49 protein-coding genes and 1 tRNA gene (1 of these 50 running past the window's edge) are annotated in these 57,671 nt (G+C 43.6%); 20 read left to right on the forward strand and 30 right to left on the reverse strand.

Features of this window, described 5'->3' with window-relative positions; genetic code table 11:
• The 10 genes from nagA to GKS34_RS14540 form a co-directional block, all read right to left on the reverse strand.
• The coding region (nagA, locus tag GKS34_RS14495; RefSeq protein WP_163385637.1) for an N-acetylglucosamine-6-phosphate deacetylase at positions 1-1,180 on the reverse strand (1,180 nt) is incomplete at its 3' end.
• A gap of 21 nt (positions 1,181-1,201) precedes the next feature.
• The gene (locus GKS34_RS14500; RefSeq protein WP_163385639.1) at positions 1,202-2,623 is read right to left on the reverse strand and encodes a sodium:solute symporter family protein; all 1,422 of its coding nucleotides are present in this window, start codon (positions 2,621-2,623) and stop codon (positions 1,202-1,204) included.
• Positions 2,620-2,847: a hypothetical protein gene (locus GKS34_RS14505; protein WP_162340417.1), complete on the reverse strand. Its 228-nt coding sequence runs from the start codon at positions 2,845-2,847 to the stop codon at positions 2,620-2,622. Before GKS34_RS14505 ends, GKS34_RS14500 begins: the two co-directional genes overlap by 4 nt.
• 115 nt (positions 2,848-2,962) lie before the next feature.
• Positions 2,963-3,733, reverse strand: a complete 771-nt coding sequence (locus tag GKS34_RS14510) for a 3-ketoacyl-ACP reductase (RefSeq protein ID WP_163385640.1) — start codon at positions 3,731-3,733, stop codon at positions 2,963-2,965.
• A 12-nt stretch (positions 3,734-3,745) separates the two neighbouring features.
• Positions 3,746-4,888: a Gfo/Idh/MocA family protein gene (locus GKS34_RS14515; protein ID WP_163385642.1), complete on the reverse strand. Its 1,143-nt coding sequence runs from the start codon at positions 4,886-4,888 to the stop codon at positions 3,746-3,748.
• A 16-nt stretch (positions 4,889-4,904) separates the two neighbouring features.
• Positions 4,905-5,735 (reverse strand): sugar phosphate isomerase/epimerase family protein, encoded by an 831-nt coding sequence (locus tag GKS34_RS14520; protein ID WP_163385644.1) that lies wholly within the window; start codon positions 5,733-5,735, stop codon positions 4,905-4,907.
• Positions 5,732-7,114, reverse strand: coding sequence for a glycoside hydrolase family 88 protein (locus GKS34_RS14525; protein ID WP_163385646.1), 1,383 nt, complete (start codon positions 7,112-7,114; stop codon positions 5,732-5,734). The genes GKS34_RS14520 and GKS34_RS14525 overlap by 4 nt, the downstream gene beginning before the upstream one ends.
• A 150-nt stretch (positions 7,115-7,264) precedes the next feature.
• Positions 7,265-8,134, reverse strand: a complete 870-nt coding sequence (locus tag GKS34_RS14530; RefSeq protein WP_240459309.1) for a helix-turn-helix domain-containing protein — start codon at positions 8,132-8,134, stop codon at positions 7,265-7,267.
• 564 nt (positions 8,135-8,698) lie between these two features.
• Positions 8,699-10,078, reverse strand: coding sequence for a TIGR00341 family protein (locus GKS34_RS14535; protein ID WP_163385649.1), 1,380 nt, complete (start codon positions 10,076-10,078; stop codon positions 8,699-8,701).
• A gap of 202 nt (positions 10,079-10,280) precedes the next feature.
• A complete protein-coding gene (locus GKS34_RS14540) occupies positions 10,281-11,177 on the reverse strand; it encodes a DUF3078 domain-containing protein (RefSeq protein WP_163385651.1) in 897 nt (298 codons plus the stop codon).
• 103 nt (positions 11,178-11,280) lie between these two features.
• Between GKS34_RS14540 and GKS34_RS14545 the strand changes: the two genes are divergently transcribed.
• The 3 genes from GKS34_RS14545 to GKS34_RS14555 all read left to right on the forward strand — a co-directional run bounded on the left by GKS34_RS14545 (position 11,281) and on the right by GKS34_RS14555 (position 12,892).
• A complete protein-coding gene (locus GKS34_RS14545) occupies positions 11,281-11,556 on the forward strand; it encodes a DUF202 domain-containing protein (protein WP_163385653.1) in 276 nt (91 codons plus the stop codon).
• Between the two features lie 81 nt (positions 11,557-11,637).
• Positions 11,638-11,847 carry a hypothetical protein gene (locus GKS34_RS14550; RefSeq protein ID WP_163385655.1) on the forward strand — a complete coding sequence of 70 codons (210 nt, stop codon included), beginning with the start codon at positions 11,638-11,640 and terminating at the stop codon, positions 11,845-11,847.
• Between the two features lie 142 nt (positions 11,848-11,989).
• On the forward strand, positions 11,990-12,892 hold the full coding sequence (locus tag GKS34_RS14555) for a Ppx/GppA phosphatase family protein (protein WP_163385657.1): 903 nt from the start codon (positions 11,990-11,992) through the stop codon (positions 12,890-12,892).
• Between the two features lie 10 nt (positions 12,893-12,902).
• Here the strand turns inward: GKS34_RS14555 and ppk1 are convergent, their stop codons facing one another.
• On the reverse strand, positions 12,903-15,029 hold the full coding sequence (gene ppk1, locus GKS34_RS14560) for a polyphosphate kinase 1 (protein WP_163385659.1): 2,127 nt from the start codon (positions 15,027-15,029) through the stop codon (positions 12,903-12,905).
• Positions 15,030-15,142: 113 nt separating this feature from the next.
• Entirely contained in the window at positions 15,143-17,101 is a 1,959-nt protein-coding gene (gyrB, locus tag GKS34_RS14565) for a DNA topoisomerase (ATP-hydrolyzing) subunit B (protein WP_163385661.1), read from the reverse strand.
• A 373-nt stretch (positions 17,102-17,474) separates the two neighbouring features.
• Here gyrB and GKS34_RS14570 point away from each other — a divergent pair, with 373 nt between their 5' ends.
• The 3 genes from GKS34_RS14570 to GKS34_RS14580 all read left to right on the forward strand — a co-directional run bounded on the left by GKS34_RS14570 (position 17,475) and on the right by GKS34_RS14580 (position 20,335).
• Positions 17,475-18,227 carry a bacteriorhodopsin gene (locus GKS34_RS14570; RefSeq protein ID WP_163385663.1) on the forward strand — a complete coding sequence of 251 codons (753 nt, stop codon included), beginning with the start codon at positions 17,475-17,477 and terminating at the stop codon, positions 18,225-18,227.
• A gap of 82 nt (positions 18,228-18,309) precedes the next feature.
• Positions 18,310-19,476: a lycopene cyclase family protein gene (locus GKS34_RS14575; RefSeq protein ID WP_163385665.1), complete on the forward strand. Its 1,167-nt coding sequence runs from the start codon at positions 18,310-18,312 to the stop codon at positions 19,474-19,476.
• On the forward strand, positions 19,463-20,335 hold the full coding sequence (locus tag GKS34_RS14580; protein ID WP_163385667.1) for a Brp/Blh family beta-carotene 15,15'-dioxygenase: 873 nt from the start codon (positions 19,463-19,465) through the stop codon (positions 20,333-20,335). Before GKS34_RS14575 ends, GKS34_RS14580 begins: the two co-directional genes overlap by 14 nt.
• Here GKS34_RS14580 and GKS34_RS14585 read toward each other — a convergent pair.
• From GKS34_RS14585 to GKS34_RS14600, 4 genes are all read right to left on the reverse strand, one after another.
• Positions 20,332-20,706 (reverse strand): CoA-binding protein, encoded by a 375-nt coding sequence (locus tag GKS34_RS14585; protein ID WP_163385669.1) that lies wholly within the window; start codon positions 20,704-20,706, stop codon positions 20,332-20,334. The two genes, GKS34_RS14580 and GKS34_RS14585, sit on opposite strands and share 4 nt — an antisense overlap.
• A 21-nt stretch (positions 20,707-20,727) precedes the next feature.
• Positions 20,728-22,314 (reverse strand): NAD(P)/FAD-dependent oxidoreductase, encoded by a 1,587-nt coding sequence (locus tag GKS34_RS14590; protein ID WP_163385671.1) that lies wholly within the window; start codon positions 22,312-22,314, stop codon positions 20,728-20,730.
• Positions 22,315-22,317: 3 nt separating this feature from the next.
• Positions 22,318-23,289 (reverse strand): tryptophan 2,3-dioxygenase family protein, encoded by a 972-nt coding sequence (locus GKS34_RS14595; RefSeq protein ID WP_163385672.1) that lies wholly within the window; start codon positions 23,287-23,289, stop codon positions 22,318-22,320.
• Between the two features lie 183 nt (positions 23,290-23,472).
• Positions 23,473-24,570, reverse strand: a complete 1,098-nt coding sequence (locus GKS34_RS14600; protein ID WP_163385674.1) for a DUF1573 domain-containing protein — start codon at positions 24,568-24,570, stop codon at positions 23,473-23,475.
• Positions 24,571-24,640: 70 nt separating this feature from the next.
• Between GKS34_RS14600 and trpS the strand changes: the two genes are divergently transcribed.
• On the forward strand, positions 24,641-25,615 hold the full coding sequence (gene trpS / locus GKS34_RS14605) for a tryptophan--tRNA ligase (RefSeq protein ID WP_163385676.1): 975 nt from the start codon (positions 24,641-24,643) through the stop codon (positions 25,613-25,615).
• A 51-nt stretch (positions 25,616-25,666) separates the two neighbouring features.
• Here the strand turns inward: trpS and GKS34_RS14610 are convergent, their stop codons facing one another.
• Together GKS34_RS14610 and GKS34_RS14615 are read right to left on the reverse strand one after the other, a co-directional pair.
• Positions 25,667-27,133 carry a glycoside hydrolase family 99-like domain-containing protein gene (locus tag GKS34_RS14610; protein WP_240459310.1) on the reverse strand — a complete coding sequence of 489 codons (1,467 nt, stop codon included), beginning with the start codon at positions 27,131-27,133 and terminating at the stop codon, positions 25,667-25,669.
• Positions 27,134-27,294: 161 nt separating this feature from the next.
• Entirely contained in the window at positions 27,295-27,717 is a 423-nt protein-coding gene (locus GKS34_RS14615; RefSeq protein WP_163385681.1) for a hypothetical protein, read from the reverse strand.
• A 201-nt stretch (positions 27,718-27,918) separates the two neighbouring features.
• On the opposite strand from GKS34_RS14615, the gene GKS34_RS14620 reads away from it, so the two are divergent.
• Positions 27,919-29,646: a phospho-sugar mutase gene (locus tag GKS34_RS14620; protein WP_163385683.1), complete on the forward strand. Its 1,728-nt coding sequence runs from the start codon at positions 27,919-27,921 to the stop codon at positions 29,644-29,646.
• A gap of 58 nt (positions 29,647-29,704) precedes the next feature.
• Here GKS34_RS14620 and GKS34_RS14625 read toward each other — a convergent pair whose 3' ends face one another.
• From GKS34_RS14625 to GKS34_RS14635, 4 genes are all read right to left on the reverse strand, one after another.
• The gene (locus GKS34_RS14625) at positions 29,705-30,544 is read right to left on the reverse strand and encodes a universal stress protein (protein WP_163385684.1); all 840 of its coding nucleotides are present in this window, start codon (positions 30,542-30,544) and stop codon (positions 29,705-29,707) included.
• A 148-nt stretch (positions 30,545-30,692) separates the two neighbouring features.
• Entirely contained in the window at positions 30,693-30,869 is a 177-nt protein-coding gene (locus GKS34_RS23290; RefSeq protein ID WP_205602082.1) for a hypothetical protein, read from the reverse strand.
• 2 nt (positions 30,870-30,871) lie between these two features.
• A complete protein-coding gene (locus tag GKS34_RS14630; RefSeq protein ID WP_163385686.1) occupies positions 30,872-31,255 on the reverse strand; it encodes a DUF2141 domain-containing protein in 384 nt (127 codons plus the stop codon).
• Between the two features lie 29 nt (positions 31,256-31,284).
• On the reverse strand, positions 31,285-32,358 hold the full coding sequence (locus tag GKS34_RS14635) for an AMP-binding protein (protein WP_163385688.1): 1,074 nt from the start codon (positions 32,356-32,358) through the stop codon (positions 31,285-31,287).
• Between the two features lie 106 nt (positions 32,359-32,464).
• On the opposite strand from GKS34_RS14635, the gene GKS34_RS14640 reads away from it, so the two are divergent.
• The 5 genes from GKS34_RS14640 to GKS34_RS14660 all read left to right on the forward strand — a co-directional run bounded on the left by GKS34_RS14640 (position 32,465) and on the right by GKS34_RS14660 (position 38,588).
• On the forward strand, positions 32,465-33,310 hold the full coding sequence (locus GKS34_RS14640) for a 1,4-dihydroxy-2-naphthoyl-CoA synthase (protein WP_262888582.1): 846 nt from the start codon (positions 32,465-32,467) through the stop codon (positions 33,308-33,310).
• A gap of 156 nt (positions 33,311-33,466) precedes the next feature.
• Entirely contained in the window at positions 33,467-34,729 is a 1,263-nt protein-coding gene (locus tag GKS34_RS14645) for an NAD(P)/FAD-dependent oxidoreductase (protein WP_163385692.1), read from the forward strand.
• A gap of 123 nt (positions 34,730-34,852) precedes the next feature.
• Positions 34,853-36,430 carry a phosphoenolpyruvate carboxykinase (ATP) gene (gene pckA / locus GKS34_RS14650; RefSeq protein WP_163385694.1) on the forward strand — a complete coding sequence of 526 codons (1,578 nt, stop codon included), beginning with the start codon at positions 34,853-34,855 and terminating at the stop codon, positions 36,428-36,430.
• 140 nt (positions 36,431-36,570) lie between these two features.
• Positions 36,571-37,758, forward strand: coding sequence for a patatin-like phospholipase family protein (locus GKS34_RS14655; protein WP_163385696.1), 1,188 nt, complete (start codon positions 36,571-36,573; stop codon positions 37,756-37,758).
• On the forward strand, positions 37,755-38,588 hold the full coding sequence (locus GKS34_RS14660) for an alpha/beta hydrolase (protein ID WP_163385698.1): 834 nt from the start codon (positions 37,755-37,757) through the stop codon (positions 38,586-38,588). The genes GKS34_RS14655 and GKS34_RS14660 overlap by 4 nt, the downstream gene beginning before the upstream one ends.
• Before the next feature lie 288 nt (positions 38,589-38,876).
• On the opposite strand, the gene GKS34_RS14665 is transcribed toward GKS34_RS14660, so the two are convergent.
• The 3 genes from GKS34_RS14665 to GKS34_RS14675 all read right to left on the reverse strand — a co-directional run bounded on the left by GKS34_RS14665 (position 38,877) and on the right by GKS34_RS14675 (position 41,036).
• The gene (locus GKS34_RS14665) at positions 38,877-39,239 is read right to left on the reverse strand and encodes a RagB/SusD family nutrient uptake outer membrane protein (protein ID WP_240459311.1); all 363 of its coding nucleotides are present in this window, start codon (positions 39,237-39,239) and stop codon (positions 38,877-38,879) included.
• 36 nt (positions 39,240-39,275) lie between these two features.
• Positions 39,276-39,710: a carboxypeptidase-like regulatory domain-containing protein gene (locus GKS34_RS14670; protein ID WP_163385700.1), complete on the reverse strand. Its 435-nt coding sequence runs from the start codon at positions 39,708-39,710 to the stop codon at positions 39,276-39,278.
• 600 nt (positions 39,711-40,310) lie between these two features.
• Positions 40,311-41,036 (reverse strand): VIT1/CCC1 transporter family protein, encoded by a 726-nt coding sequence (locus tag GKS34_RS14675; RefSeq protein WP_205602083.1) that lies wholly within the window; start codon positions 41,034-41,036, stop codon positions 40,311-40,313.
• 506 nt (positions 41,037-41,542) lie between these two features.
• On the opposite strand from GKS34_RS14675, the gene GKS34_RS14680 reads away from it, so the two are divergent.
• Together GKS34_RS14680 and GKS34_RS14685 are read left to right on the forward strand one after the other, a co-directional pair.
• Positions 41,543-41,616 (forward strand) — tRNA-Asp (locus GKS34_RS14680).
• 643 nt (positions 41,617-42,259) lie between these two features.
• Positions 42,260-43,837, forward strand: coding sequence for a purple acid phosphatase family protein (locus GKS34_RS14685; RefSeq protein WP_163385702.1), 1,578 nt, complete (start codon positions 42,260-42,262; stop codon positions 43,835-43,837).
• A 7-nt stretch (positions 43,838-43,844) separates the two neighbouring features.
• Here GKS34_RS14685 and GKS34_RS14690 read toward each other — a convergent pair whose 3' ends face one another.
• Genes GKS34_RS14690 through GKS34_RS14700 form a run of 3 tightly spaced genes read right to left on the reverse strand, consistent with a single transcriptional unit; the run spans position 43,845 to position 49,015 of the window.
• Positions 43,845-45,983, reverse strand: coding sequence for an outer membrane protein assembly factor BamB family protein (locus GKS34_RS14690; protein ID WP_163385704.1), 2,139 nt, complete (start codon positions 45,981-45,983; stop codon positions 43,845-43,847).
• 12 nt (positions 45,984-45,995) lie between these two features.
• Positions 45,996-47,504, reverse strand: a complete 1,509-nt coding sequence (locus GKS34_RS14695; protein ID WP_163385706.1) for an arylsulfatase — start codon at positions 47,502-47,504, stop codon at positions 45,996-45,998.
• 14 nt (positions 47,505-47,518) lie between these two features.
• Positions 47,519-49,015 (reverse strand): sulfatase, encoded by a 1,497-nt coding sequence (locus tag GKS34_RS14700; RefSeq protein ID WP_163385708.1) that lies wholly within the window; start codon positions 49,013-49,015, stop codon positions 47,519-47,521.
• Positions 49,016-49,286: 271 nt separating this feature from the next.
• Between GKS34_RS14700 and GKS34_RS14705 the strand changes: the two genes are divergently transcribed.
• Complete coding sequence (locus tag GKS34_RS14705; protein WP_163385710.1) at positions 49,287-52,142, forward strand: ATP-binding protein; 2,856 nt, start codon at positions 49,287-49,289, stop codon at positions 52,140-52,142.
• A 289-nt stretch (positions 52,143-52,431) separates the two neighbouring features.
• Positions 52,432-52,965, forward strand: a complete 534-nt coding sequence (locus GKS34_RS14710; protein ID WP_163385712.1) for a VOC family protein — start codon at positions 52,432-52,434, stop codon at positions 52,963-52,965.
• Positions 52,966-53,303: 338 nt separating this feature from the next.
• On the opposite strand, the gene GKS34_RS14715 is transcribed toward GKS34_RS14710, so the two are convergent.
• Together GKS34_RS14715 and GKS34_RS14720 are read right to left on the reverse strand one after the other, a co-directional pair.
• Complete coding sequence (locus GKS34_RS14715; protein WP_163385714.1) at positions 53,304-54,182, reverse strand: SDR family oxidoreductase; 879 nt, start codon at positions 54,180-54,182, stop codon at positions 53,304-53,306.
• A gap of 70 nt (positions 54,183-54,252) precedes the next feature.
• Positions 54,253-55,623, reverse strand: coding sequence for an FAD-binding oxidoreductase (locus tag GKS34_RS14720; RefSeq protein WP_163385716.1), 1,371 nt, complete (start codon positions 55,621-55,623; stop codon positions 54,253-54,255).
• 310 nt (positions 55,624-55,933) lie between these two features.
• Between GKS34_RS14720 and GKS34_RS14725 the strand changes: the two genes are divergently transcribed.
• The 3 genes from GKS34_RS14725 to GKS34_RS14735 all read left to right on the forward strand — a co-directional run.
• Entirely contained in the window at positions 55,934-56,098 is a 165-nt protein-coding gene (locus GKS34_RS14725) for a hypothetical protein (protein ID WP_163385718.1), read from the forward strand.
• 35 nt (positions 56,099-56,133) lie between these two features.
• Positions 56,134-56,664: a BBE domain-containing protein gene (locus GKS34_RS14730; RefSeq protein WP_163385720.1), complete on the forward strand. Its 531-nt coding sequence runs from the start codon at positions 56,134-56,136 to the stop codon at positions 56,662-56,664.
• A 482-nt stretch (positions 56,665-57,146) separates the two neighbouring features.
• Positions 57,147-57,671 carry the beginning of an FdhF/YdeP family oxidoreductase gene (locus tag GKS34_RS14735; RefSeq protein WP_163385722.1) on the forward strand. 1,749 nt of this gene lie beyond the right edge of the window, so the window shows 525 of its 2,274 coding nt (coding positions 1-525); the start codon lies at positions 57,147-57,149; its stop codon lies off the right edge, out of view.

A 57,671-nucleotide genomic window follows, 5' to 3' on the forward strand; every position in this document is an offset into this window, starting at 1 on the left:
GGTGGATTATTTTTCCCTCCACCATGGTCATACTTATCGTAATATTGGAATCAAACAAAAGTAAATCGGCGTCCATTCCTTCCTGAATGGCGCCTTTTTTATTGTCAATTCCCATAATGCGCGCAGGCGTTTGACTTATCATTTTTACAGCTTCCAACAACGATACGTCTGCTTTTTGAAGCATGGTTCGGACCAATCGGTCCGCCGTAGCTACACTTCCGGCAAAGGAACTTCGATCTGGTAATTTGGCCACATCATCTTCTATAATCACCTTCAATCCGCCTTCTTTGTGCCCCAGCATGCTCTCTCCTTCCGGCATACCTGCACCCCGCATGGCATCAGTAATCAAAGCAATCTTTTCAGGACCCTTTACTTTATAAATAAGTTTTAATAAAGGAGCAGGAAGGTGGATTCCGTCTGCGATAATTTCTACGTCCAACGCATCCAGAAGCAGGCTGCTTTCAATCACCCCCGCGTACCGAAAGGCATTTCTTCGGGTAACTCCAGACATACCGGAATACAAATGCGTTGAAAGGGTGTATCCTGCTTCGATGGCAGCAAGAACTTCCTCGTAAACGGCATCTGTATGTGCCATGGCTGCCAAAACACCTTTTTCACGTAACCTTCTTCCGAATTCCAGCGCTCCCTTTCTTTCCGGAGCCGCACTCCATCGGGCAATGAGGTGGGAATGCGCCAAAATCTCTTCGTACTCTGCCGGATCGGGATCCCGAATGTATCGCGGATCCTGGGCACCGCGTTGGTTCATCGCAAAGTAGGGACCTTCCAGGTGCATGCCTAAAAACACAGCCCCCCGATCATTTGCCTGCTTTGCCTTCTCATAGATCTTAAGCAATTCCAATAACTGCTCCCGGGTGCTGGTTAGCGAAGTCGGTACCATCGCTGTGGTCCCGTGCCGGGCATGCATGCGGGCTATTTCTAAAAAACCTTCCAGGTCTCCGTCCATAAAATCATGCCCTCCTCCACCATGCACGTGCAAGTCGATGAAACCCGGCGAAACATACCTCCCCCGGGCATCGATCGTATCAACTTCAGGTAGCGATCTGTTGTCACCAAAAATACCCTCAATGCACCCGTCTTTTATCAGGACGGATGCATTGTAGCGTATTTCAAATGGAGTAATTACATTACCATTGATTATCTGTAGGAATCCGGTTTCCATCAGGTTTGTTTCAATATCAATTTATTGGTCTTTCTTCGGAGAAATCAACTGCAATTTTTTACCGGTAAGATGACTGATGACGGCCACCAAACCAAGGATAATGAACAGTAACAAATCCAGTCTTAACCCAAAATACATGTCGGGGATAAAACCAGCCAGCGAACTTAGGAAAACAAGTAATCCGGCCAGAGACAGATAGATAATTGCCGGGGAAACTTTTCGATCACTGAGGATACCCAGAATAATCATGGGGCCCATAATTCCGGTACCTGCAAAACTTACCCTGGCCAGTAACACCAACTGGTCAAAGACGATAATGGAAAAAAAGAAAGCGATGATGGAAAAAACAAAAATGCCAATCTTTGTATTCCGCATAATGCTATTTTCACTGCCACGCAACAAGCCCCTAAGTTCCGAGCCCAATGCAAATATTTGGGCATTGGTAGTGGACAATCCTGCCGCAATCAAACCTATGATCGCTAGGGCCGCAACAGCATCCGGTTGATCATAGAGAAAGGCATTCGCAAAGAATTCGTCCCTTCCATACTCAGAATACAAATCAGCCCCATACATCCCTATGAAAATGGTAGGCAAAATAACCAGGATGGCAAAAGCACCCAGGGAAACCGCCATAAGCTGCATGGTCTTCATGCTTTTCATAACCACAATCCGGGTAGTAAACTGAGGCTGGGTAACGGGAATCATCAAAATAGCTATCAGGGAAGCAATCAAAAATTGAGGAGTCAAAAGCCCTTGCGGTCCGGGAGTGGATAACAAGTCTTCTCGTACGGTGCCAATTTTATCGAACATAGGACCGATTCCGCCAAAATGATTAAGACAAGACCAGCCGATAATCCAGATGACGACCAATAAGAGCAGTCCCTGAATGGCGTCACTGAAAATGATTGCCTTCAACCCTCCAATTTCACTGTATATCAACATAATCAATACGATGCCTGCTGACCAACCCCAGGCCGGAAAGGACCCGGGAAAAGCCGCATCCATAAAAATGGCAATGCCTTGGATCTGAATTCCTACGTAAGGAATAAGAAATAGAAACGCACTGAGAAAAAAAACATATCCAGCAAGCTTGTTTTCGTAGCACCTGCTGATTAGCCCGGAAACACCTCTGAACTCCATGCCTTTGACCTTGTTCCGTATATGAAAGCCGAACCACAGGAGCAAAAACACCATGGCTCCATCGGATACGGCTAGAAATATCCAAGCCCCTACGCCATTAATCCGGAAAAAATCCGGCATACCTAAAAAAGTAAAGGTACTGAAAAGCGCCGCCGCAAAGGTCAGCACACCAAGTGTCAGTCCAATATTGGATCCCGCCATCATAAACTCTTCGGAGGACCTGTTTTTCTTATAGGATTTTAAAGAAGCGAAAACCAAAAGGCCTGCATATATGAGGCCAAATACCCATACCCAGAATATCATACGTCTTCCTCCTCATTTTGCATACCTGGATGTACCCGCGTTCCGATGTAGGTGAGGACAACCAAAAGTACCGTGATAATAAAACTGGTCCATAAACTGTAGGGTACACCTGCTAATTCCGGCGTAGCAATTCCCTGCGGTATGACCAAAGGGGTAAAGGTTAGGATGCAAAGGAAAATCGCGGCGATACAACATATTTTCCAATAGAGTCTCTTTTTTTCCATTTGAATTGGGTTTAGGTCATTTAATTGACAATATACAATTGTTGACCGAAATTGAACAAAAATTTATTAAAACAGGCAACTGGCAGAAATAAAGTTCGTACCAATTACCCTCTTTTTATAATCTGGGGATGGTCAATCCACCGTCAACCATAATCACCTGGCCTGTTGAATAAGGAAAATCACCTTTGGCCAGCGCAGCTACAGCCAGACCAACATCCTCTGGTAGGCCCCACCTGGCCTGCACACAAAGCCCTTCGCCAAGAAGTTTGTCATATTTTTCTTGAACACCGGAGGTCATATCGGTTGCTATGATTCCCGGTCGGACTTCAAATACCGGAATATTGAATTCTCCAAGCCTCACGGCAAAGAGCTGGGTAGCCATACTCATACCGGCCTTAGCTACACAATATTCTCCCCGATTAACAGAGGCCACCGTGGCAGAAATAGAAGAAACATTAATGATAGCGCCTTTGAAGTCGGGCTTCTCCTTTTTCTGAGAAATCATCCGGTTAGCAGCTAACTGCGAAAGAAAATAGGCTGAATGCAAATTCGTTTTCAAGACATAGTCAAAACTTTCTTCGGAAGCCTCTAGAATGTCTTTTCTCTCTTTAGGGGCCACACCGGCATTATTTACCAAGACATGCAGACGGCCATAATGACTATCAATGGCATCGATAATCCCCTGCCTGTCTGCAGCACTTCCTACATCTCCTCTGCAATACAGTACTTCTGCCCCCAACGCCCTTAACTCATCCAGGCTGTCTGCAGTATCTTCTTCCTTTCGCATGCCGTTAATAGCCAGATCAAATCCTTCTTTTGCAAGACACCTGGCAATCCCCAGACCGATACCTCTTGAACCACCGGTAATCAGTGCTACATTTTTCATAGTCATCAAATCTTAAAGTTCAGGAATGTCGACCCAGGCTCTTTTCGCCCAACTTTCAAGGCCTTTCTCTGCCAACTGCACGCCCCTTGCACCTGCTTTCATATCCCAGGGAAAGGGTTCATCGGCAACAACGTGTTTTAAAAACAACTCCCATTGCACTTTGAAAGCATTGTCCATGGGTTCCTGTTCTGGAACTTTAGACCATCCTTCATAAAAGTCAATTGGCTGAACGATATCCGGGTTCCATACGGGCTTGGGGGTGTTGCCATAATGTTGAATGTAGCATTCCCTAAGCCCGGCTACTGCCGATCCCTTGGTGCCATCCACCTGAACCGTCAACAAATCATCTCTCCTGACACGTACCGTCCAGGAGGAGTTGAAATGGGCGATGATATCTCCTTCCAATTCAAAGGTGGCGTATGCGGCATCATCTGCGGTACATGTATAGGGTTTTCCCTGTTCGTCTACCCGTTCCTTGATATGCGTAGCTCCGGTACAAGATACGGCTTTTACCTTTCCAAATATATTGTCTAACACATAACGCCAGTGGCAAAGCATGTCTACGATGATGCCTCCATCGTCTTCTTTCCGGTAGTTCCAAGACGGTCTCTGCGCGGGTACCGTGTGTCCTTCAAAGACCCAGTATCCAAACTCCCCTCTTACAGAAAGGATCTCACCAAAAAAATCATTTTCAATCAGACGCTTTAATTTCCTAAGACCGGGCAACCATAGTTTATCCTGGACGACTCCATTTTTTACTCCGGCTTTATTACAAATATCATAAAGCTCCAGCGCAGTGGCGGTATCCACTGCTACCGGTTTTTCGCAGTAGACGTGTTTTCCGGCCTTCACGGCTTGTTTGACTGCATCGGCTCTGCGGCCGGTAGTCTGAGCATCAAAATAAATACTGTACTGCGAATCCTGCATGACCGCATCCAAATCGGTAGTATATTTTTCCACACCGGACTTTTTGCTGAGGGCCTGCAACTTGGCCTCATTTCTCCCCACCAAAACCGGGTCGGGCATGATGGTATCCCCATTTGCAAGTTTTACGCCACCTTGCTTGATAATTTCAACGATGCTTCGCATCAAATGCTGGTTGGTGCCCATCCTGCCGGTGACACCATTCATGATAATTCCTACTTTATGTTCCATATGTAATCCTATTTTACTAGCAATGATAATAACTTTTTACAATTTCGCTTAAAAACTCCTTTTGGTCTCGGGCCCAGTGACGGTCCGAAAAGATTTCCACTTCATTAAATCCGGAAAAACCTGCCTCTTCAGCCCATCCACGAATCGTAGGGATATCGATACAGCCCTCTCCCATCAATCCACGATCATTGAGAAAGTCTACCGTCGGACTCATCCAGTCACAAATATGAAAAGCAAAAAGGTTTCCGTGGCTGCCGCAGCGAAAAAGCTCCTCTTTGAGGTCCGGATCCCACCATAAATGGTACACGTCCGCTGCCACACCTACATGGTCAGAACCAATCGCCTCCGCCATTTCATTGGCCTGACGCAAGGTATTGACCGCCGAACGGGTGTCTGCATACATCGGATGCAAGGGTTCAATGGCCAGTTTGACTCCATTTTGCATGGCATGTGGCAATACTTTTTCAATTCCCTCCCGGATCTGCTTTCTGGAAATTTCCAAAGATTGTCCCGGATCTGCTCCACAAACCAAAACGATCATGGGGGCGCCCAGCGCTGCCGCTTCATCGATTGCTTTGAGATTATCCTGGATGGCCATATCGCGGTCCTTTTCTGAAACTGAAGGAAAGAACCCTCCTCTCACCAGAGAAACAATCTCCAACCCATGACTTCGGAGCCGATCGCCGGCAGCCGCTATATCCCGGCCACCTAAATATTGTCTCCATACAGAAATCCCTTTGACTCCGGCCATTTCATAATTCTCCGCCGCTTCTTCCAGACTCCAGTGTTTGGTAGTGATGGTATGAACGCAAAGCTTGCTTAGATCTTTGATGGGTTTTATACTCATGATAGACAGTTAAAGAACGTGTAATAAGGGTCCTTATCAATGATCCGCTGGACATACAAGGCTAGTTCCCGTGCGTGATAATCACCCCACATACTGGACTCGTTGCAGGCAATTTTCTGTCCTTTGGGCACATTGTCCCAACCATTGGGCTGATGATAAATGGAATGCAACAAAATACCCTGATGATTTTTGTCCGTACTTAAGTAAGGCTCTTCCAGCAAGGTGCGGAGGACGGTGAGCCCTGCCTGCCAGTATTTTTTAGCTTTTTCCGTTTGTCCTTTTCGCTGCAAGTAATGACCCAATCGCAGCAATCCCTGGGCGCCTATAGCTGCCGCAGTACTATCTACAGGCTCATAAGCATTGTAGGGATCGGCCGGATTTGAAAGGTAGTCACCCAATTTATGCAGGTTTGGAGCACCTGTATCCCAATACGGAACGCCGTCTATTGGCGTATGGTCAATATAGAAATCACAACTGGCTGTGGCAGCCTTTAGTAAAAATGCCTCAATTTCAACTGGTGAGCCATATGCCTTCAAAGAATCATCGGATAAGTTGTCAATATATTCCAACTCCTCGGCAAAGCCACACATAGCCCAGGCCAATCCCCTGGTCCAGGTAGAAAACCCAGTATATCCCTGCTGGGCATTGGGACAGCGGTAATTACCATCTCGCGTATTGAAGACACTTTCATGAGCTGTACGTCCCCATACATCGTACCTGTCCCTGCCTTCTCCGTAATACACTGAATAATCGGCCGTGGCTTTGGCATGTTGAAGGCCCCGGACAAGTAAATTCACTTTTTTGTCATTTTCTTCCTGCAACACATGTCCCAAACTATAGCTAAGCATCAGAATCCGTACGGTCCGGATGGTATCTACAAAAAGAGAATGTGGCCCGTTAAACGAATGAATAAATCCTCCATCCTTAATAGGGGTCCATCGACTGGCTTGTACTGCGCCAGAGATTTTAAGGGCTAATTCATAGAAATTCTTCTCCCATTCGTTATAGGGAATTTTTTCTTCCACCATTAACCGCAGGAGATTGCCATAGGTACTCACATTATTAAATCCATGGTCATGTACTCCGGTATGACTGATATGCGGAGCCATCAGTTGCAGGGTCTTCATTTTACCTTTGTCCAAAAAATCCATGTCCCCGGTAGCATCGAACTGCAAGATGGAAGAGCCAAATTGAAAGCCTTGGGTCCATTCTGTCCATCCCCGGGTCGTGTATTTTCCATTTACAGTAAATACCGGTGAACCCTGATTTTGAGGGTATTCTTTTTCAATCGATTTGATTTTTTCAGCAGAAAGCTGCCAAAACCGCCCCAAGCTCTTTTTCAGGTCTTGGGCTTGAATTTCAGAATCTATTGCTATCATTATTTTTATGGGTTTAAATTTGTTTGGGATAATGTCATCTGGATGTCAAATTCAAAATTTAAATCGGAAATGGTGTATTGAATCTTGCACTTTTTATTTTAAAGGATAAAGCTACCTCTATATATCATCATTATAAAGGTATTTTTTAAGTTAAAGCTGGTACTTTTCGTTCTCAGACTTCCTGAAGTCCGATGGGGTTTTCCCCGTTTTCCTTTTAAAAATTCGACTGAAATAGGATGGATCCTGGTAATTAAGCTGATAAGCAATCTCCTTGTTGGAAAGATCAGTATAAATCAGGTACCGCTTTGCCTGGAGCATAAGCCGGTCAAGGATCACCTCACCGGCAGTGAAGCCGGTGATATTTTTGACATATTTATTTAAAACTGATGGAGACATGGCCATCATGGAGGCATAGTCTTGCACCTGATGTACCTGTCGAAATCGCTGTTCTACAAGCGCGTTGAATTGCTGTACAAAAGCAAAATGAGGATCCAATGTTTTGTTTTTATCTGCGAAGTACCGCAAATAATACTGTTTGCATTTAATCAGGAAGATTTGCAAAAAATGGCGGAGAATCTCCGACGTAAATCCATCCCACCGCAGGTATTCTTTTCTTATAGAAACTATCAAATGCAAAAGCTCCTCAAAATCATCCCTGCGAAGATTAAGGATGGGTACGAGGGTAGGATTATTGAAAAAAGGCAATGCAAATAGGATATCTTCCTGACCGGCCTCTACCCCATAAAATTCTCTTGAAAAGACCATTAGGTAACCATGGTAGTCATTTTCGCGGCTTATCAGATGGATTTGCCCCGGAGAAAGAAAGTGCACACTATTGGAATGAATCGGGTGTGATTCAAAGTCTATTTCATGTTTCCCTGCCCCGGTAATAAAGACACAGATTTCATAGTATTTATGGCGGTGAGGTCGATTCGTTTCATGGGGGTAGGTGCTATTCTGAATCGTCTTTCCCTGTACTTCATAAATTTGAAATGCCCGCGGGTTGGTTATCTTCGGCATTTCATAGGTTTTTATCGGCTCTCCTATAGACGTTTGTGGCATTGGGGCCCAAGATAAGGAAAAATGGAAAAAAACCCATTTACAATTCGTCAAACAGATACTCGTTGAAACCGAAAATATTATAGATATTAAAATTTTATGCTTGTAAATTTATTTATAATGTAATTTTTTAAAATATTTTTTATATTATTTTCAAATTATAGCTCAATGTATTACCTTTGAAATATCAAATAAAGACAAAGGGTCTTTTTACAATGTAGGATGATGAAATTGGCAGACATACCCTCCTGTCTCGGGGGTGGGGAGTCCAGTAAAAAGCAAATAGCGAGCTCGTATTTTGCCTAACTGCCCCGTGGAGGTTCGAGTCCTTCTCCTACAGCAGGTTATTTTGGGTTTATTGTTAATTGACTAAAGCTATGAGACATTGTTTCATAGCTTTTTTGATTTTATGCCTGACGGGTTACCGTCCTTACCCAAATTTCCAATTCAGAAAACCTAATTTGTAAAATGCGCCAGCGGGCCTGAAAGTCCTCATGAATACTTCCCGCAGATGTTCCTCCGGAATCAATCCAGTATAAGGGATATTGAGTCTGCTTTGGTCCGAACCTTCAACCAGGATCTGAGACGATCCGTTTCCTGTTTTTCCGGAGTATTGGAAAATGTAGCAACTGCGATCAGAACCGTATCCTGCCTGTTTTCCGTTAGATTAGCGACCACAGATCGGTTTATTGAGAAGGCTATGAGGTCTTCATGGTGTATTTTGGCTTCTCGCGCCAGATCCGCCACCATACCCGTAGAAGCCGCGTATTTTGCCACCTCTCTTTCTAAGAACGCAATTTTTTGGTCCTTACCCTGAATCATGGCTTCATTTCGCTCGTAAAGATCTTTTAGCACGTCTGAGCGCAGCATATTGATATCCATTCCGGAATCCCCGCTCTGTTTGACCAACAAATACGTTTTATTTAATTTAAACGTTTTTGTCTTTTTTTGAATCATGGATATTTCCTCCTCCCCTATTCGCTTGCCCACCAACGCCAGCTCAATAATGCTGCTATCGGGTTCGTATTGGAAGTTGCTGGTGATAATTTGCGTGCTCGGAAAATCAAATTCTGCCTGAACAAACTCTTTGGCCGACTTCTCCCATAGTGTTCTTTTAACAATGTTATAAGCCAGGTAAATACTGGGCACAATGGTAATAATGATGAATATACTAATGTAATTGCGCACCCGCCTTTCCCTTTGGCTATCTATAAATTCCTTTTTAGGAAAGCCCATAAACCGAACAATAAGGTAAGTGGACAAACTGATAAATACGGAATTTATAAAAAACAGGTAAAACGCCCCTAAAAAATAATAGATATTCCATGTGGCCAATCCATATCCTGCAGTACACAAAGGAGGCATCAGGGCAGTGGCGATGGCTACTCCCGGAATGGCATTACTTTTTTCTTTTCTTGAGCCAGCTATAATTCCTGCCAATCCACCAAAAAGAGCGATCAGAACATCCCAAATGGTTGGCTCTGTTCTGGCAAGTAATTCAGACTGGGCATCGTTTAGCGGGGTAAATGAGAAATACAGCGTAGAGGTCATGATACTGATCAAAACAGCAATCCCCAGATTCTTCATGGATTTTTTTAACAACTCAAAATCATTGATACCCGCCGCCATACCGATACCCATGATGGGTCCCATTAAAGGAGATATTAGCATGGCTCCTATGATTACAGCGGTAGAATTGACATTTAAACCTACCGAAGCCACCAATATGGCAAATATCAGAATCCAAAGATTAGCTCCCCTGAATTCTACATTTTTTCGTATGTATTCGATCGTCTCAATTTCATCTTCTTTGCCTTCATGAAGATCAAATCTGTCGCGGATAAATGTCAGAATCCCCGCTATTTTTTCTGACAATGCGTTTAGCTGCTGTCGGTCGTTTTTCATCAGATTCGTTAAAAGAAACCCCTACAAGTTATCTAAAAAACCATTTACTGGAAAAAATTTAGCGGAAACAAAAAAACAGGAGAAATTCTCCTGTTTTTTATTTTGAAAACTAAACCAACTATTATTTAACTACCATAATACAAACAAAATTAATAATAACTGACTGAAATCAAAATTTCCTGGAAAAAAAGTGAACAATAATTTATTTTTTACTACCCACTTTGTACAGAATGCCCAATGCCAATGCCTGACTAACCTGTACACCTGGATCCTGGTCGAGGTCATATATCGAAATTCCCGTAAAGGTGACATTAATGATGTTTGTAATCTTAGCTGTCAGAGTCAGGTCTAGCCGGTGATCGATGGAGTCAAATGCTAGCGTTTCGTAATTGGCAAACAGCGCATAGCGGGTTTTAAGATTCAAATTTTCGGACAAATTCTTATCCAAGCTTGCAAAAACTTGCATAGCTAACCATTCAATTCTAACAGTCTCCCCAGCTGGTACGCCGTAATTTGACGGTACATTGTCAATAATTTCTGAATCAGTTACAAAAGTAAAACGGGGGGACAGGGGTCCTATCCGTACAAAAAAGGTTTCATTGGGTTTGTATTCCATCCCCAGGGATGAGGTCAGGAAACCTGGAGCCATAAATTTTGAGATCAAAGATTTGGTTCCATCATCGTTAAAAGTATAACCCTCAGCAAACTGGGTAAGGTAGTTAGCGGAAAAATACGCCGACCACCTTTCAGACAATTGGTAACCCAATTTTGAATCCAGAAAAATCCGGTCATTGGACTTTCGTGTTTCCTCTCCCTCATTACGGACAATTCCAAACAATAATTCCAATTCATTATCCCAGGAGAATTTTTCCTTTCTATAGGCTGCCTTTCCGGCAACCAAACTTCCGAAAGCAACGGAATTGACGCCCCCCGCCTTCCAGTTGCTACTAAATCCGGCCTGATTGAAATTAAGGCCGGCACTGAATTCGGATTGCCAGAAGGTGGTGTCATTTTCAGCTGCAGGAGTTTCTACTTCCTGCGCTACTAATACATGGCACGATAAAACCGATGCGAATAAACTAAATAGATAGATTTTCATTGAAAATTTATTTGGATTTAAAGTTTAAAGTGACAATTTGTACAAATGTTTCAAAGATATACCTTTAAATTTGTGCTTTCAATCATAAATAATCCGCAAGTTTATGGAAAATAAAACAGAAGAAACACTCATAGTCCGGGATTTTCTGGCCAGGCAGCGAACCAAATTAGCAAATGACCGTACGCTTTTGTCCTATATCCGAACGAGCTTATATTTTATCGTCAGCGGAACCGCCTTGATAAAAGTAAATGACCTGGAAAATGTGAAAGAGCTGGGGTATTTTTCATTCCTGATTAGTTTGGTATTATTAATCCTTGGATTTATAAATTTCTTTAGATTAAAAAGGAAATTGAATAAGGGGAAATATGAAAAAATGTGATTTTCTTAAGTGGCCTGCAGTTAATACATAAATTTGGTAGGTTATTTGCAGCATACGACATAGAACCAAATTTTTATAACCATGAAAATATTAGGAATTATTCTTATTGTAGCGGGTATCGTTATGTTTCTAGTCACCGGAATTTCCTATACCACGGAAGAAACGGTAATTGATGCAGGACCGCTGGAAGTAAACGCAGAAAGTGAAGAATCGCTTAACTGGCCGCCCTACGCTGGTGGAATCGCGGTAATTGCGGGTTTTGTTCTGCTGGCAGTAGGTAGAAAAAAATAGCTACCCAGTACCTTATAAAAAAAATGCCTCGTTACCCCAATACGGGTAAGGAAGAAGGAGTTGTTTGCTCGGGAATCAAAAACCCGATCAAACAACTCCTTTTTATAATTGTTCCTATCCAAAATTGTTTATTCCTCAATAAGTGAAATTAGCAGCAATAGATATAGGGTCGAACGCCGTTCGACTTCAAGTTACGCAAGTCCATTATTTTCGCGGGCAGTATACCTTTAAAAAACTGGAATACCTGCGTTTCCCACTGCGACTGGGAATGGATGTGTTTTTGAGGAAGGAAATTTCTCAGGAAAACAAAACCAAGTTTAAGGAGCTAATGACTGCTTTTAAAATTCTCCTCAACTTATACGGAGTAGATCATTACATGGCTTGTGCTACTTCTGCCATGCGGGAATCAGAAAATGGAAAAGAAATCGTTAAAGAAGTTCGAAGCCAATTAGGATTAAAAATCAGAATTATTGACGGGAATACAGAAGCAGCGCTAATTAACAAGTCGTTGAGAAATCACATCGACCATAAGACGTACCTACATATAGATGTGGGAGGAGGAAGTACAGAATTGAATGTATTTAAGAAAGGCGGAAAAGTCGCTACCAGGTCGTTTAAAATAGGATCTGTACGCACATTGGATCGGGCACTTCCCGAACCCATACTGCGGCAAATAAGAAACTTCATTTCTACCCATCTTTCTCTGGAAAAAACCGTTATCGGAATCGGCACAGGTGGAAATATTAACAAAATATTTGAATTGGCCGGAATTCAGAAACGAGCCGGTTTTCTTGATGTTCAAAAAATCAGGGAAACACTGCTTCTGCTGGAAAGCCACAGTAGCGAGGAAAGAATAAACCTACTTCATCTGAATGAAGACCGCGCAGACGTGATTATTCCTGCCACAAAGATATATCTGGTTGCCCTGGATGCTGCTAAAATCCAAAAAATCAAAGTCCCTGACTTAGGGTTGAAAGATGGCATGCTTTTGGATCTCTTCGAGAAAAACAGGGGAAAGGAAACAACGTTTTCGGCCTTTAAATAGAGGGATATGGTTATCCGTCAATTAGTCTTACGTCTTCAATCATATCCGGCGTTAATTCGAAAAATTTCTGATGGATATTGAATGGCTCCTCTCCTTCCCGGGGTTGCTTACTAATGTATTGACCATTCTCCTGCATGACATAGGCATTTTCGTTATCCCATAGATTATACCGAAGAATATTCATCAGCTGTTTTTGTAAAAATTCGTTTTCAACCTTGAATAGGGATTCAAGCCTTTTATCAAAGCTTCTGACCATAGCATCCGCACTTCCAACATAGGTCCGGTAGTTTTCATTGTTATGAAAATGGTAAATCCGGGAATGCTCCAGGAAATCCCCCACAATGGAGATAACCTCGATATTTTCGCTCAAGCCTTTCCTTCCCGGGCGCAGGCAGCAAATACCACGCACGATCAACTTAATGCGTACCCCAGCTTGTGAAGCCTTGTACAAGGCAAAGATAAATTCGGAATCCTCCAAAGAATTGATTTTGATAAATATTCCAGCGGGGATGCCTTTGCTGGCATTTTCCGCCTCTATTCGGATAAACTCGATCAAATTGTTCCGCATATCTCTGGGAGAGGTAATCAAATTTTGATAGTTGGTGGGAGCAGAATGCCCCGTGATAACATTAAAAAATTCAGAGACGTCATTGGCCAGGATTTCATTAGTAGTCAGCAAACCAATATCTGTATAAATCCTGCTGGTTTCTTCATTATAATTTCCAGAGCCCACGTGAACGTAACGAGTCACTCTGTTTTCTTCCTTTTTGACGATGAGCATTAATTTGGTATGCGTCTTAAAATTACTCACTCCATAGATGACAAAGCAACCCGCCTTTTGCATTTTCTTTGCTTCGCGAATATTATTCTCTTCGTCAAATCTGGCTTTGACTTCGAAAAGAACGGAGACGTGTTTTCCGTTCTCTACGGCTTTAAGCAGGGCTCCTACAATCCGTGAGTTTTTAGCAAGCCGGTAGATGGTCATCTTTATTGCCATCACATGTGGATCGTCCGCTGCCTTATCCAACAACTCCAAGATGGGTTCCATGTCATTGTAGGGGTGGTGTAGTAACACATCCTTGTGTTTCAAAACCTGGAAAATATCCTCCGAAGCTGCTTCGGGATAGGATAGTGGCGGGACAGGGCGTGGTGTAGCTGGAATTTTATCTTTAAATCGCTTGCTGCCAATGATTTGCCAAAGCCCTGAAAAATCCATTAGGCTCCTTCGCTCAATTTTAAAAATGCTATCATCATTAAGGGTCCATCGCTGCTTTAGCAAATTGACCATCCACTTACTGTAGCCTTCTTCTATTTCTATACGGACCACCCGTCCGGTCTTTCTTTCGTTTAGCTTTCTTTTTACTTCTTCCAAAAAATTGGTATCCATGTCCTCACTCTCCTCCAGCGTAAAGTCACCGTTTCTTGTAATACGAAATAAATTTATCGATTCGATGGTTACATTTCTGAACAGGGAAACAATATGCTCACGAATCATTTCTTCTATCGGAACATAGATCATCATGTCCTCTCTTTCCAACTCGAAGAAACGAGGGATATTGGAAGGGATCTGAACAAACGACAGCTTCTTATTATCTTTCTTCTCTCCCGGCCCGATGGTCACTACCCCAAAAATAAGTAACTTGTTCATTAAAATGGGAAAGGTGTGGTACCCGTCAAATACCATAGGGGTAAGCATGGGATATACCGCTTTGTAAAAGTATTCTTTGATGGTTTTTTGCTCCTCCTCTTGTAAATTACGTACATTACTTAAAATAAAACCGGCCTCTTGAGTTTTAAAAAGTAGCTCTTTCACAAAATGACGCTGCAGTCGTTTATGAAAATTCTGGGACTCAATCATTAATTTCTTTTTGAAATCATCCTCTCTCAAGCCCGAATAATCAATCCGTACCTTGTCGTAGTCCAGGTAATTATACAAAGAGCCTACCCGAATCATAAAAAACTCATCTAGATTCGATGCTGCAATGGCGAGAAATTTAAACTTCTCGAAAATATTGCGTTTATCCTTTTTTATCTGGTCAAATACCCGTTCGTTAAACTTAAGCCAGCTCAGGTCACGGCTGATAAGTTCACTGTTATTAATGGTCTCTTCTATTTTATCATGTTGGAGAAGCTTCATAATTTGTTGATTTTTATAAGGGAAAAAGTAAGCCAATGATACTAAATAAATTGAAGAATAAAAAAAGGGCTAAACGCCCCCTTTTCTATTGACAGAAGGTAACCAGAAACGAATTAGGTATCAATTTTTGCGTATTTTGCATTCTTTTCAATAAAGTCTCTGCGTGGGGCTACCTCATCCCCCATCAGCATGCTGAACAAATGATCCGCTTCTGCAGCCGAATCAATGGTCACCCGCTTCAAGGTTCGCGTCTCCGGATCCATGGTAGTAGTCCATAGCTGCTCCGGATTCATTTCTCCTAATCCCTTATAACGTTGTATGCCGACATTATCTACCTTGCCATCGGGAGCTAATTCCTGGGTTACCCGTTTCCGCTCATCTTCCGTCCAGCAATACCTTTCTTCCTTGCCTCTTTTTAGCAAATACAATGGAGGAAGGGCTATGTACACGTACCCATTTTCTATTAAGTTTCGCATGTACCTAAAAAATAAAGTGAGTATCAGGGTACGAATGTGCGATCCATCTATATCTGCATCCGTCATAATGATGATCTTATGGTACCTCAGATGGGACAGGTCCAACTCTTTTTCATCATTGACCGTCCCAAATTTAACACCCAGAGCCGTCAGGATGTTTTTTATCTCCTCATTATCGTAAATCTTATGTTCGTGGGCTTTCTCCACGTTCAAAATCTTTCCTTTTAATGGTAAAATCGCCTGAAAGTCCCTGTCTCTACCTTGCTTGGCAGAACCACCGGCTGAGTCACCCTCCACCAAGTACAATTCACAAACCGTGGGATCCGAATTAGCGCAATCTGCCAGCTTACCAGGTAGCCCTCCTCCACCAAGTACGTTTTTCCGCTGGACCATTTCCCTGGCTTTTTTGGCGGCATGTCTTGCCTGGGCCGCGAGAACTACTTTTCCGACAATGATCTTGGCTTCCTTTGGGTGCTCTTCTAACCAAAATTGAAGGGTTTCGGAAACCGCACCGTCTACCGCCCCGGTTACATCCGAGTTTCCCAACTTCGTTTTGGTCTGCCCTTCAAATTGAGGCTCAGCCACTTTGACAGAAATTACCGCCGTCAGACCTTCCCTAAAATCATCTCCAGAAATTTCTAGTTTCACCTTGTCCAGCATGCCTGATTTATCGGCATAGCTTTTTAGCGTTCGGGTCAATGCCCGTCTAAAGCCCGATACATGGGTTCCGCCTTCATAGGTATTGATGGTATTTACATAGGAAACTACGTTTTCTGTGTAGGAATTGTTGTATCCCATTGCCACCTGAACGGGAACTCCGTTCTTTTCGGTTTCAATGTATATAGGCGACTCGATGATTTTTTGCTTGTTTTCATCCAGGTATTCCACAAATTCAACCAAGCCCCCCTCAGAAAAGAATTCGTCTGACCGGAAATTTCCATCTTCTTCTTTTTCTCTCAGGTCCTTTAAATAAATTCGGATTCCTGCATTCAAAAAAGACATTTCTCTCAAGCGCGTAGCGATCGTTTCGTACTTAAAATCAAGCACTTGAAATATCTCGTGATCCGGTTTAAAGTGTATGTGCGTTCCCCTGCTTTCAGTCGTTCCTATTTCACGCACCTGATATTGCGGTACTCCCCGAACGTATTCCTGCTCAAAAACTTTTCCTTCCCTGTGTACAGTGGCTTTCAATGAAGAGGATAGTGCATTTACGCAAGATACTCCGACTCCGTGAAGCCCTCCGGAAACTTTGTAGGTATCTTTGTCAAATTTCCCGCCGGCATGAAGTACGGTCATCACAACCTCTAAAGCCGAGCGATTTTCTTTGGTGTGGACCTCGGTTGGAATCCCTCTTCCGTTATCTATAACGGTTACGGAATTATCCTCCTCAATGGTAACAAAAATGGAATCGCAATGACCGGCAAGCGCTTCATCAATGGAATTATCTACTACTTCCCAGATTAAATGATGAAGACCCTTTACCCCTATGTCTCCGATGTACATGGCAGGCCTCTTTCTGACTGCTTCCAACCCCTCTAAAACCTGAATATTTTGGGCCGAATAATCGTTCCGATTTCCTTCTTTTTTTTCGCTCATAACCTATTGTAAATGCCCTTTTCTCAATTAAAAAAGCGATTTTTTCATTCAATAATCAACCTGCAATATTACGAAAAAAAATCGAGAGCACATACCTTTTTATACAAGTAAATTGAGCTTAAAACTAAAAACAAAATCCGCATTAAAGCAATCGCCGTGGGAAAATTAAATTTCAAAAGGATGGGAGTGAACACAAATAATGGCAGTAAACCTGGATGACTAATTTGGGCGGTTCACAGCTATTTTTCAGTATTTTACATACACTTGTTTATCTATTTAATTTAAAATTTAAACAAATTTTATTTTGCTAAAGTTAACCATCGTAGAATTTTGTTGGATTTATTTAAATCAATACTCACTTTAAAAAAAAATTATGAACACTGTATTAACTGCTGATTTGGTCGGTCTGGACAAGATCATTAACAGCGACCCGGTAGCCATCACATTCTTTATTGGTTACATGGCCATGTTTGCTTCTGCTGTCTTTTTCCTTGTCGAAAGAGGGTCTGTAGATGGAAAATGGAAAACATCTCTTTTAGTATCTGCACTGATTACTGGTATTGCTGCAGTCCATTATTATTACATGAGGGACTTTTACCTGGAAACGGGTCAGAGTCCCACGGCATTCCGCTATGTCGATTGGACCTTGACCGTCCCGCTGATGTGCGTGGAGTTTTATTTACTCACCAAGCCCTTCGGCGCTAAAGGAGGAACGTTGTTTAAGTTAATCCTCGCATCTTTGGTTATGTTGATAACCGGGTTCATAGGGGAGACTTCAGGAATCGAGAATAATATTATGTGGGGAATACTTTCCACGCTGGGATATTTGTATATCGTCTATGAAGTATTTGCGGGTGACGTGGCTAAATTGGCCAAAACCTCTCAAAGCCCCGCCTTGGGTAAGGCAATGTTTCTTCTCAAAATATTCATCACCTTGGGATGGTCTATATATCCAATTGGATACATGGTACTTCCAGGAAATTTATTATCAGGAGCTTTTGAAGTAAGTAGCATTGATTTGTTTTACAACTTGGCGGATGCCATCAACAAAATTGGGTTCGGACTAGTAATCTATTCTGTAGCCATCGCTGAATCTGCAAAACACAGGAAAGTAGTAGCTGCCTAAAAGTCATGCAAACTACCCCAATCATTTGGGGTAGTTTATTGCTTTCCCAAGCTTGGTATGAGCTACCCTAAGCCCCTTAACCATGAGCATTCCCAATTTGACCTACGATTTTATTATTACAGGATTTGGCTGTGCAGGAATGAGTATCGTTTACCATCTACTTGACAGCCGGTTAAAAAATAGCCAGATTCTCGTGATTGACAGTTCCGATAAAAATACTAACGATCGCACCTGGTGCTATTGGGCAGAAAAACCACTTTCCATCCATCCAAAAAATTCCCCGATTGTTTCCTGGCAAAACATTAGCATCCGAATCGGAAAAAAAGAAGTGAAAAAACAACTCGATGAGTTGAAATATTATCACATCAAATCGTCTGAGTTTTATTCGGAAATCAAGCAGCGAATCAGTTTATTTCCCAATGTTCATTTTGTGATGGATAATATCTCTTCCATCCAAGAAAATAGTAGCGAAAGTGTTTCTGTAACAACATCATCTAGTGGAATCTACCTGGGGAAAAAAATATTTAACAGCATCCCTGATGATCCCTTACTGTATGAAGGCCATAATATACTCAAGCAGATTTTCGTAGGCTGGAAAGTAAGAACCCAGCAACCCTGCTTCGAAATAGATTCCGCAATGATGATGAATTTTTTACCCGGTTCAAATCATAAAATGGATTTTTTCTATTTGCTACCCTTTTCCCAGACAGAAGCATTGATAGAATACACGGTGTTTACCACGGAGAATTTAGATGCTGAAAAAATGGAATTAGCATTACACGCCTATATTTCTCAAAATTTAAGTCAAGATAAGGTCGAAATTTCCTTCAAAGAAGTCGGAAGTATTCCCATGACTACCTATTCCTTCAACACTACCAACAACCCCAACATCACTCATTTGGGAACGGTGGCAGGGTGCAGTAAACCGAGTACCGGTTACACCTTTCATACCATACAAAAACACTGCGCTTCCATTGTACGAGAACTTGAAAGTAAATCCATTCCCACAAACTTGGCTTTTAAAAGAAAAAAAAGGTTTTCTTTTTATGACAATATCATTCTTAACATTGCAAAAAAATGGCCAAACGAACTACCTCAGGTCTTTTTCAACCTTTTTGAAAACAATTCAGGCCCGGAGATATTGCGTTTTCTAAATGAGGAAACGAGCTTCTTTAATGAACTTAAGCTTCTTTCCCGGTTAAAATTTTCTATTTTCATTAAATCCCTGCTTCACTTTGAGAAACATTGAAAACATTGGTAAGGTCCTGGGGATTTTTATCTCTCTGATGTACTTGATATTCCTTCAAGGAAACGAGACTTTCGAGTGGATTCTTATCGGCCTGGTATTAGTGTCTGTGGGTATCCCGCATGGATCTTTGGATCATTTACTTGTCAATCCTAAGATAAATACGGAAAAGCTTGTAAAATTCATCCTTAAATACCTTTCCATTATTTTCGTTTATTTATTGGTTTGGATTTTTTTGCCCGTACCGGCACTTATTGGTTTTCTCGCCATGTCTGCCTATCATTTTGGGCAAAGCCATTTTATACAAATACCCTTGACGTATCAGAAAAAAGCAACGTATTTTTTTACCGGTTTCTTTTACTTATGCGTGATCTTTTGGGGAAGCTTTGATGATACCAGCAATATTCTTGGAGGAATTGTAACGATAGCGGCATTTGATTCCTTTGGATGGTATATTATCTCAGGGAGTTTTCTTGTCAGTAACTACTTGGTTTTCCGAAATAAGTCTGGGAAATCGCTATTTCTCCTGGTAGAAATGATTGCTTTGGGTCTTTTACTCTATCAATTGCCGCTTCTGATGGGTTTTATAATTTACTTTGGGTTTTGGCACGCCCTCCCGAGTATGAGCGAAGAATTCCGATCTTTGAAATTGAATTTTAGAAATAACAAACTAATAAGCTTTATCACCAGGATGATCCCGTTTACAACACTGAGTCTGGCAGGTATCGGGTTGATAATCTACTTCGCGTATCAAAGCAGTGAAGTAGAGGATATCATTTTTTTGTTTTTTGTATTAATCTCCCTGATCTCCGCACCGCATGTATGGTATATGAATCGATTCCTTGAATCCAGTAAGGATTAAAACTGGTCCGTGCTCAACATAACCAAATTACATGCGGTTAACACCTCAATACCATGGCTTTTCGCCAGGGTAAATAACTCTGGATTTTCCGTCCCTGGATTAAAAATTATTCTTTTCGGTTGGAGGGAAATCATGTAGTCGTACCATTCCTTTTGATTAGGAGGCCCGATATACAAGGTCAGTGTATGAACATCCTCTATTGGAGGTTTTTCCCGAATATTTAGAATTTCTTCGCCCAATACCTGTCCTTTTTTGATACCCACGGGTACAAAGGGAATATCATTTTCCTTTAGCATTCTGGCCGCTGCATAAGCATACCGGGAGGTATTTGGGCTGGCGCCAAGGATAACTGTCTTTTTATTTTTTTTCATACTTCAAAATTACCCCAACATTCAGGCCAACCTGGAACGATGGTATTTGGCCACTAGCATTTCAGCACATCGTTCTCCATCCATGGCTGCAGACACGATCCCTCCTGCATAGCCAGCCCCTTCACCACAGGGATAAAGACGGCGAATTTGGGGATGCTCTAAAAGGTGCTTGTCACGCGGAATCCTGACGGGAGAAGAGGTTCTGCTTTCAACACCGATCAGCTGGGCCTCATTGGTAAAATACCCTTTCATGCGCTGATCCATCAATGGTAATGCCATCGCCAGTCTTTTACTTATAAAATCCGGTAGAATGGCATGCATATCTGTACTTTGTAGACCAGGTTGGTAGGACGTGGGTAAGAGTTGCTTACTTTCCTTTCTGCTTACAAAGTCCACCATTCGCTGGGCGGGAGCCGCCTGCGTTTTCCCTGCAGCTATCCAGGCTGCCTGCTCTACTTCTTGTTGAAAAATCATTGCAGCCAAAGGTCCGTGCTGATGATACCCTCCCAGGTCCTCCAGTTCTACTGCTACCACCATGCCGGAATTAGCAAATTTCCCATCTCTTCGGCTGGGACTCATTCCATTTACCACTATCTCACCGGGAGAGGTAGCGGCAGGCACAATAAATCCTCCGGGACACATGCAGAATGAAAAAACACCGCGCTGCTTTCCAGCCAAAACCGTTTGTTGGACCAGGCTATAGGACGCGGGGGGTAAAAAGCTCCCCCTATTGACCTGGCAATGATATTGAATTTTGTCGATCAGATTTTGATCGTGCTCCACCCTTACACCCAAAGCAAAAGGCTTTGCTTCAATAAATACATCCCGCTTTGTTAAAAGGTGAAAAATGTCTCGGGCGGAATGCCCTGTGGCTAGAATTACTCCCATTCCCAATACCTTTTCTCCGCCATCGGTAATTACTCCCCGGATGCTATTTTTTTCCAGAATCAAATCTGTTACTTTGGTTTCAAAATGAATTTCCCCTCCTGCGTTAAGGATACTATGGCGAAGATTTACCACCAAGGCGGGCAATTTATTCGTTCCAATATGGGGATGGGCGTCTACGAGAATATCCTCTTTGGCGCCATGGGAAACGAGGATCTCCATGATCCTGCGGATATCTCCCCTCTTTTTAGAGCGGGTGTATAGCTTACCATCTGAATAAGTCCCCGCACCTCCTTCTCCAAAACAATAATTGGAATCGGGATCCACCAAATGAAGTTTGTTCAGGGCAGCAAGGTCCCTTCTCCGGGATCGCACATCTTTTCCCCTTTCCAGCACAATGGGCTTCACGCCTAACTCTATCGCTCTAAGAGCTGCAAATAAGCCAGCGGGACCTGCGCCAACGATCACTATCGGTTCGGCGTTACGCACATTGGGATACGTTTTTCCTGCCTGTATCACAGGTGGGGGCTTTTCCCCTGAAAAGACTTCCACCGTCACATTGACTTTCACCTTTCGGCTTCTGGCATCGATGGACCTTCGGAGCGGGCGTATGATAAGGGCTTCTGTATCAGTAAAACCGGATTCTTTTACTACTACCTGACGAAAAACCGAATCCTGATAGGCTTCTTCCGGACTGAGTACCAGCTTTAGTTCCTTTCTCATTGCTTAGCTGGAAACTCCTCCCAACAACTCTTTTTCCACCCATTTTTTCCCCCAGTTTTCCAACTCTGAATCTGTCCATAGTTCGGGATAAAAAATCACCTTTTGAAATCTCGGTGGGAGAAATTTTTGCCAATTGGTCCCTCCGGTGGCCGCTATATCCGTGGGATCCTTTTGGAGGTATTTAACGGCTGATTTATAATGAGCCAAAGGCCAATAAACGTTCGCTTTTTCATCTAGTTCCCGCATCAGATCGGTGAGGGCTTCATCCTTATCAGATAGGTAGAGGTATTTTTTCCAGAGGTTATTTTTTCTGAATTTGCCAATAAGCTCTTTGAGTGTGGGACCGTATTTTTGTTCAAAAGATTTGAGCGTCAGTGTTTTTTCTCCTGTAGCCAGTTCCTTGGCACCGTATTGCCAATACAAAATATCGAAAAGCGAATCAATACTGGTCAGGTTTATGTCCTTGTAATCCTCCCTCGCCTCCAGGTACACTAAATTCTGGATGTCGGTACACATAATCTCTATCATCCGATATTGGGCACTTTGAAATCCGCTGGCCGGCAACAGTGACATGCGAAATTTCATAAATTGCTCGCGCTCCATTCCCTTCCACATAACTGCAAAAGATGATATCAACAGATCAAAATACATGATTACACGCTTCAACCTGTCCTTGAAAAAAGAGAGACTTATTTCTTTTTCTGCTGCCATTTGTTCCAATTCCCAAAGAATGAGATTGAAGTACAACTCCGTGATCTGATGGTAAACAATGAAGATCTTTTCATCCCTGAAAGAGGTCCGGGGCTGCTGTAAGGTGAGTAATGTATCCAGATTGATATAGTCCCAGTAGTTTAGGTAGTCCGCGTGAAGCAAACCCTCCAGGTAGGAGGATAAATCCTGACCAGATGATCGAAATTTCTCTTCCAGCAGTTTAATCTTTTCTATGATTTCTTTTTTGGGATACTCCTTTTCCATGCACGTATGACGGTATCGCTTCCTTTGTTTATTCTCGGCAGGAAACCAAAAAAGATTTGGTTCCAGGGAGTCAAAATTCCGCTATTATCCGCAAAATAACAAATCCGACGACAAAATTAGCCAGGGGCTTCCCTAACCCAAGCCAACTGACTCCTTTCTAATGCCGGCAATGCGCTCCGGATTTTAATCTATCCGGCTTTTTATTACAATGGTTTGTGTAGGGTTCAGCGGGTCATTGGTGAAAAAGGTCAGCGTCTTATGATCGATTCCTCTTCTTCCCTTCGGATCAAAAGTGAATTCCAACTCCATTTCATCCCCGGCTTTCAAATCGTAGGAGGGGATTTCAAAGCTTAGGCAATCGCAATTGGAAACCACCTTTCTAAGATTCAAAGGCTGGGAACCTGTATTCTGAAGGGAAATGGTTCTGGAAACGGTATTCCTGGAACTGATATTTCCCAAGTCTACCTCCCTTTCGCTGATGTCTAATTTGGGTACCAGATCTACCTGGTCCACTGGCACCGGATCGAAGTGCTCGTGAACCGTAGCCATTAGCTTAATGGGAAGTTCGAAGCGTTCGGCTGAAAGGATAGCCAGCTGAATTTCTTCCTCCAAAAAGCCCAATTCATCCTTTTTAGCCGCATCAAAAGTAATGGCCAGCACCGCCCTGGAATTACCCTGAACCACACTTGGAAGCATTTGTGCCTGTATGTATTCGGGAAGTTGCTCCTGCAATTGATTTAACTGAATGGGAAAATCATTGAAATTATAAAAATCCAGGTATTTGGTTTTAGGCTCATCGGTAAATAATGTCCCCAGATTATTTACCTTAAAAACGAAGCCAAGCCCATTTTTTCGAACCCCATAGTGGTTTTCCGGGTTTTGCGGATAAGGCACATTCACCCCTTCTAAAAACAAGGTATCCCCCTGCGGATCCACATTGGTTCGAACCAAAATCATTTTTGAGAAGGATCCACCGCGGGATTGCGGGTCATAGTTGATTTTTACCAATCCTACCTTACCTGGAGCAAGCGTATCTTTTGAATATTGTGCCACTGTACAGCCGCAATCCGTTTCTACCGATTTGATGTATGCCGACGAATCTGTTTTATTTACAAAATAAAAATCTGCAGTCGCCTCACCGTTTTCGGCCAGGACAGCACCCAGCGTTTGTAGGTTTTCCTCCCAAACCAAGCCGGTCCCTGCAACGTCCTGACTATTAACATCCTCAGAACAAGAAAACAAAAAACCGCACACTCCCAATAAAAATATTGTCCTCTTCATACTTGCAAATAACGTCAATTTTACCACAAATTATTCCTTTAATTGCTTAATTTGCGTCAAAAATACAGCAATGGCAAGAGTATTGACAGGAATTCAGAGTTCGGGCAAACCTCATTTGGGCAACGTGTTAGGCGCCATCCAGCCAGCTATAGACCTCATCAGAAAAGATAATAACGAATCTTTTATATTTATTGCGGATTTACATTCTTTAACCACCATAAAAGATGCCGCACAACGTATTGAAAATGTAAATGCAGTGGCTGCGGCCTGGTTAGCATTCGGTTTGGATATAGAAAAGACGGTCTTTTACCGGCAATCCCGCATCCCGGAAGTAACCGAACTCACCTGGTATCTGAGCTGCTTTACTCCCTTTCCGATGTTGGCAAATGCCCATAGTTTCAAAGACAAATCAGACAGGCTGGCGGACGTAAATGCGGGATTGTTTACCTACCCGGTTCTGATGGCAGCAGATATTTTGCTCTACGAGGCGGATTTGGTGCCCGTGGGAAAGGATCAACTGCAACATTTGGAAATTTCCAGAGATATTGCCAGTACCTTCAATCACCGGATTGGGGAAGACCTCTTAACCATACCCGAAGCAAAAATCTCAGAAGAAGTGAAAACAATACCAGGTACGGATGGACAAAAGATGAGTAAATCCTATAATAACTACATTGACATCTTTTTACCTGAAAAACTACTGAAAAAAAACATCAACACCATCGTTACAGATAGTACTCCGCTTGAAGAACCAAAAAATCCGGACACCTGCAATGTATTCGCATTGTATAGCTTGATCGCTGAAAAATCCCAAATTGAAAATTTAAGAAAAAGCTATCTTGGAGGGAATTTTGGTTATGGCCATGCAAAAAAAGAACTCATGGAATTAATTCTGGAAAAATACCAAAAAGAAAGAGAAGTTTTCAACTATTACATGAGCCACCATCACGAGCTGGAATCCAAGCTGGAGGCAGGAGAAAAGAAAGCCCGTTCTTCTGCCATTGTATTATTGAATAAAATCAGGAATCATCTTGGATTCAAGTAATCATTCAGAATATTGATACTATTGGGTTTGGTAGAGCCCCCCTGAAGTGAATTAAAAAATTTCGCGGATCACCTCCAGGTAATCAAAACCATGCCCCACCGTCGGTTCGATATGATTGCCCTCCAGGTATTCATTCCAGCAACAAACCATCAGGGTATTTCCGTTAGTTCTTTGATTTTCTACCAACACCTTTCTCGCAGCTGTAAGTTTGACCTTAAATGAAGATTTATCAGATATAACCTTATCCTTTAATGGCTCACTTGGAAAGCCGCTTTTCTGTGGCCAGGTCCCTCCTGCTGGCCGACGGTCCCAACCCATCGCAACGGGCACCTGATAGTCGAATTCGTCGTCATTTTTGAAATACTTGGACCATTTGTCCCAGTGTCCCTGATAGGTTTTCCGCATATCAGCATAACTTTTATTATCCTGATCGTAAAAATCATGATAAATATATGCCGTCATACCATCAAATCCCAGCGCTTTCAATCGCGGAACATAATCCTGAAAAAGCAGGCGATTAGCATATTTACCACCCAGCCAGGGTTGCTTTGGATCGATTGGCTTCCAGGACGTAGGCATGGCATAGGCTTGTTGGGAAGAGGTCATCGCTCCGGATGTAACTGCTATGAATTTCACTCCGGGAAATCCCGCTTTTTTTACCAAATCCTGTGACCTTTTGAGTAGAGCATCCAATCCAATACCGTAATAACTTGCCCTGGATTCCGTGTCATGTGGAAAATAAAAGTAGACTACTGGCCTTCCGGTTTCATCTTTCAAATAATCATCCCTGTGAAAATATTTATCTATCCATAACAGGGTGATTTTATCGTGGACCTTGAGGTAGAGTTCCTTATCAGGTGTTTCTCCCGGATAATTGGTGCGTGAATTGATGTTTTGAGGAGAAGCCATGCGAAGCCAATGGATCCATCGGTCCTCGCTGTCGTCACACCAATTTAAGGCAAATTTCAGTTGCTTGCTTTTTGGTCTTTTTGCATTCTCTTGTAATAAAACCTCCAGTTGGTCATCCCATTCTTCCACACCGGGCACTGCTACCCTGCCATCCCTTGACATGTCAGTCGGCCAATTTTCGGGGTAATACACCCTGGCCTGAGGAGCAAAATTTTTATGGTAATAATAATGCCTGCCAAAAAACCAATTATAGGCAAAAAAGTCAATCCCGTAATCATGCATGTAATCCAACTGTTTCCTGGCAACTTCTGGATCATCTCTCTTGTAAAACCCTTTCAACGGTTCTATGGGTTTTTTATTCAGGTACGGCCCCTCGTAGGGAAATCTGGAATTATAAATTCTTCCATTTGGTCCCCAGGCACTTTTGTCAGCCAAAAAACTACAATTCTCCCTGCCCGTTATACAAGACCAAAAACTATCAATATCTTGCTTTTCATTACCGGATACATTCCAGGAAGGCATAAAAAAAACACCTACATTAAAAGAATCTGAATTTATATTCCCAGTATTTTCCAGTAGACCATCTTTCGCATCAACTGAGGCTTCCACACCTTTCCGATTAGTAAGAAAGCCCGAACATCCGGATAAACTCGGAATCAATAATAGCCATAGAATAAAAACCCTACCAGTAGAAACCATTTAAAGAAAACAGATGTGCTATTGATTCAATACTCAACAAAACTACGGATAGCGTACTTTTAATTCCTTCGCTATCTAGACCTCCAAAGGTCTTTAAGGGAACGTCCGTTAATAACCATCACGAACCGGACTGGGTTCGGTACCAGAGCGATTCTTACATCTTGTCCGTCAAACTGCTCGGATTCGATGGGCACACCTTCCGGCCCCTGTACATCGTAGGTTACCACTCCCCTGGCATCGGGCTGCATGGGTATGTATTTATTGGCCAGATAGGCCGAGGGCAGCAACACATCGTTGTCTGAAGCCAATGTAGCGTAGATCTCCTCTAATTTACTTTCAAGTTCGTTACCATATTGCTCGTTAAGGGTATCTTCCAGATCGTGAAGTTCTTCTTCGATTTCATCGTAATCCGGATCTGCATAAGTGATACTACTCAAACGAATGCGTAACTCTACAATTGTAGAAAGTTCTTTATCAAGTTTATCAAAATCCATAAAGGCTAAAAGCTGTTTTGCATGTTTTAAAATATGAAGGTAGAGAATATGGAAACATATTCCAACAAGGGCTTTTAAAAATTGGAAACGCACCTGTCAATGGGGACTTACATTCAAAATTCAGGAATCAAAGTAGGCGGAAATCCATATTAATGCTTATATTTTGGCATTCAATTTTAAACCAAAAAACTTTTTTTACCCATGACAGATGCAGCCATCATCAGTAAGGCCCAATCCTGGCTAAATAGCAATCTGGATGCCCAGAGCAAAGCAGAAATACAATCATTACTAGACTCTGATGACCCTACCGAGTTGATAGACTCATTTTACCGGGATCTTGAATTCGGCACCGGAGGACTAAGGGGAATAATGGGCATTGGATCCAATCGGATAAATGTGTATACCATTGGGATGGCTACCCAGGGATTGGCCAATTACCTCAAAAAAAACTTTCCTAATGAAAATATCAGCGTTGCCATTACCCATGATTCACGCATCAACAATACCCTGTTTGCGGAAACGACCGCCAATGTACTCACCGCAAACGGAATTGGTGTCCGTTATTTCCGGGATATGCGCCCCACCCCCATGCTCTCATTTGCCATCCGTTATTATGGCTGTAAAAGCGGAGTGATGGTCACCGCCTCCCATAATCCTAAAGAATACAATGGATACAAAGTCTATTGGGATGATGGTGGACAAGTGGTGGCTCCCCATGATAAAAACATCATTACTGAAGTCCTGAAAATCAAATCCATAGACGATGTCAACTGGGATAAAAATGACCAGCTTAGGGAGTATATTGAAGAGGATTTTGATTTGGTTTACTTGAATGAGGTAAAGAAACTGAGTCTATCCCCACAAAATAACATTGTTGAAAAGGACATGACCATCGTCTTTTCACCGATCCACGGTGCCTCTGGTAAGATGGTCCCGGCAGCGCTGAAAATATTTGGCTTTGAAAATATACATTTAGTCAAAGAACAAATTGAACCGGATGGTACCTTTCCAACTGTAAAATACCCCAACCCGGAAGAAGCAGAAGCACTGGACCTTTCCATCAAACTGGCAAAAGAGGTGAAAGCCGAATTAGTGCTGGCCTGTGACCCGGATGGAGACCGGTATGCCGCTGTTATTCCCAATGAAAAAGGAGATTTTGAACTATTGAATGGCAACCAGACGGGTGCCGTCATCATCTATTATCTCCTAAATCTTTATCGGGAACAAGGTCGGCTTACCGGTAAGCAATTTACCGTTAGTACCATTGTCACCACGGATTTACTGGGCGTGATCAGCAGGGATTTTGGAGTGGATTATTATGATGTGTTAACTGGTTTTAAAAATATCGCTGCCATTATTCTGGCCAATGAGGGGAAAAAAGAATTCATTGCCGGAGGCGAGGAGAGTTATGGTTTCCTGATTGGGGATTTTGTCCGGGATAAAGATGGTGTCTCTGCCTGCGCAATGGTCGCAGAGATTGTGGCCTATTACCGGAAAAAAGGTATGAGTTTAATCGATGTTCTGGCTGAAATTTACATGAAATATGGTTTTTACAAAGAATCTCTGATTTCCATTACCAAAAAGGGAAAGGATGGCGCTGAGCAAATTCAGGAATTGATGAAAGGTTTTAGAACCAACAAACCTACCTCCATTAATGGCCTTAAAGTAGCTAAAATAATCGATGTCCAGGAAAGCAAGATATACGACATGAAAGCGGGAAAGGAACTTCCATTGGAACTCGAAAAATCAAATGTCATACAATTTTTCCTGGAAGACGGAAGCAAAATTTCCGCACGTCCTTCCGGCACGGAACCGAAAATTAAATATTATATTTCAGTAAATGAAAAATTACCGAATAGGGAAGCCTACCGGGCAACAGAAGCCTCCCTGGACAAAAAAATAGAATCGCTGAAGCAGTTTTTTGGTTAATCGAGTCGATTCAGTGCCTTTTTGAAAAGAGCCCCAAAAAATTACAGGGCTCTTTTCATTATTCCAATGCTGTTACGTTTAAGCTGAGTACAGGTTTATCCAAATAGGTAACCAAATTTTCAGTTACCGAGGGTGAAAACAATTGTTGCAAGTCGGTTTTCCCATGCGTAATCACAGCCACTGCATCCACATCCGATGCCTGTGCAAACTGTATGATTCCTCGCTCTACATTGTAAGCACTGTAGATATGAATGTCATGCGAATAGTACGCGAATTTTTTCAAAAAATCTTCCCCTAACTGCTTGATTTGAGCATCTTCCATGAAATTGGCGGGTGTATTTACATATAGTACCTCGGGAGTTGCTCCCATAAAACGAATGGTATCTCCTAGGGTTTGGAAGGCTTTACCTGAGGCTTCCTTAAAATCCGTTGCTAATACTACCTTTTTGAACCTAAAGGGATCCTTAGCAGGTTTTATCACAAAAACAGGGATGCCAGCTTTTCTCAACAAGGAGTAGGTGTTTGAACCTAGTACATGCGCTTTAAAACCATACTTTCCATGAGAACCCATCACCACCAGGTCTATTTTTTCAGATGATAGAAATGAGATAAGCCGTTCCTTTCCATCACTAAAATGGATCAATTTACTAATCCGTACCCCAGCTTCTTCTACTTTGGCCATTCTGACCTTCAACTCCTGCTTTGCCTTATGGATTACTTCCAATGTATCTGGGTAGAGCGCTTCCTGCTCTTTGGTCAATTTTATCCAGTTTACGGGTGTCAAAATTACGTTCAGGAGTAAAATTTCCGCTTCGTGCTTTTTGGCCAGCTGAGTAGCAAATTCTAGGGCAGCATCCGCATAAGCCGAGAAATCCGTGGGAACCAATAGCTTTTTCATGTCAGTTTATTTGAAAGGTTTGCATAGATTGATGACTTAAAAGTAGCAAATGAAACTTGAAATTTTCCTTACCTGGATCAATAAAGATTATGACAAACGTCATAAAAGGTGATTTCAAAAACAAATACCAGACACTAACCTGTTTTTTTTACTTCTTTTCCTGCTGCTTTCTAGCGTACACTCCGAACAAATATGCTGCGATGACGGTGGCACCACTAATTGCAGGGATGTATGGGTGATGAACAACACCGAAAAAATGAAGCATATACGCTAAAGCTGCCAAAAGACCTATAGAAGCAACGAAAATTTGAAGAGACTTATTCATATTTATTTAAGTGAAAATTCAACCAAGGTACCTGTCGCGGGAAGGTAAATAGAAGCGTCTTTGAATGACGGTGCAGAAAACGCTTCGCGGGCATCATTGGAAAAACCATAGGCATCTTTGGGAATACCAAAAAGTGATTTTCGCATCCTGCCGTCTTCATCGGCATCATGAAACGCAGATAAGGCATAAAACCCTTCCTTTAGCCCTGCAATTCGAAAAACGGCCTTTCCAGATTTTATACGCTCTGACTTTGATCGAATTGCTTTTGCAGGCCGGTCCGGAAATCCTGACGGCGAGTTGAAAACCAATAATTGAACCAACCCTTCTGTTTCATTAGGGATATGGACCGTAATTTTAAGCACCGTATTGTTTCCGTCAGTTTTCATTAAAATCCCGATCACAAAAACCAAACAAATCATCCCCTTTCCCATGATGCTAAGGTACGTAATTGATCTATTTTTCCCGTAGAAGTGAAAGAAAAGCGCGGTATAAATAAGATGGATTTAGGGTCATGATAGCGTGGTAGCAGCCGCTTTGCCTCTTTCAACACGTGGTTTCCGCGTTCTATATCCTCATCATTTTCGATGACCAAGGTAAGTGCTTGTCCTAGTTTGGGGTCGGCTATTCCTGTAAGAAAAGAATTCCTACCAGGAAAAACCTCCTGTAGCAGGGGACTTAATTTCTCCAAAATCGATTCCGGATGCATTTTTATACCTCCGGAGTTGATCGCGAAATCAGCCCTCCCTTTCCAAACAAAGGATCGGTTGGATATCATTTCAACCACGTCATTGGTAAGTAGCCAGCCCTCCCCACTCATCGGGGATTGAATACAAAGCTTATTTTCTTTATCCACCTTTAACTTTACCAGAGGAAGGGCCTGGTATACCAGTGGTCCATCGGATTTAATATCCGCCAGCGCAATATGCGAAACAGTTTCGGTCATTCCGTAGGTTTGGTAGACCTTTCCCTTTACTCGCTTCAGTTTTTCCCTAAGTTCCGGACTTACCGGAGCTCCTCCGATTATCAAAACTTTGATCTGGTTTAAGGCATTTCGGCTATTCTCATCATCGTAGCAGGCCTCTGCCTGTACGGGAACCATGGCAGCAAAATCAAAATGGTAGTCCAGTAAGTTTTCAAGTGGATTTTGTTTTGGAAGATTGACCACTAAATCGCCTTGCCACTCCAACGCCCGAACCAACATCATTTTTCCTGCAATTTTCTCTGTATCCAGGCAGCAAAGCATGCGGCTCCTCTTTTTTATGCCAAAAAAACGCCCGGTAGCATGAACACTAGCATGCATTTGTTTGCGCGTTACTTGTACGGTTTTGGGAATGCCTGTAGATCCCGAAGTCTGCAAATCAAAGAAAGGCGTTCCATTCAGCCATTGCCTGCAAAATTCAAAAGCAGCATCAAACTCAGGTGCCAACCTGCTCTTCTTACCTGCCTTGATCTCCTCGGGAGTATAGCTTCTGTTTCCAAAAATTATCATCACTCTTTTTTTGTAAAATAACTAAAAAAATCCACCTATGGTCGAGAATCTACCTGGGATTCTTTCTGAAATGTAACATTTGGCTGTTATCTTGCAGACAAAAAACATCTGTAAAATGATTCATTGGACCACTGTAAAGGAATACAAGGACATCACGTATAAGAAATGTGAAGGAGTAGCCAGAATTGCATTTAACCGGCCAGAAGTGCGAAATGCCTTTCGCCCGCAGACAACAAGTGATCTTTACGATGCTTTTCACGATGCCCGGGAAGATACCAGCATCGGAGTGGTTTTATTGTCCGCAGAAGGTCCTTCTCCCAAAGATGGGGTTTATTCCTTCTGTAGTGGCGGGGATCAAAAGGCCCGTGGAAAGCAGGGCTATGTTGGCGAGGATGGCATGCATCGACTGAATATTCTGGAAGTGCAGCGATTAATCCGGTTTATGCCAAAAGTCGTTATCGCGGTGGTGCCGGGCTGGGCGGTGGGAGGAGGTCACAGCCTGCATGTTATATGTGACCTTACACTGGCGAGTAAAGAACATGCCCTTTTTAAGCAAACAGACGCAGACGTGACTAGTTTTGACGGAGGCTATGGCTCAGCCTACCTGGCTAAAATGGTGGGGCAAAAAAGAGCTAGGGAGATCTTCTTTTTGGGCAGAAGCTACACAGCTCAGGAAGCCTATGAGATGGGAATGGTGAATGCGGTCATTCCCCATGAGGCATTGGAAGATACGGCCTATGATTGGGCTCAGGAAATTCTGGCAAAATCTCCTACCTCTATCAAAATGTTGAAATTTGCTTTCAACCTTACTGACGACGGGATGGTGGGCCAACAGGTTTTTGCAGGTGAGGCTACCCGTCTGGCCTATATGACAGAGGAAGCCAAAGAGGGACGTGACGCATTCCTTGAAAAGAGGAAACCTAATTTCAAACATATCAAATGGATCCCTTAATACCCATTATAATAGGATCTAGTTACTTTAAAATTAGCTCAACGGCGAATTTTTCCCGTCAGAATCCCTTAAACTACTTTTTCCCTTTGTGATCTTTATTACATAATTATTCGGTATTTCTTCCTTTTTTTAGGCAACAATCAACCAAAAAAACCAATGAAGAAATATAAAATTTTAATTGTAGGTGGAGGCACAGCAGGAATCATGGTGGCCGCCAGGCTAAAAAGGGCGGATAAGCACCTGCAGATGGCAATTATAGAACCTTCGGATAAGCACTATTACCAACCCGCCTGGACTTTGGTAGGTGCTGGCACTTTCGATATGCAGAAAACCATTCGGCAGGAAGCGGATTACATTCCTGAAGGAGTGGATTGGATAAAGGATTCCGCTACATCGATTGATCCCGAAAACAAAACAGTTGGCACAAAATCCTCCGGACAGTTTACCTACGATTACCTGGTGGTAGCTCCGGGACTGGTCATGAACCTGGATGGGATCGAGGGATTAAGAGAGAGTCTGGGAAAAGGCGGAGTTTGTTCCAATTACGTAGATCCTGAGTACACCTGGGAGGTTTTGCAAAATTTCAAAGGAGGCAATGCCGTATTCACCCAGCCGGCCACTCCCATAAAATGTGGTGGAGCACCTCAAAAAATCATGTATCTGACCGAGGATTACCTGAGGAAGCATGGGCTGCGTAAAAAGTCCAATGTTATCTTTGCCACCCCTGGAACGGTAATTTTTGGGGTAAAGGATTTTGCAGACACGCTGAACAAAATCATTCAGGAGCGAGATATCTTTTTCAAACCGTTTTATACGCCGGTAAAAATTGATTCTAAAAACAAAAAGGTTCACTTCAAATATTCCCAGTCCGGTATCAATAGTTGTATTGGGACAGAAGATAGCAGCATCAACGAGGAAATTGTGGGGGAAACAGAAATAGTTATGCCCTACGAAATGTTGCACCTGGCTCCTCCCCAGGAAGCGCCCAAGTTTATCCAGGAATCCCTAATAGCCCATCAGGAAGGTCCCTCAAAGGGTTGGGTAAAGGTAGATATCAACACCTTGCAACACCTGGACTATCCGGATATTTTCGCTTTGGGTGATGTTGCTGCACTGCCTACGGCAAAAACCGGAGCAGCGATCCGGAAGCAAGCGCCCGTCGTCGCGAATAACCTGATTCAATTGATCAAACACAATAAGTTGGGTGAGAAACTGTACGAAGGATATTCCAGTTGTCCGCTGGTTACGGGCTATGGAAAAATGGTTTTGGCCGAATTTAAATACAACAATGTCCGGGATAGCGATCCACTTTTAAGTAAGCTATTTGATACTTCTAAAGAACTGTACCCGATGTGGCTCCTAAAGAAATACGGCCTTCCTTACCTCTATTGGAATCAGATGCTAAGAGGGAAAATGTAGCCGACCCGGTTCTAAAAGCAATAAAACCTGATTGTAGTCAGGTTTTATTATTTATGCCAAATTTGAAAATCCATGGATGAATTTGTATTTTCAAATTTAAAAAAATAAAAACCAAAACAATTTATGGATTTTAATTTACAGGCCTACGGTATAGAATTAACCAAGACTTTTAGAAATAGCGAGCGGGCCATTCTGTACGAATCGGCATTGCGCCTGGAAAAAGGGTCCGCCATCTCTAATAAGGGTGCATTGATGGTTTATTCCGGTAAAAAAACGGGGCGAAGTCCAAAAGACAAACGCATCGTAAGGCATCCTGCCTCCGAAAAAAACATTGATTGGGGTCCTGTGAATTTTGAAATGGATGAACATACTTTTTTAGTAAATAGAGAACGGGCCATCGATTATTTCAATACCCGCGATCATCTATACATAGTAGATGCATTTGCCGGATGGGATCCGGAATACCGCTTAAAAATCCGGATTATCTGCACGAGGGCTTACCATGCCTTGTTTATGCAAAATATGCTTATTATGCCCACTGCGAAGGAATTGAAAACCTTTGGGGAACCTGACTATACTATCTTTAATGCAGGTAGCTTTCCTGCCAACCATTTTACCACCAACATGACTTCCAAAACCAGCATTGGGCTTAGCCTGGAAAGAAAAGAAGTCGTTATTCTCGGGACAGAATATGCCGGAGAAATGAAAAAAGGCATTTTCTCTATTATGAACTACCTGATGCCCATGCGGGACGTCTTGCCCATGCATTGCTCCGCCAATGTTGGCAAACACGGGGATCTATCATTGCTGTTTGGATTATCCGGCACTGGCAAAACCACGCTAAGTGCAGATCCAAAAAGAAAACTTATAGGAGATGATGAACACTGCTGGCATAAGGAAGGGGTTTTTAATATCGAGGGTGGCTGCTATGCGAAGGCCATTGATCTGAGCCCAGAAAACGAACCGGATATTTTTGCTGCCATTCGCTACGGTACGGTTTTGGAAAACGTGGTTTTTGACCCCGTTACCCGCGAAGTAGATTACAGCGACACTTCCATTACCCAAAACACCCGGGCTTCTTACCCCATCGAATTTATTTCCAATTCCCAGATCCCTTGTGTGGCTGGGCATCCTAAAAACATCATTTTTCTTACTTGCGATGCCTTTGGGGTGTTACCGCCAGTGAGCAAACTCAGCCCCGAACAGGCCAGTTATCACTTTATTTCAGGTTATACAGCTAAAGTGGCTGGTACGGAGATGGGAGTCAAAGAACCACAGGCAACCTTTAGCGCCTGTTTTGGGGCGGCATTTATGATGTGGCACCCCAACACCTACGCCCAACTCCTGGCTCATAAAATGAAAACGCATCAGGTGAATGCCTGGCTGGTCAATACCGGCTGGAGCGGTGGCGATTACGGACTGGGGGCAAGAATCAAACTCAAGTACACCCGGGCCATTCTGGATGCCATTCACCATGGCGATTTTAATGACGTAGCCGTTCATAAAGAAAAAGAGTTTGGGCTGACCATACCGATGACTTGTCCAGGGGTCCCTGCTGAAATTTTGGTACCGGAAAATACCTGGGAGGATCAGGATAAATTTCGTAAAGTGAAAAACAAAGTAGTCAATCTCTTTAAAGAAAATTTCAAACAATTTGAACAACAGGTTGATAGAAATATCACTCATGCAGGCCCCCATTAATTGAGCGCATCGAATAGAACGTATTTCGGAATATACGAAAAACAACCCCTTCAAAGAATTGGGAAATTAGCTGATCGGGAAGATCCGGTCATTTTAAAATATAAAGTTGCAATTTAGCAGATAATTACCCAAATTCTACTATGAAAAAATTAGCGCTGGTTTTAAGCGGAGGAGGGTTCAATGGGGCTTTTCAAATAGGGGCCTTACATTACCTGAAAGAACATTGGCCTATACTAGGGGTGGATAAAGAGTCAATGGATTTCGACTGTGTGGCGGGGGTTTCTGTAGGCTCTCTGAATGGTTCGCTGATAGCAAGCCATCAGTTTGAAGAATTATGCGCTATTTGGGAAAAAGTTCGTAAGTACGGGGTTGAGGAAATTTACACTTCCGATTTTATCGATACAAGGTCTGATTCCGAAAACGTGGAATTCAAAGTAGACCCTGCTTTCCTTTTCGATACCTTTCTTCCTGAATTCAGACCCGATTTATCGATCTGGCAAATTCTGCCGCTGCTATTTTCCAAAAGGAAACAACGGGATTTTTTGCAAAAAACGCTAAGACAGGCTTCGGATGAATTTTCTGTTAATTTCAACCAGTTCAAGGCCCTGGCTGATAATGGTCCACTTGAGAAAAAGTTAAAAAGCTTATTGAAACGGGAACTGGTCAAAAGCAGCACGTTTCGATGCGGATTTGTATCGCTAAACGACGGAAAATATTATTCTGTAAAAGCAGAAGAATTTGCCTCAGACGAGGATTTCCAGCAAGGAGTGCTGGCTTCTTCGGCTATCCCCATCATCTGGGCTCCTGTACCGGAAGTACAGACTACCCATGGCCCCTTAAAACAATTAGTAGACGGAGGTATTAAAAATGTTTCGCCATTGGGAGATGTGCTGGAAGATATCCACAATGACCCCGATCATGACTACACCCTGCTCATCATAAACTGCAACACTCATGACCCCATACCTGAGAATTATGAAAACCGCAACATTGCACAGATAGCCCTGCGTGCATTGACAGACATCAGCCTAAGCGAAATTTTCAACAATGATATTCGAGAGTACTTGAGAATCAACGATATCCTTCAACAAGTGGGTAATTCCAGGGAGCTTTTCAATTATGATTACAAAAAACAGCAGCGAACCCAACAACCGCTGCGCGCATTTAAAACCATTATCATTCAGCCGGACGCGGGCATTCTTGGAGACAGCCTGGTTTCAACCAAATCACTATTTGATAAAAGGCACGCCCACGGCATAGACAAGGCAAAAAAAGCACTCTCTCTAATAAAAAATCGGGGAGCAAATTATAACACCATCCTTACATGAATAAAAAAGTCTTCTTCCTTTTATTCCCCTTCGTCATCTGGCCGGGAATTGTTTTTTTTGCTTCCGCCCAAACCTCCCTACGAGAGGTGTATAAAGTGGCTGGCAAAGATAGTCTAGCACTCGAAATTTATTTTCCGGACACCAACGATAAGCCCAAACCCGCCATGATCTTCTTTTTCGGGGGAGGTTGGAATCAGGGCAGCATCGAACAATTCCGGCCCCATGCCGAACATTTCGTTCAGAAAGGGCTGATTACCGTGCTGGTGGACTACCGGGTTCGCAGCAGGCAACAAACCAGCCCCTTTGATGCCCTGGAAGATGCCAAATCAGCGATCCGATATCTTAAACTACATGCGGAACGACTGGCTATCGACACCAGCAAGATCATTGCATCCGGAGGATCTGCAGGAGGTCATTTGGCGGCAGCCACGGCGCTGATTTCCGGATTTAACGGAAAAGAAGATCCCGAAATCAGTACCCAACCCGCGGCATTGGTTCTTTTCAACCCGGTTATTGATAACGGACCTGGTGGATACGGGTACGAAAGAATAGGAGCTCATTACAAAGATTTTTCACCACTTCATAACCTGTCTGAAGGCGCCCCTCCCACCCTCTTTTTTCTAGGCACCAACGATCAGTTGATCCCTGTAGTCACTGCTCAATATTATGCCATGGTCATGAAAAAAGTGGGGAGCTATTGCGAATTGATCCTTTATGAGGGCGAAGGCCATGGTTTTTTTAATGTTCGCAACAAAGAAATCTACCTGCAAACCCTTGAAGAAACCGAGGCATTTCTACGAAAAACAGGTCTTATGCCTCAGTCGAACTAAACCTGTTTGAATTTAATAAACGGCAACCTAACTTGTGATTATTTAAAGAAGAAAATAAAAACACTCAGTAAAAAAGCCACTACAAATCTGTAGCGGCTTCCGAATTTATTTAGCTGTTAGCTCCTATCAATAACCGGAATTCTGATCGGAGGTAGATAAGGCGGAGTCATTGTCAATTTCTACCAATGGAATAGGCAATACGTTGTTTCTCGACTGATATACAGGGATGGGTTCGGATGCCAATACTCCCTGCCTTCTCCACCTTCTTATCTCCCGGTTTCTAACCTGCTATCCAGCCAGCTCTACCCTTCTTTCGTGGATGATGGCCAATCGCATTTCTTCCTGGGATCCGGTTGGAAACTGAGCGGTTGGGTAGGGAGGCATGTCCACGTCTGCTCTGGCTCTCACCTGATTGATGTAAGGCAGGGATGCCGCAGGTCCGGAGGTTTCGTTTTCCACTTCAGCTATCATCAAAAAAACATCCGCATAGCGTATAACCCGAAAATTAATCCCCGAGTTGGTATCTTCATTTTCCCTTTTGTAGATGGCCGGATATTTTCTCCAACTAGGCCTGTCCACTGACCCCTGACAATGGGGCTTGTTCCGGGGGCGGCAGCATTGGTTACTTACACCCGCGGCTCGGCCTTGCATGGCAGAAGCCAAGTTGGGGACCGGAAGTGCCCGGATCTATTCACTACTCACAGAAGAAATCGCGCCGGTAACTTTCGCCCTCTCCTGCGTATCATAACCCACCACTACAACCTCAGAAAGTGCAGACATTTCCGGTTCCATAGCAGTATCAATGGTGCTATTGTTACCAACACGAACCTCCTTTACTTCAAACCCAATGAAAGAATATGACAATATGGCATCGGCCGATGGCACCTGAATGCGGTAGTTTCCATCGATATCGGTGGCGGATCCAAACGAGCTTCCTTTAATAAGGATGTTTACTCCGGGAAGCGTTTCTCCTGTATCGGCTGAAGTAACGGTACTCGTGACGGTCCGTTGCTGAGCAAAAAGAGAATTTCTGAAAAAGTAAAACATCGCAATGGCCCATACTTTGGCTGAAAGGGACCAAAAAGGTATCCGGTTCAACCAAAATTTGATTAGGTTTTTCATAGGTTACTACTTTAGGCTTTATGGTAATTGTTAATAAACTTTCGTAAAATGCCAAATTATTATCACTTTTCTATGACAAACTACAATAAAGGACACCATTTTTGAATACTTTCATTCCTTTTCAAATTATTTTTAGTCATTTTATAATAAAAAATCAAAGGCTTTGCAAAATAAATTCCGTTAGGAACCGAGTAAAATTAACGACAAACACAAGCTACTAAAATAATCCTATCGTTCTATTGGTTTCAGTCACTAATTCGTTAACCTTAAGACCCTTTCCTCATTTGAATACCCAGCAAGGCATCTAAAGAGATGAAAAAAACCATTTTAAATGTTATTAATACACTTAAAAACGGGTCGGTAACCTTTAACTTATGAAATTTTATTCTTCGAATGCTTAAATATCAATACAAAATATCATTTTATATTTTTTATTGCAAATAAGTGCACCAGTACATTGTCCTTCCGCTTGATTTTGTTAAGTTTAAAAATTAAGTATATAAATACTTACACAGTGAGGCATGTTGCCTAAAAAATATAGCTGTAGTCAGTTACTATAAACCCATACCAGGAGCCCTTGCAAACCAACGGCTCCTTTTTTTATTTAAGCAGGAATGCTTCCAATAAATCCCCAACATAATACGCTACAAGGGCCGCGACAAAACCTAGAGCAAGTGTTTCGGTGACACTTCGTAGGAGTCCCGTTTGGTTTACCCAGCTTTTTAGGGTACCAACAAATAAAAAGGCCATTCCAGTCAGCAAGCAAGTCCAGAAAAAAACGTCAAAGGCGGTGGTGAAAAAATAATCCCATACGTATACCATCAAGGGAATAAAACCTATCAAAATAAACGAAATCAATGTAGCCAAACCGATTTTGAAAGGACTTTTGGTTTCTTCCATCATGTTGAGTTCATCTTTCATCATTTCATTGACCCACCGATCCCTGTCAGAGACGATGACATCCACCACCTGCTGGAGCAATTCACCCTCAAAACCTTTTTCCTGGTAGATTTCTTCGATTTCCTCCCGCTCCTTTTTGGGCAAATTATCCACCTCCCAATATTCTATGTTTTTATGTTTTTCATAATTTTCCTTTTCAGATTTGGAAGATAGATAAGCTCCTATCGACATGGAAAGCCCATCTGCAAACAAGTTGGCAAATCCAAGAATAATAATAACCATAGGATCAAGATTGGCACCAACGGCCCCTGCTACCACTGCAAAAGTGGTGACTGCCCCATCTATCCCCCCATAAACAAATTCCCGCAAATATTCCTGAAGATTTTTAAAAAAAGGAATTTCCTGGTGTAATTCTGATTCTTTCATGTTTATTCGGATTGTTTATCAAAACAGCAAATACCAACTAGAAAGGTAACTATAAACTTTAATTAATGAAGGTTTCCAAAACCAAAAAATGGGTATCGTCGGCCCGTAATTTTAATTAAAATGGGCTGCTTGCTAAATTCCTTAAACCCGTTTTTCCTACCATTTCAAATTTTTGAATTAAATTTTGATCCATCAATTAAATGAATCTCATTGAGAATGAAACTAATAAATCGAACCTTGATTTTTTTTTCATCATGCCCTTGTGTGAAAAAAAACATTCTCCTACCTTTGCATCACTTCAAAAGAGAGGGAATATTCAGGACAAGGAAAAAGATTCTTTTAATTGTTAACTGAAAAAGATTTAGAAGTGGTATTTCATCCCGATTGTCATCGGGACCAAAGGCTGCTTCAGACAATTTAGTAAGGAATTCTAATAGTTCAGCTGGTTAGAATGTCCCGACTCGTCGGGAAGGGCGCCGGTTCGAACTTTAGAAATATAAAATATTGGAGTGGTAGTTCAGCTGGTTAGAATGCCTGCCTGTCACGCAGGAGGTCGCGGGTTCGAGTCCCGTCCATTCCGCTTAAAAGCCCCGGTTTTCCGGGGCTTTTTTGATTTCACCCATTTCCTAACCCAATCCCAGCCCCAGCTGGTTAGCATGTTCCGACCCGTCAGGAAGGTCGCCGGTTCGAGGGATCAAGGATCAAGCGGAAAAGTAGGGAGATTAATTGAATATCATCCCGAAGGAATAGTAAGCCAAAAAGCTGTAATCAAAAGGGCTTTATTAAGCTTCTACTGATCTGGATTTCCCGATCCGTGAAAAAGCGTATTACATGAAAATCAAGCGCCCTAGGTGGGCCTTACCCGGAAGATTTTGATTTCCAATTTCATTCGCTTTTACTACCTATTTCGATTGGAAGAAAATAGCTTTGACATTTCTTAGGCAATCAATCCTTTTGGGCGAGAGATTTTTACCAGATCTAATTTCTTTCACTACTCGATTTATATTCTTGTTAATGTTACTAGAAGAAGCGGATAAGATCTCACCCAAGGCTCGGTAAACCCTTACCTATGACAAGCTGCAATCTGGCTCTTTTCATCGTTCCTTACCACTTAGTTAACGATAAGGTAATCCTCGTTTAATAGCTTAGCTTCTTTAATACGTTGAAATCCAAAAGTGATTTTCGTACCTTACATAAAATCATTTCAAAGCACATCCCGAAAAATGAAAAACCTTCTTTTTGCCCTGTTACTAATAACTGCCTGCCAATGGAGCATGGCGCAGGAATACCGTGTATACAAAGCCCCTACCTTTCGCGAAGAATGGAGCAAACCCTCCGATTACCCAGACCGGATTGTGTTGAATTTTGGGGAGGATCCGGCCAGTCAGGCCAGCGTAACCTGGCGCACTGACACTACCGTCAGCAACACCTTTGCAGAGATCGCCATAGCGGATGGGGCTCCCAAGTTTTGGCGGAACGCGGAAACGCTCCCTGCCAAAACGGAATTATTGGATGCCTCTACGGTGGAAGTGGCTCGGGTAAAAGCCCATTACCATTCCGTGAAATTTACCGACTTGCAACCCAATACAATCTATGGGTATCGGGTGGGCGATGGCGACACCTGGAGCGAATGGATTCAATTTAGTACTGCTTCCAGCGATAAAGACGAACCCTTTGCCTTTCTCTATGTGGGTGATACGCAAAATTACATTCTGGAACTTTGGGCCCGTCTGATTCGGGAAGGATATCGAAAGGCACCGGATGCCAAATTTATCATCCATGCGGGAGATTTGGTGAATACCGCCCACCGGGATCAGGAATGGCACGAATGGTTTACAGCAGGTGGCTTTATACACAGCATGGTTCCTTCCGTTTCTACGCCAGGAAACCACGAATACCGCAGCATTCCCGAATGGGACGGAGCGGATGCGGAACGCAGGCTTTCACTGCAATGGCGACCCCAATTCACCTTGCCCGAAAACGGACCCGAAGGCCTGGACGAATTAACCGAAACGGTCTATTATATGGATTACCAGGATGCCCGGATTATTTCCCTTAACAGCAATGTGATGCAAGCGGAGCAAATCCCCTGGCTGGAAAAGGTTCTGGCCAATAACCCGCAGAAATGGACCATCGTCACCTACCATCACCCCTTATTCTCTGCCTCCGAAGGAAGGGAAAACACCCTTCTTCGGGAAGCATGGAAGCCCCTGTTTGACAAATATCAGGTGGATTTGGCCCTGCAAGGGCATGACCATAGTTATGCCCGGGGCCGGGTGTCTCCCGGAGACAATGTAATGGACGGGGTTAACGCAAGGGACAAAACCGGAACCGTATACGTGGTGTCTGTTAGCGGAGGAAAAATGTACGAACTCCGGAAAAACGCATGGGAGGATTACGAAGCCGAAAGGGACCGGGCCGCCGAAAACACCCAATTGTTTCAAGTGATCAGAATCGAAGGCGATAAATTAAGTTTTGAGTCCTACACTGCTGTGGGTGAATTGTATGATGCGTTTGACCTGGAAAAGCAAGCTGATGGCATCAATAAATTTATTGAGCGAAAATCTGAAGCCATATCAGAAAGGCGATTTTCCAACACCATTCCCTACGAAGATCCCTTGCCGGAAAACCTGAAAACGATTCTTCAGACCAGGTATCCTGATTATGTCATTTCCAGAGTAAGTGCCCGAAAAGAAGAGAGCATGTTGGTCTTTGCCGTTCGTCTGGAAAAAGAAGAAGGGGAAAGACTGGAATTGGAAATAGACGAAAACGGAACCATCAAGGAAGAAGAAAACCAATAACTCACAATTAATCAGCAGGTAAAGCAAAAGCGACGTAAGCATCGCCCGCAGGAGTGCCCAATCGGTTGGCACCACCTGCTGCAATCACTACGTATTGTTTGCCATCGGCTTCATAAATTGCCGGTACGGCGTAACCGCCTGCCGGCAATTTATATTCCCACAATACCTCTCCGGAATCGGCGTCAAAAGCCCTGAACATCTCATCAGCTGATCCGCCGATAAATACTAACCCTCCGGCAGTAGCCACACACCCACCAAAGTTCTGGGTACCTGTCGGTGCCACCCCGCGTTCCTTCAGTTCTGGATATTCGCCTAAGGGCACTTTCCATTTAATGGTTTGGGTGGTAAGGTCTATAGCGTTGAGCGTCCCCCATGGTGGGCGGCTGGCCGGAAAACCTTCCTCGTCGGTAAAGATTCGAAACCCCTGCAATACATACCGATCCATAGTTTCCTTTTCTTCCTTATTCGATTCGTTAGCAGTGTTAACTGGAGCTTCGTCCAATAAATAACTAATTAGTGCCTCTAATTCCTCTTCCCCGAAACCGCGAAAAGCAGGCATTACCCCATTTCCAGCGGTAATGATCTTTCTTGCCGATTCCCGATCGTGTCGTTCCTTCAGGTCGGTCAGAGACGGGTAAGCCTCTCCCAAACCCTGCCGATTTGCCCCATGGCAATTGGAACAATTGGACAGGTAAATGTACCTACCGGAACCGGGTCCACTGACTACATCTCCCGCTTCCGGGTCCCCGGAAAGGTTACGCAATTGGAGAATCATGGGAATTTCATTGGCATTCACATACACCATATGGTTTTCCGGGTCGTACGATAAGCCACCCCACAACATTCCTCCACGTGTGGCCGGAAAGGTAAGCGAACCTTCCAGGCTGGGTGGTGTGTACATGCCCTCATTTCGGTATTTGCCGAATTCTTCTTTGGCAAAGGCAGCAGCCTCTTCGGAGATCGTTGTTAAATAGGTACTATCCAGCCCCTGCGGCACTACCTGGATTCCATGGCCCCTTTTTTGGGTTGGATGGGCTACTTCACCGGGCACATAGGAAGGAGGCACCAGTTGCTCCTCCACATCCAGTAACGGTTTTCCGGTCTCCCGGTCCAGGAGTATCAACTCCCCCATTTTAGTAGGTTGAATCAGCGCCTTAACCATTTTTCCATCCATGGGAAAATCCGCCAGTGTAGGCGCACAGGGTAAATCGTAATCCCAAATATCGTGACTCACTGCCTGGTAATGCCATTGGTAGGCCCCGGTGCTGGCATCCAGGGCAAGGATGGAATTCCCGTAAAGATTCTCCCCTATGCGGTTGCCCCCATAAAAATCATAAGTGGGCGATCCAGTAGCCACGTACACCCATCCACTTTCTTCGTCCAAGCTTAGACCTCCCCAATTGTTGGTGCCCCCGTAGTTTTCGCCTTCCACCCAACGCCAGGTATCGTATCCGTACTCCCCTTCCTGCGGAATGGTATGAAAAATCCAGCGAAAATCCCCGGTCTTGGCGGAATAGGCGCGGATGTGTCCGGGAGAAGCATCATAGCCCTCCCCTGTTGCCGATCCTATTATTAACAGATCCTTGTAGATAATGCCCGGGGTATTCAAAGCTACCGAAAGGGTTTCCGGATCCCGGCCCAGGTCTTTGCGAAGATCCAACATGCCCTTTTCGCCAAATTCTTCTACCAGGGCTCCCGATGCCGCATCCAGGGCAAACAAAAGGTGACCGGCCGCCATAAAAATCCGGGTTTTACCTGCTTCCGTATAAGAAGTAACGCCCCTGTTCACGCCACCCGATTGCCCATACTCCTCCGGGTCGAAACGCCATAGCTCCTCCCCGGTACGTGCATCCAGCGCGATAAGGTCTAACTGAGGCGAGGTCAGATACATGGTATTTTCCAGGATAATCGGATTGCATTCCATGGGCGTACGCTCGCGTTTGTCACCCGTATGAAAGGTCCAGGCAGGTTCAAGCCGGTGCACATTTTCTTTGGTGATTTGTTCCAAACTGGAAAACTGGGCGGCCGTGGAACTCCCCCGGTACTGTTCCCAAGTGCTGTAGGTATCCGAAGCGTTTTCGGAAGTGCATCCAGGTCCCCAAACACATAGTAATATCAAAATTGAAAGGCAATCGGTGGTTTTCATAGTTCCTGAAACTTAATTTTCGGTTTCGATTTTAGAGCTGAACGGCCATTCCGGGTCTTCAACCCTTGATTCCTCCATCAAGCTATCCATTTCTGCTACAATTTCTGGATGTTCCCCACTCAGGTCCTTGGTTTCACCGGGATCCTGCTCCAGGTCATACAGCAAAATTGCCTGGTTGCCGTCAAAAACATCCAAACGGATCCCCTTCCATTTGCCCATGCGCACCGCCTGCTTACCCCCTTGCTCGTGAAATTCCCAATAGAGGTGGTGGTGGGTCTCCTGTCCGCTTTTTCCCAAAAGGGTAGGCAAAAAGGAAATTCCATCAATACCTTGTTCATAGCTCGCACCCGCCGCATCGGCCAGGGTGGGCAAAATATCCCAAAAAGCACTGATATGATCTGTTTGGCTGCCCGCCCTCACTTTCGCTGGCCAGCTGGCAATCATGGGCACATGAATCCCCCCTTCATGTAAATCCCGCTTGTATCCCTGAAAGGGACCATTGCTGTTAAAATAGTCAGGATCTGCTCCCCCCTCATGGTGCGGGCCGTTGTCGGAGGTGAATACAATCAGGGTGTTCTCCAAAATACCCAGGGAATCAAGGGCACTTACAATCTGTCCCACCTGATCGTCCAATAAGGTCACCATGGCAGCGAAGGCTGCATGTGGATAGGGCTGAGATCCGTAACCACCCACTTTGTACCGGGGGTGATCCGGGTCGTCCACCCCTTCGTAGGGCATTTCCGGCCCCAGCAAGCTTTCGTATTGATAAGGGGGCTCGGGACTGGTTCGTTTCAGAAACATTTCCATGTACTCCTGCGGAGCAAATAACTCTGCATGGGGAATGATGGATGGCATGTAAAGAAAGAAAGTAGTGTCTTTGTTGGTTTCAATAAACTGCAATCGTCGTTCCTGAATCAGTTCCGGTGCATACTGCCCCTCGTCGGTACCCTGATTGCCCTCCAAAGCAAGGATGGCATCATTATCGTTTAATTCTCTTGGATAGTAGTTATGGGCAATGGTCTGACTATTGTACCCAAAAAATACATCAAAACCCTGGACAAGAGGATCCCCTGTAGAACCGGGGAAGCCCAACCCCCATTTTCCAAAAGCACCCGTCACGTAACCCGCATCTTTTAATACTTTTGGCAAGGTTTGAATGTCTTCCGGTAAGGGGTATTGTCCCCCTTTCAAACCACGGTTTCCACGTATCGGCGTATGCCCGGTATGTAACCCGGTCATCAAAGCCGAGCGGGAGGGTGCGCAAACCGTGGATCCCGCATAATGTTGGGTAAACACCATGCCCCGTGCTGCCAGATCATCAATATGCGGGGTTTGGAATTTTTCCTGACCCAAAAAACTCAGGTCTCCATATCCCAGGTCGTCGGCCAGGATATAAATGATATTGGGCTTTTTATCCTGCTCCTTTTCCTCTTCGGTCGCCGGGCTGCAGGCAGCAACCGCTACTGATAATAGGGTAAATACTAAGAATTTAGCAGTAATTTGTTGCAATTGGTTTTCCATTTTGGGCAATTAATTTAGTTGGAGGAACTGGCATATAAGCCGGTATTTCCCTTTTCCATAAGGGGCATCAATTCGGCTACGATTTCCGGATATTCGGCCGCCACGTTTACTGTTTCCATGGGATCATTTTTGTGATCATACAACTCTACGGCGGGTTCTGCTTCCCGGAAATAATGGGTGAGCCGGTACCGATCCGTCCGCATGGAAATGCCGTTTCTGAAATAACTAAAAGCCGCGGCCTCTCGTTGGGGGTCAGTCCCATTTTTCATCAGGGAAACCAGCGACTGCCCATCCAGTGGAAAATCGGTGGGAATATCGGTAAGCTCCATCAAGGTAGGATACAGGTCGATGCTGCTAACGGGCGCCTCGTTTCCAATTTTTCGGGCTGCCATTCCCGGAACTTTAATCATCAACGGGCTGCGGACCGCCATTTCGAACGTTGTGTGCTTACCCCAGATCCGGTGGTCTCCCAGGTGCCAGCCATGGTCTCCCCATACTATAACGATGGTATTGTCCGCAAGCCCTTCTTCTTCCAGGGCATCCAATACCTTGCCCACCAGGGCATCACTATAGCTGACGGCAGCATAGTAGGCATGCCGTAATTTCCGGGCATACTCATCTGAAAGCTTCCGGTCCAGACCGGCTTTCTCCTCCCCCAACTTATAGGAATTGAATTCTCCACTTTCATGTAAACTTTTTGGGTGAACATTCTCGGGTAATTCAGGAAAAGCGGAAAGCGGGATATCCTCACGATTATACAGGTCCCAGTATTTTTTGGGTGCCGTAAAAGGCAGATGAGGCTTAAACAAACCCAACCCCATAAAAAAGGGCTGGCCTTTAGCCGAAAGTTCTTTCAGCTTTTTCACGGCCAGTTGGGTGGAAAGTCCGTCCGGATATCCCATGTCATCCACCTCGCCTGCTTCGTAAGGCTTGACCTGATTGTCTTTTCCCTGCCGGTTGGAACCATCTGCGTAGCCAAAAAAGGCATTCCAACCCGTTCCCCATTTGCCGGCATCGAATAGCATTTCGTCCCAGCTATGGGGCATTTCCATTTTGGCTCCTTCGGGGCTTTCTTCATAGCCATACCACAAGCCATCCACCGAATGGCTGATTTTTCCTATCCCGACCGTATAATAGCCGTTTCTTTTGAGGTGATGTACAAAACTTTCCGGTCGTTCCTTTTCCGGCTCGTTGGATAGGAACTGTTCAATGGCAGAATTTTGCAGATGATTGGTGGTCTGCGGTAACAAACCGGTCAAAATGCTGCATCGGGAGGCTCCACAGGTGGGCACCTGTACGTAATGATTCAAAAAAACCGATCCTGAATCTCCAATAGCGTCCAGATTTGGAGTTTGAATAATTTCATTGCCATACACCCCCAGTTCGGGGCGCAAATCGTCGATGGCGATGAATAAAACGTTGTAAGGCTTTTCTTCAGCTTCTGGTTCCGAGCAGGAAAATAAAAGGATAAAACAAAGGCAGTAAAAGAAAAAAGCGCGGATTTTGGTCATTGGGTTGAAATTTAAGCCTGAAATAGGGATTAAGCACTGGCTTAAATATAACGGGAAATCGCTTAAATTAAAATAAACCTAAGTGAAAGCGGCAAATTCTATACTTTTTATTTTATAGCATATCTCTTAGTCCAAAGAGAAATAGATAAGATATTATAAAGAAGAAAAAAGTAAACGGTGGAATTGCAATTATTTTTTATATATTCATGGTAAACATTTAGCAATCAGTTATTTATATATGCGTTCGTGTTTACATAACATAAATGATTACATGCGGAAAGGACTTTTTTTCGTTCTTTTGTTTTTAAGTTTAATCAGGCCCGGCTTATCTGATTCATCCACTGCATTAAAACTAAATAGTTTTAAAGAAAATGAAGTTATCCTCAACCAAAACTGGAAATTTCACACCGGAGATAATCCATCCTGGGCGAATCCCGATTTTGACGACAGCAATTGGTCTCCTATAGACCCCACAACGGATATCCATTATTTGACTGATTTGAGAGCTGCTGAAATGGGATGGTTTAGATTGCATTTGAATGTTGATGAATCTTTATTGAACATTCCGCTGGCGCTGACCATTTTCCAAAGAGGAGCATCTGAGATCTACCTGAACGGCAAGTTGATCCATACATTGGGGGTGGTCAGTCAGGACCCCAATAAAGAAGTGCTTTTCAACCCAAATTTCACCCCTTACAGCTTTCAATTTCAAGGCCAACCCAATCAGGTTTTGGCGGTGCGTTTTTCATTTACCAAAAGAAATCCCTATATGAATTTCCTCGGGCTTTGGGGAGGCAATCCAACCTTGATTATTCAATTGGGGCAAATGGATAATGCTATACAAAGCATGTTGCAGAAAAGGGCCATAGTTACCTCCAGACTGGTAGGAAAGGCTACTTTTTTATTGTTCCTGGCATTGCTTCACCTTTTCTTTTTCCTCACCTATCCAACCAATAAAACCAACCTTTACTATAGCCTGTTTACCAGTAGTTTGGCCTTAGGCTACTTTCTGGAACATGTTTTCCGCTTTATGCCCAGAGAAGGGGATTCCTATTTTGTAATCGGATTGATCAGTTGCCTTTTTTTCAGCACGTACATCATATGGGGAATAAAGGCGGTGTATTCCTTTGCCAGGGAAAAATTGGATGGTTTATTTTGGTTTGCCACGGTTTCAGCTTTGTTGTTTATACCCTCCTGGAAGTGGCCCTATGAAGCAGCTAACTATTATTGGCCGTTTTTTCTAATTTCGGGGCCAACGGTTGCGGTTTTGGTTAGCTGGAGAGCTGTCCGGAAAAAAATCAAGGGTGCATGGATTGTCTTCTTAGGTTGGTCAGGAAATTTTCTTTTTTGGTCACTATTTTGCCTGTTTTTCTTTAACATACTTCCACGCATTCCCTACGATATAGCCATCACACTAGATCTGGCCGTATTTTGTGCGGCCATTTCCTTTTCTGTTTTACTGGCAATAGAATACGCCCAAACCAAACGGTCCCTTCAGACAAGCCTGCTGGACATGGAAGTCAAGCGGCTCGAAACCGAGAAAATGTTGGAACTAGACAAGACCAAGTCCGATTTCTTTGCCAATATTTCCCACGAATTCCGTACCCCACTTACCCTGATCGGAGGTACATTGGATCAGTTGGAAGAGAAGAGTAAAACGCATTATTTACTACGGGAAGGACATGAATTGATCAAAAAAAATGCTGATCGGTTGCTCCAATTGGTCAACCAATTATTGGACCTTTCCAAATTGGAAGCGGGGAAATTAAAGCTGGAAAAAGCACCTGGCGAGATCGTCGGTTTCTCAAAAAGACTGGCAGGGACGTTTTCGTCCCAGTTTGAAAGCAAGCAGATCACTTTTGTTACCCATTTTCCGAAAGGCCCTATTTACCTGAACTTTGATCAGGACAAGTTGGAAAAGGTAGTAGCAAACCTGTTGATCAATGCCTTCAAGTTCACTCCAACCGGAGGAAAGGTTCATTTCGACCTATCCAGAATAGCTGAAATGGATTCAAGCGTTCATTTGGAATTCAAAATAACAGACAATGGAATCGGCATCAGTCCCGAAAGGTTGCCTCGTATTTTTGACCGCTTTTACCAGGGGGAGGCGTCTGCCACCCGGGCTTATGAAGGTACGGGAATCGGATTGGCATTGGTCAAGGAACTCACCGAGCTGCAAGGCGGAAGCATCACTGTGGAAAGCAGTCCGAATTCGGGAACAACATTCACGGTAGCACTGACCTTGGAACATGTCGGCGAAGAAGCGATGGCTGAATTGGAGAAATTAGAAAGCGCTTTCAACCCTGTTTTGATAACCCAGGAAACAAATCATACCAACAACAAATCCCCCAAACAAGTAGCAATCTCAAATGGTACTTTATCTGCTGTTTTGATAGTAGAGGATAATCAAGACCTGAGGCATTTCATTGCTCAAAGTTTACGGGAACAGTATCAGGTGCTGGAAGCTGAAAATGGCCTGGAAGGATTCCGGTTGGCCACTGAAATCATGCCTGACCTGATCATCTCTGATGTGATGATGCCGGTCATGGATGGTGTCAGCCTCAGTGAGCAAGTAAAAAACGACGAGCGGACCAGCCACATCCCCTTTGTCCTGCTTACTGCCCGGGCTGATTTAGAAAGCAAAATCAGCGGTCTGGAAACAGGTGCAGATGCTTACCTGACCAAGCCATTCGACATGAAAGAACTCAAGGTGCGGATCCACCACCTTATCGAAGGCAGGAAAAGGCTTCGTGAAAGATTCAGCCGTTCGCTCACCTTGCAGCCCTCAGAAATAGCAGTCACTTCAACGGATGAAAAATTCCTAAAAAAAGCCTTGGCCATCCTGGAGGAGAACCTCACGAATACGGATTTTGATGTGGGAATTTTCAGCAGGGAAATTGGGATGAGCAGGACCAACCTCCATCGGAAGCTAAAGGCATTGACCAACTGTTCGGCTACTGAATTTATCCGGATAGTCCGACTGAAACGGGCCATGTACCTGCTGGAACAAAAAGCTGGAAATGTCTCCGAAGTGGCCTATGCTGTCGGATTCAATAGTGTATCCTATTTCGACAGGTGTTTTAAGAAACATTTTGGTAAGACACCATCTGAACTAATTTCTTCCTGAGAAAACCACCTGATTTTCACGCAATTGCAGCCCTCATAACGAAATCTAATACATAATCCGGGTTGAAATCGAATAGTGCATAGTGGAAATTTCAAAACTAACTGAAAAGAACCAGAACATTTTTTCCAAAGAGATTCAACTGAGGATAAGATTCTATCGTAAGAGTCCTTCCTAAAATAGGAAACTTCAACCAGACCTGGAACATCTGTATCAACAGTTGAAACTTAAGTACTAACTACGCACGAGGGTAATTATTTAGCTTTAACCCAGATAACAAATTCAAAATGTCATGAAAGAAAAAATAGAAACAAAGAGACAAGCTAACAACACTTTATTCGGAGAGCATTTTGAGCAAGTAGCCTGGGTGGTCCCAGATATAGAGAAATCTGCCAAATTTTTTCAGGAGACCATGGGGTTTCCGCGTTTTCTGAAAATGGAAAATTTACAGTCCCGGGACTTGGAAGGTACCTATAAGGGACAACCGTCCGATTTTAAATTTCATCTGTATTTGTCCATTTCAGGAGGAACGATGTTGGAGTTGATCCAGCCGGTTTCTGGCAAAAGCATGTATACCGATTTTCTGGCCGATCATAAAAATGGGGGCATTCAGCATATTGCCTATTCAGTACAAGTTAAAGCATTTGAAAATGCTGTTAACCAGTTGAAAAGCAAGGGGTACAGTGTCAGCCAAAGCCTGGTTTTACCCGTGGCAAGGGTTGCTTATTTTGATACTTATAAAGAAATAGGGGTTGCAACGGAGATAATTGGACTGACTGAAGCGGGCAATCAACTGATCGAACAGCTTACTACGGGGAATTATTAATGTTTAAGTTTAACACAACAACAAATACGGAGTTTGGAAACCTCAAAGTTCTTAAACCTTTGGGGTCTTTGAGACCCCGAAGGTTTTTTCGTGAACACTTTGGTAAAGACCTTGGGGGTTGGGAAAACCCCAAAGGTCTGCATGCTGGATAACCGTTGAGGTTTTTGCAACCCCGATGGTTTTTTGTGTGTACGTTCATTGCGTAAACGTTTGATAAAGACGGTTTTTTTTGAAACTCCAAAGGTCCCCTTCAACCAATGGGGGCTTCGACTCCGTTTTTCTTTTTCGGAATGGGGAAGACCCTCGAGGTTTTGGAAACATCAAGGGTCTGAGTTGGTTTACTTTTCTTTTTCCAGTTTCTCTGGCCGGCAATTCATGCCGAACGTAGCTTCTACGGCATCGTACCAATCGGTATCCTCTTGCGCATTCCAATCCACCCATTGCTCGTCATTCATTGAAGCACGCCAGTTAATAAACGGCACAGCATCGGGGCCTACAGGATGTTTTAATTGCCATGTGCCGCTTTCGGCTATTTCCAATATTTTGTCCGCTACTAAACTCGCTGGTGTTGGGGTTTTGAGAGCTTCAGCGAACAATCTGGCAAAACGACGTACTTGTGGATAAAGGGAATTAATCATTAATGAACATCTAACGGCTGCTTCGGTATCAATAATTCCCGGCTCAACTACTGATACTCGAATATTGAAGGGCTTTACCTCTTGTGCCAACGCCTCGGTAATCGCCTCGAGCGCAAATTTGCTCGCGCTATATGGTCCCATCGGTGTACAGGCAATTTTACCAGATATAGAACTGATATTGATTATACAACCACTTTTATTTTTCCGCATGTTAGGCAGAACGGCCTTTATACACCGAAGGGCTCCAAAATAGTTGGTTTCCATCAGGGCTTTAAATTCTGCTATAGGCACTTCTTCTACCGAACCAGGCTGCCCAAATCCTGCATTGTTCACCAGTACATCAATGGGCCCATGATCGGAAGCAATCTCCTGTATGCACTGCGCAACGGATTCATCCGAATCTACATCCAGTTGATGGATGGAAATTGGCAAGGATTCCTGTTTGCTGTAGCGCATAAGCTCAGCCCCATTTTCCAGGTTTCGCATCGTGGCAAAAATCTGGTGGCCAGCCCGGCCAAAGGCGAGGGCCGTTTCCCTCCCGATCCCCCTACTTGTTCCGGTAATCAACACAGTTTTCATGATTAAGTTAAGTTATGTTTACTATTATTCCAAGGTCAAAAACTCGCTATTTGTCATACGGCATTTTTAGTCAGGGTACAATGTTATTGTTACACCTGAAGAAGTTTTTGGGGTCAAATTTTTGTTTTACCTGCCGCAACCTTTTATAATTTTCTCCATAGGCAGACCGAACCCGATCCGCCCCTTCATCATTGAAAAGCGCATTGACATATACACCACTGCTAAAAAAAGGCTTCATGGCCTCAAAGAAATTTCTCGTCCAAGCAATATGGATATCATTTTCATCGGGTTGGTTCCACAAGGAAATAATGACAAAATCATAGGGAGATTCCCTTTGTCTAAAGGCGGTCGCATCCGGAGCTACTTGGTTGATGGCACCATGGTGGTGTTCTATCAGGACCATGGTACGGGGAGATGTTACGGATGGAATTTGATTTTTGAAGGTCGAAATAGCCTCATCGCTTAAGGAAGTAAGCTGATTGGCCTTCCAATAACTGAATTGTCCATGGGGCACCGTTTGGTCGAGCATGGCCTGCTGCTGGAGATAAGGCATGGGTCCAATCATGTCCACTAATGGGGGGCCGAAAGCACGCAGAGGAGCGATAAGCTTTTCTCCTTCTTTCAGGTCGTGACCACAATAACACAATGCCATACCAGCCATTGGCATGCCTTCAGGACTTGTCATGGTGAAAGCATAGGTGGTTAATTCATCCGGCGCATTTTGTGTAAAGTTTCGGAAAAACTTCAGCATTTCTTCTATTTTTTCCATGGGATGCAGCACCATGCCTCCTATGATGGTTCCGACAGGGTACAATTGATAAGTAAAGGAAGTCACTATCCCAAAATTCCCCCCGCCTCCTCTGATGGCCCAGAAAAGGTCTGGATTTTCTTCTGCGCTGGCCTGCAAAACTTCTCCATCGGCAGTTACCAGTTGTGCGGAAAGCAGGTTGTCACAGGTAGCACCGTATTTTCCCATCAACCAGCCTACTCCCCCTCCTAATGTCAGTCCAGCTATACCCGTGGTGCTTACCGCTCCTCCCGTCACCGCTAATCCATGCTCTTGAGTTGCTTTATCAAATTCTCCCCATAAAACCCCTGGCTGGGCGATTACCGTTCTTGTCTTAGGATCTACCTTGATTTCCTTCATATTGGAAAGGTCAATGACCATTCCGTCATCACAGATGGCAAATCCCGCAGCATTATGTCCGCCTCCCTTTACGGCTACCAATAGCTGATGCTTCCTTGCAAAATTGACAGCAGTAACGACATCGTTGACATCGGTACATTGGATGATACAGGCAGGTTTCCGGTCGATCATGCCGTTCCAAATCGCCCTGGATGCATCATAATTTTCTGAATCAGGCAATATGAGCAATCCAGTCAGGGTCTTTTTCAGGTCTTCCCAGGTTTTATTTGATAGGGTTTTTTGCAGCGTTTCCATAACTAAAAGAATTTATGTGAAAGATGAATGGAAGAATGAATTTTAATTAATCCACCTCAATTTACATGGTTTGTATCCGTACATATTGTATAAATGTTTCAAATATTTGTCTTATTGTTCCATCTTTACTGGTTAGCCTGAGAGGGGGTCGTCTACAGTATCCATTGGAACATCTGCACCAGGTTTTGGAACATTTGGTTAAAACCTTTTTCGCTTTATTCCATAGGTTTGTTTGGCTCCAGGGACCAGGGTAACAACTACCAAGTACTCAAGGAGCTTATCTAATCTGCCAACCTAAAACCCAATTTTTATGAAAACCAACGAATTGATTTCAGACGATAAAAAAATCGCAGAAATTGAGATGGAAGCATTCAAATCATCTCTAAGGAGAGCACGTCTCCTTCCCGATGGGGTAAAGGTTTTTGGTTTCGTGATCTGCTGGACCGGAGATTTAGAGAAGGGAATCGCCAATTAGAACCGCTTCGAGCACTACCACCACCCCTGGCCGATTTGATAGCTCCTGTCCCCTATGTCCAGCTTCAGAAAAGTATTGATGCAGCAGTACCTCATGGCATGCATCGGTACAACAAAATGGGGTACATTCCGGAAATAACCGATGAACTGATCGACATTATCGTTAGAAACACGAAGGAAATCAGTCCCTATTCCATGATTTTATTTAATGTAATGAAAGGAGCAGTGACTCGGGTGCGGCCAGAAGACACTCCCTTCCCCTACCGGGGCAGGCAATGGTATTTCGACATTACACCACAGTGGGTGGATCCCGAAGAGGCTGATTCCCTGATTGCCTGGACCAGGGCATTCTGGGACGAAGTGGAACCCCATACCCAGGGCACCGCAGTCAACTGGCTTTCTCCTGACGACGGCTTGGACCGGGTCAAGGCGGCTTACGGCCCCAATTATTCCCGATTGGCCCGGCTCAAGCACAAATACGATCCGGATAATTTCTTCAGGTTAAATAATAACATTCTGCCTAATGCAAATGGGTGGAAAAAACACAACTATTTTGATACAGCTTAAAAAAGGTATCTATAAAAGATTTATAGCTGAAATATAACCTACTTCCAGACTGGAATTTAGCTCAAAATGCCCTGCAACTTGATTTTAATCTTCTGATTTGAGGCAAAGAAGTGTGGTTTAATGGCTTTATCATTGATATTATATATACCAATGGCCTGATTTGCATGAGGACCTAAATTTGGGTCGCTATTTGAAATAGGAACTTTCAAAAATGGATACCTCTGCGTCTGTGCAAATGACCGATATTGTTTAAGTAGGCTTACACTCCAATTCTCCTACTTATTTAGGTATATTTATGAAATTTTTTTAGATTAGGAAAAATGGCGCATCAGTATGGGTCCCGTAACCAGCCAGCGACATAGATTCTAATTTTACTAATTTACCCAATTCAAATAATTTTTTGTAGCATCTATGGGAATATTATAAAGTTTGCTTTTCTTTAACTTTACCTGCACGGCCATAGGCCAACTAACCCTAACAAAATGAGCCCAAAAAGAATCGTAAAACTCAGCCCTCCTCCCAAAACGGCCGCCGGACTTCGATCCATTCAATCAGTGGCTTATTCCCTTTGGGAAGAAACCCATATAGGACGGGGGGTTAAAACCCTCTTGAAGCTAAATCAACCCAAGGGGGTTGATTGTCCCAGTTGTGCCTGGCCCGATCCTGATCCGGAAGAAGTTTCTAAAATAGCGGAATATTGCGAAAATGGGGCTAAGGCTATCGTTTGGGAAAGTACTTATAAACGGCTGGATGCTGCATTTTTCCGTCAATACAGTGTGAAAGATTTACTCGAAAAATCCGACCATTGGCTGGAAAAACAGGGCCGCCTGACCCAACCCATGGTCCTGAAGGAAAATGACAGCCATTACTCACCCATCTCCTGGGAGGATGCCTTTGCCTTCATTGCCGAAAAATTGAACGGATTGCCAACCCCGGATCATGCTTTGTTTTATACATCGGGTAGAACGAGTAACGAAGCGGCTTTTCTCTACCAATCCTTTGTGCGG

It is taken from the genome of Cyclobacterium jeungdonense, assembly GCF_010994275.1.
GTDB lineage: Bacteria > Bacteroidota > Bacteroidia > Cytophagales > Cyclobacteriaceae > Cyclobacterium > Cyclobacterium jeungdonense.

Coding starts and splice junctions, on each gene's coding strand:
- GKS34_RS14500 (WP_163385639.1), bottom strand. CDS start 2,623: ATGATATTCTGGGTATGGGTATTTGGCCTCATATATGCAGGCCTTTTG.
- GKS34_RS14505 (WP_162340417.1), bottom strand. CDS start 2,847: ATGGAAAAAAAGAGACTCTATTGGAAAATATGTTGTATCGCCGCGATT.
- GKS34_RS14510 (WP_163385640.1), bottom strand. CDS start 3,733: ATGAAAAATGTAGCACTGATTACCGGTGGTTCAAGAGGTATCGGTCTG.
- GKS34_RS14515 (WP_163385642.1), bottom strand. CDS start 4,888: ATGGAACATAAAGTAGGAATTATCATGAATGGTGTCACCGGCAGGATG.
- GKS34_RS14520 (WP_163385644.1), bottom strand. CDS start 5,735: ATGAGTATAAAACCCATCAAAGATCTAAGCAAGCTTTGCGTTCATACC.
- GKS34_RS14525 (WP_163385646.1), bottom strand. CDS start 7,114: ATGATAGCAATAGATTCTGAAATTCAAGCCCAAGACCTGAAAAAGAGC.
- GKS34_RS14530 (WP_240459309.1), bottom strand. CDS start 8,134: ATGCCGAAGATAACCAACCCGCGGGCATTTCAAATTTATGAAGTACAG.
- GKS34_RS14535 (WP_163385649.1), bottom strand. CDS start 10,078: ATGAAAAACGACCGACAGCAGCTAAACGCATTGTCAGAAAAAATAGCG.
- GKS34_RS14540 (WP_163385651.1), bottom strand. CDS start 11,177: ATGAAAATCTATCTATTTAGTTTATTCGCATCGGTTTTATCGTGCCAT.
- GKS34_RS14545 (WP_163385653.1), top strand. CDS start 11,281: ATGGAAAATAAAACAGAAGAAACACTCATAGTCCGGGATTTTCTGGCC.
- GKS34_RS14550 (WP_163385655.1), top strand. CDS start 11,638: ATGAAAATATTAGGAATTATTCTTATTGTAGCGGGTATCGTTATGTTT.
- ppk1 (WP_163385659.1), bottom strand. CDS start 15,029: ATGAAGCTTCTCCAACATGATAAAATAGAAGAGACCATTAATAACAGT.
- gyrB (WP_163385661.1), bottom strand. CDS start 17,101: ATGAGCGAAAAAAAAGAAGGAAATCGGAACGATTATTCGGCCCAAAAT.
- GKS34_RS14570 (WP_163385663.1), top strand. CDS start 17,475: ATGAACACTGTATTAACTGCTGATTTGGTCGGTCTGGACAAGATCATT.
- GKS34_RS14575 (WP_163385665.1), top strand. CDS start 18,310: ATGAGCATTCCCAATTTGACCTACGATTTTATTATTACAGGATTTGGC.
- GKS34_RS14585 (WP_163385669.1), bottom strand. CDS start 20,706: ATGAAAAAAAATAAAAAGACAGTTATCCTTGGCGCCAGCCCAAATACC.
- GKS34_RS14590 (WP_163385671.1), bottom strand. CDS start 22,314: ATGAGAAAGGAACTAAAGCTGGTACTCAGTCCGGAAGAAGCCTATCAG.
- GKS34_RS14595 (WP_163385672.1), bottom strand. CDS start 23,289: ATGGAAAAGGAGTATCCCAAAAAAGAAATCATAGAAAAGATTAAACTG.
- GKS34_RS14600 (WP_163385674.1), bottom strand. CDS start 24,570: ATGAAGAGGACAATATTTTTATTGGGAGTGTGCGGTTTTTTGTTTTCT.
- trpS (WP_163385676.1), top strand. CDS start 24,641: ATGGCAAGAGTATTGACAGGAATTCAGAGTTCGGGCAAACCTCATTTG.
- GKS34_RS14615 (WP_163385681.1), bottom strand. CDS start 27,717: ATGGATTTTGATAAACTTGATAAAGAACTTTCTACAATTGTAGAGTTA.
- GKS34_RS14620 (WP_163385683.1), top strand. CDS start 27,919: ATGACAGATGCAGCCATCATCAGTAAGGCCCAATCCTGGCTAAATAGC.
- GKS34_RS14625 (WP_163385684.1), bottom strand. CDS start 30,544: ATGAAAAAGCTATTGGTTCCCACGGATTTCTCGGCTTATGCGGATGCT.
- GKS34_RS23290 (WP_205602082.1), bottom strand. CDS start 30,869: ATGAATAAGTCTCTTCAAATTTTCGTTGCTTCTATAGGTCTTTTGGCA.
- GKS34_RS14630 (WP_163385686.1), bottom strand. CDS start 31,255: ATGAAAACTGACGGAAACAATACGGTGCTTAAAATTACGGTCCATATC.
- GKS34_RS14635 (WP_163385688.1), bottom strand. CDS start 32,358: ATGATAATTTTTGGAAACAGAAGCTATACTCCCGAGGAGATCAAGGCA.
- GKS34_RS14645 (WP_163385692.1), top strand. CDS start 33,467: ATGAAGAAATATAAAATTTTAATTGTAGGTGGAGGCACAGCAGGAATC.
- pckA (WP_163385694.1), top strand. CDS start 34,853: ATGGATTTTAATTTACAGGCCTACGGTATAGAATTAACCAAGACTTTT.
- GKS34_RS14655 (WP_163385696.1), top strand. CDS start 36,571: ATGAAAAAATTAGCGCTGGTTTTAAGCGGAGGAGGGTTCAATGGGGCT.
- GKS34_RS14660 (WP_163385698.1), top strand. CDS start 37,755: ATGAATAAAAAAGTCTTCTTCCTTTTATTCCCCTTCGTCATCTGGCCG.
- GKS34_RS14665 (WP_240459311.1), bottom strand. CDS start 39,239: ATGCAAGGCCGAGCCGCGGGTGTAAGTAACCAATGCTGCCGCCCCCGG.
- GKS34_RS14670 (WP_163385700.1), bottom strand. CDS start 39,710: ATGAAAAACCTAATCAAATTTTGGTTGAACCGGATACCTTTTTGGTCC.
- GKS34_RS14675 (WP_205602083.1), bottom strand. CDS start 41,036: ATGAAAGAATCAGAATTACACCAGGAAATTCCTTTTTTTAAAAATCTT.
- GKS34_RS14685 (WP_163385702.1), top strand. CDS start 42,260: ATGAAAAACCTTCTTTTTGCCCTGTTACTAATAACTGCCTGCCAATGG.
- GKS34_RS14690 (WP_163385704.1), bottom strand. CDS start 45,983: ATGAAAACCACCGATTGCCTTTCAATTTTGATATTACTATGTGTTTGG.
- GKS34_RS14695 (WP_163385706.1), bottom strand. CDS start 47,504: ATGGAAAACCAATTGCAACAAATTACTGCTAAATTCTTAGTATTTACC.
- GKS34_RS14700 (WP_163385708.1), bottom strand. CDS start 49,015: ATGACCAAAATCCGCGCTTTTTTCTTTTACTGCCTTTGTTTTATCCTT.
- GKS34_RS14705 (WP_163385710.1), top strand. CDS start 49,287: ATGCGGAAAGGACTTTTTTTCGTTCTTTTGTTTTTAAGTTTAATCAGG.
- GKS34_RS14710 (WP_163385712.1), top strand. CDS start 52,432: ATGAAAGAAAAAATAGAAACAAAGAGACAAGCTAACAACACTTTATTC.
- GKS34_RS14715 (WP_163385714.1), bottom strand. CDS start 54,182: ATGAAAACTGTGTTGATTACCGGAACAAGTAGGGGGATCGGGAGGGAA.
- GKS34_RS14720 (WP_163385716.1), bottom strand. CDS start 55,623: ATGGAAACGCTGCAAAAAACCCTATCAAATAAAACCTGGGAAGACCTG.
- GKS34_RS14725 (WP_163385718.1), top strand. CDS start 55,934: ATGAAAACCAACGAATTGATTTCAGACGATAAAAAAATCGCAGAAATT.